Annotated in this window: 51 protein-coding genes and 1 tRNA gene (1 of these 52 only partly in view); 22 read left to right on the forward strand and 30 right to left on the reverse strand. The window is 60.7% G+C overall.

Annotated features, from left to right (window positions below; genetic code table 11):
• From WBQ96_RS14625 to WBQ96_RS14640, 4 genes are all read right to left on the reverse strand, one after another.
• Window positions 1-2,606 (reverse strand): phage portal protein (locus tag WBQ96_RS14625; RefSeq protein WP_336551021.1); only part of this gene is annotated, 2,606 nt, incomplete at its 3' end.
• Window positions 2,606-4,276 (reverse strand): terminase large subunit, encoded by a 1,671-nt coding sequence (locus WBQ96_RS14630; RefSeq protein WP_336551022.1) that lies wholly within the window; start codon window positions 4,274-4,276, stop codon window positions 2,606-2,608. The genes WBQ96_RS14625 and WBQ96_RS14630, both read right to left, overlap by 1 nt.
• A gap of 133 nt (window positions 4,277-4,409) precedes the next feature.
• Window positions 4,410-4,847, reverse strand: a complete 438-nt coding sequence (locus tag WBQ96_RS14635; protein ID WP_336551023.1) for a P27 family phage terminase small subunit — start codon at window positions 4,845-4,847, stop codon at window positions 4,410-4,412.
• A 605-nt stretch (window positions 4,848-5,452) separates the two neighbouring features.
• Entirely contained in the window at window positions 5,453-5,824 is a 372-nt protein-coding gene (locus WBQ96_RS14640; protein WP_336551024.1) for a hypothetical protein, read from the reverse strand.
• A 319-nt stretch (window positions 5,825-6,143) separates the two neighbouring features.
• On the opposite strand from WBQ96_RS14640, the gene WBQ96_RS14645 reads away from it, so the two are divergent.
• The 3 genes from WBQ96_RS14645 to WBQ96_RS14655 all read left to right on the forward strand — a co-directional run bounded on the left by WBQ96_RS14645 (window position 6,144) and on the right by WBQ96_RS14655 (window position 8,079).
• Window positions 6,144-6,347: a hypothetical protein gene (locus WBQ96_RS14645; RefSeq protein WP_336551025.1), complete on the forward strand. Its 204-nt coding sequence runs from the start codon at window positions 6,144-6,146 to the stop codon at window positions 6,345-6,347.
• Between the two features lie 596 nt (window positions 6,348-6,943).
• Window positions 6,944-7,771 (forward strand): hypothetical protein, encoded by an 828-nt coding sequence (locus tag WBQ96_RS14650; protein WP_336551026.1) that lies wholly within the window; start codon window positions 6,944-6,946, stop codon window positions 7,769-7,771.
• A 92-nt stretch (window positions 7,772-7,863) separates the two neighbouring features.
• Window positions 7,864-8,079 (forward strand): tautomerase family protein, encoded by a 216-nt coding sequence (locus tag WBQ96_RS14655; protein ID WP_336551027.1) that lies wholly within the window; start codon window positions 7,864-7,866, stop codon window positions 8,077-8,079.
• Window positions 8,080-8,969: 890 nt separating this feature from the next.
• Here WBQ96_RS14655 and WBQ96_RS14660 read toward each other — a convergent pair.
• The 5 genes from WBQ96_RS14660 to WBQ96_RS14680 form a co-directional block, all read right to left on the reverse strand.
• Window positions 8,970-9,791 carry a ribonuclease H family protein gene (locus tag WBQ96_RS14660; protein ID WP_336551029.1) on the reverse strand — a complete coding sequence of 274 codons (822 nt, stop codon included), beginning with the start codon at window positions 9,789-9,791 and terminating at the stop codon, window positions 8,970-8,972.
• Complete coding sequence (locus tag WBQ96_RS14665; protein ID WP_336551031.1) at window positions 9,788-10,078, reverse strand: DUF6074 family protein; 291 nt, start codon at window positions 10,076-10,078, stop codon at window positions 9,788-9,790. Before WBQ96_RS14665 ends, WBQ96_RS14660 begins: the two co-directional genes overlap by 4 nt.
• Window positions 10,075-10,620, reverse strand: coding sequence for a hypothetical protein (locus WBQ96_RS14670; protein WP_336551033.1), 546 nt, complete (start codon window positions 10,618-10,620; stop codon window positions 10,075-10,077). Before WBQ96_RS14670 ends, WBQ96_RS14665 begins: the two co-directional genes overlap by 4 nt.
• On the reverse strand, window positions 10,617-10,859 hold the full coding sequence (locus tag WBQ96_RS14675; protein WP_336551035.1) for a hypothetical protein: 243 nt from the start codon (window positions 10,857-10,859) through the stop codon (window positions 10,617-10,619). The genes WBQ96_RS14670 and WBQ96_RS14675 overlap by 4 nt, the downstream gene beginning before the upstream one ends.
• 83 nt (window positions 10,860-10,942) lie before the next feature.
• Window positions 10,943-11,152, reverse strand: a complete 210-nt coding sequence (locus WBQ96_RS14680; protein WP_336551037.1) for a DNA-binding protein — start codon at window positions 11,150-11,152, stop codon at window positions 10,943-10,945.
• Window positions 11,153-11,265: 113 nt separating this feature from the next.
• Between WBQ96_RS14680 and WBQ96_RS14685 the strand changes: the two genes are divergently transcribed.
• The 5 genes from WBQ96_RS14685 (at window position 11,266) to rimO (ending at window position 15,253) form a co-directional block, all read left to right on the forward strand.
• Window positions 11,266-11,655 (forward strand): hypothetical protein, encoded by a 390-nt coding sequence (locus WBQ96_RS14685; protein WP_336551039.1) that lies wholly within the window; start codon window positions 11,266-11,268, stop codon window positions 11,653-11,655.
• A complete protein-coding gene (locus WBQ96_RS14690; RefSeq protein WP_336551041.1) occupies window positions 11,652-12,803 on the forward strand; it encodes a site-specific integrase in 1,152 nt (383 codons plus the stop codon). The genes WBQ96_RS14685 and WBQ96_RS14690 overlap by 4 nt, the downstream gene beginning before the upstream one ends.
• Before the next feature lie 81 nt (window positions 12,804-12,884).
• Window positions 12,885-12,974, forward strand: a tRNA-Ser gene (locus WBQ96_RS14695).
• A 106-nt stretch (window positions 12,975-13,080) separates the two neighbouring features.
• Entirely contained in the window at window positions 13,081-13,737 is a 657-nt protein-coding gene (locus WBQ96_RS14700; RefSeq protein ID WP_336551043.1) for a TerC family protein, read from the forward strand.
• A 202-nt stretch (window positions 13,738-13,939) separates the two neighbouring features.
• Window positions 13,940-15,253 (forward strand): 30S ribosomal protein S12 methylthiotransferase RimO, encoded by a 1,314-nt coding sequence (gene rimO, locus WBQ96_RS14705; protein WP_336551045.1) that lies wholly within the window; start codon window positions 13,940-13,942, stop codon window positions 15,251-15,253.
• Window positions 15,254-15,334: 81 nt separating this feature from the next.
• Here rimO and WBQ96_RS14710 read toward each other — a convergent pair whose 3' ends face one another.
• The 8 genes from WBQ96_RS14710 to WBQ96_RS14745 all read right to left on the reverse strand — a co-directional run bounded on the left by WBQ96_RS14710 (window position 15,335) and on the right by WBQ96_RS14745 (window position 23,375).
• On the reverse strand, window positions 15,335-16,405 hold the full coding sequence (locus WBQ96_RS14710; protein WP_336551046.1) for a BMP family ABC transporter substrate-binding protein: 1,071 nt from the start codon (window positions 16,403-16,405) through the stop codon (window positions 15,335-15,337).
• A gap of 48 nt (window positions 16,406-16,453) precedes the next feature.
• On the reverse strand, window positions 16,454-17,374 hold the full coding sequence (locus tag WBQ96_RS14715) for an ABC transporter permease (protein ID WP_336551048.1): 921 nt from the start codon (window positions 17,372-17,374) through the stop codon (window positions 16,454-16,456).
• Window positions 17,361-18,461, reverse strand: coding sequence for an ABC transporter permease (locus WBQ96_RS14720; RefSeq protein WP_336551050.1), 1,101 nt, complete (start codon window positions 18,459-18,461; stop codon window positions 17,361-17,363). Before WBQ96_RS14720 ends, WBQ96_RS14715 begins: the two co-directional genes overlap by 14 nt.
• A complete protein-coding gene (locus tag WBQ96_RS14725; RefSeq protein ID WP_336551053.1) occupies window positions 18,461-20,032 on the reverse strand; it encodes an ABC transporter ATP-binding protein in 1,572 nt (523 codons plus the stop codon). Before WBQ96_RS14725 ends, WBQ96_RS14720 begins: the two co-directional genes overlap by 1 nt.
• Before the next feature lie 114 nt (window positions 20,033-20,146).
• Window positions 20,147-21,124: a quinone oxidoreductase family protein gene (locus tag WBQ96_RS14730; RefSeq protein WP_165113891.1), complete on the reverse strand. Its 978-nt coding sequence runs from the start codon at window positions 21,122-21,124 to the stop codon at window positions 20,147-20,149.
• Window positions 21,125-21,126: 2 nt separating this feature from the next.
• Window positions 21,127-21,873 (reverse strand): phosphatidylcholine synthase, encoded by a 747-nt coding sequence (gene pcsA, locus WBQ96_RS14735; protein WP_442920840.1) that lies wholly within the window; start codon window positions 21,871-21,873, stop codon window positions 21,127-21,129.
• Window positions 21,846-22,460: a DUF1326 domain-containing protein gene (locus WBQ96_RS14740; RefSeq protein ID WP_336551058.1), complete on the reverse strand. Its 615-nt coding sequence runs from the start codon at window positions 22,458-22,460 to the stop codon at window positions 21,846-21,848. Before WBQ96_RS14740 ends, pcsA begins: the two co-directional genes overlap by 28 nt.
• Before the next feature lie 18 nt (window positions 22,461-22,478).
• Window positions 22,479-23,375: a DUF2182 domain-containing protein gene (locus tag WBQ96_RS14745; protein WP_336551060.1), complete on the reverse strand. Its 897-nt coding sequence runs from the start codon at window positions 23,373-23,375 to the stop codon at window positions 22,479-22,481.
• Between the two features lie 107 nt (window positions 23,376-23,482).
• On the opposite strand from WBQ96_RS14745, the gene WBQ96_RS14750 reads away from it, so the two are divergent.
• Window positions 23,483-24,694 carry a UbiH/UbiF family hydroxylase gene (locus WBQ96_RS14750; protein WP_336551062.1) on the forward strand — a complete coding sequence of 404 codons (1,212 nt, stop codon included), beginning with the start codon at window positions 23,483-23,485 and terminating at the stop codon, window positions 24,692-24,694.
• Here the strand turns inward: WBQ96_RS14750 and WBQ96_RS14755 are convergent.
• Window positions 24,671-25,633 carry an AEC family transporter gene (locus WBQ96_RS14755; protein ID WP_336551064.1) on the reverse strand — a complete coding sequence of 321 codons (963 nt, stop codon included), beginning with the start codon at window positions 25,631-25,633 and terminating at the stop codon, window positions 24,671-24,673. The genes WBQ96_RS14750 and WBQ96_RS14755 overlap by 24 nt on opposite strands.
• Window positions 25,634-25,759: 126 nt before the next feature.
• Between WBQ96_RS14755 and hspQ the strand changes: the two genes are divergently transcribed.
• Entirely contained in the window at window positions 25,760-26,083 is a 324-nt protein-coding gene (gene hspQ, locus WBQ96_RS14760) for a heat shock protein HspQ (protein WP_165113876.1), read from the forward strand.
• A gap of 80 nt (window positions 26,084-26,163) precedes the next feature.
• Here the strand turns inward: hspQ and WBQ96_RS14765 are convergent, their stop codons facing one another.
• Window positions 26,164-26,796 (reverse strand): invasion associated locus B family protein, encoded by a 633-nt coding sequence (locus WBQ96_RS14765; protein WP_091913660.1) that lies wholly within the window; start codon window positions 26,794-26,796, stop codon window positions 26,164-26,166.
• A gap of 240 nt (window positions 26,797-27,036) precedes the next feature.
• Between WBQ96_RS14765 and WBQ96_RS14770 the strand changes: the two genes are divergently transcribed.
• From WBQ96_RS14770 to WBQ96_RS14780, 3 genes are all read left to right on the forward strand, one after another.
• Window positions 27,037-28,857, forward strand: a complete 1,821-nt coding sequence (locus tag WBQ96_RS14770; protein WP_336551068.1) for an extracellular solute-binding protein — start codon at window positions 27,037-27,039, stop codon at window positions 28,855-28,857.
• Window positions 28,858-28,876: 19 nt separating this feature from the next.
• Window positions 28,877-29,560 carry a DsbA family oxidoreductase gene (locus WBQ96_RS14775; RefSeq protein ID WP_336551070.1) on the forward strand — a complete coding sequence of 228 codons (684 nt, stop codon included), beginning with the start codon at window positions 28,877-28,879 and terminating at the stop codon, window positions 29,558-29,560.
• Window positions 29,561-29,828: 268 nt separating this feature from the next.
• On the forward strand, window positions 29,829-30,905 hold the full coding sequence (locus tag WBQ96_RS14780) for an SGNH hydrolase domain-containing protein (RefSeq protein WP_336551072.1): 1,077 nt from the start codon (window positions 29,829-29,831) through the stop codon (window positions 30,903-30,905).
• Window positions 30,906-30,957: 52 nt separating this feature from the next.
• Here the strand turns inward: WBQ96_RS14780 and mfd are convergent, their stop codons facing one another.
• Complete coding sequence (gene mfd / locus WBQ96_RS14785; RefSeq protein ID WP_336551073.1) at window positions 30,958-34,455, reverse strand: transcription-repair coupling factor; 3,498 nt, start codon at window positions 34,453-34,455, stop codon at window positions 30,958-30,960.
• A 1-nt stretch (window position 34,456) separates the two neighbouring features.
• Entirely contained in the window at window positions 34,457-34,744 is a 288-nt protein-coding gene (locus WBQ96_RS14790) for an FAD assembly factor SdhE (protein WP_336551074.1), read from the reverse strand.
• Between the two features lie 310 nt (window positions 34,745-35,054).
• Here WBQ96_RS14790 and recG point away from each other — a divergent pair, with 310 nt between their 5' ends.
• Window positions 35,055-37,163: an ATP-dependent DNA helicase RecG gene (gene recG, locus WBQ96_RS14795; RefSeq protein WP_336551076.1), complete on the forward strand. Its 2,109-nt coding sequence runs from the start codon at window positions 35,055-35,057 to the stop codon at window positions 37,161-37,163.
• On the opposite strand, the gene WBQ96_RS14800 is transcribed toward recG, so the two are convergent.
• The 8 genes from WBQ96_RS14800 to WBQ96_RS14835 all read right to left on the reverse strand — a co-directional run bounded on the left by WBQ96_RS14800 (window position 37,115) and on the right by WBQ96_RS14835 (window position 46,186).
• The gene (locus WBQ96_RS14800; protein ID WP_165113858.1) at window positions 37,115-37,843 is read right to left on the reverse strand and encodes a DUF502 domain-containing protein; all 729 of its coding nucleotides are present in this window, start codon (window positions 37,841-37,843) and stop codon (window positions 37,115-37,117) included. The genes recG and WBQ96_RS14800 overlap by 49 nt on opposite strands.
• A gap of 229 nt (window positions 37,844-38,072) precedes the next feature.
• Window positions 38,073-39,896 (reverse strand): glutamine--fructose-6-phosphate transaminase (isomerizing), encoded by a 1,824-nt coding sequence (gene glmS / locus WBQ96_RS14805; protein ID WP_336551078.1) that lies wholly within the window; start codon window positions 39,894-39,896, stop codon window positions 38,073-38,075.
• 160 nt (window positions 39,897-40,056) lie between these two features.
• A complete protein-coding gene (glmU, locus tag WBQ96_RS14810) occupies window positions 40,057-41,406 on the reverse strand; it encodes a bifunctional UDP-N-acetylglucosamine diphosphorylase/glucosamine-1-phosphate N-acetyltransferase GlmU (RefSeq protein WP_336551080.1) in 1,350 nt (449 codons plus the stop codon).
• 125 nt (window positions 41,407-41,531) lie between these two features.
• Window positions 41,532-42,278 carry a cytochrome c biogenesis CcdA family protein gene (locus tag WBQ96_RS14815; protein WP_336551082.1) on the reverse strand — a complete coding sequence of 249 codons (747 nt, stop codon included), beginning with the start codon at window positions 42,276-42,278 and terminating at the stop codon, window positions 41,532-41,534.
• A gap of 115 nt (window positions 42,279-42,393) precedes the next feature.
• Entirely contained in the window at window positions 42,394-43,131 is a 738-nt protein-coding gene (locus tag WBQ96_RS14820) for an aspartate/glutamate racemase family protein (protein ID WP_336551084.1), read from the reverse strand.
• A gap of 19 nt (window positions 43,132-43,150) precedes the next feature.
• Entirely contained in the window at window positions 43,151-44,644 is a 1,494-nt protein-coding gene (locus WBQ96_RS14825; protein WP_336551085.1) for an amidohydrolase family protein, read from the reverse strand.
• A gap of 12 nt (window positions 44,645-44,656) precedes the next feature.
• Window positions 44,657-45,310 (reverse strand): flavin reductase family protein, encoded by a 654-nt coding sequence (locus WBQ96_RS14830; RefSeq protein WP_336551088.1) that lies wholly within the window; start codon window positions 45,308-45,310, stop codon window positions 44,657-44,659.
• A 144-nt stretch (window positions 45,311-45,454) separates the two neighbouring features.
• Window positions 45,455-46,186 carry a GntR family transcriptional regulator gene (locus WBQ96_RS14835; RefSeq protein WP_336551090.1) on the reverse strand — a complete coding sequence of 244 codons (732 nt, stop codon included), beginning with the start codon at window positions 46,184-46,186 and terminating at the stop codon, window positions 45,455-45,457.
• A 240-nt stretch (window positions 46,187-46,426) separates the two neighbouring features.
• On the opposite strand from WBQ96_RS14835, the gene WBQ96_RS14840 reads away from it, so the two are divergent.
• The 6 genes from WBQ96_RS14840 to WBQ96_RS14865 all read left to right on the forward strand — a co-directional run bounded on the left by WBQ96_RS14840 (window position 46,427) and on the right by WBQ96_RS14865 (window position 53,255).
• A complete protein-coding gene (locus WBQ96_RS14840; RefSeq protein WP_336551092.1) occupies window positions 46,427-48,007 on the forward strand; it encodes an ABC transporter substrate-binding protein in 1,581 nt (526 codons plus the stop codon).
• 97 nt (window positions 48,008-48,104) lie between these two features.
• Window positions 48,105-49,109, forward strand: coding sequence for an ABC transporter permease (locus tag WBQ96_RS14845; protein ID WP_336551094.1), 1,005 nt, complete (start codon window positions 48,105-48,107; stop codon window positions 49,107-49,109).
• Window positions 49,099-50,052 carry an ABC transporter permease gene (locus WBQ96_RS14850; RefSeq protein WP_336551095.1) on the forward strand — a complete coding sequence of 318 codons (954 nt, stop codon included), beginning with the start codon at window positions 49,099-49,101 and terminating at the stop codon, window positions 50,050-50,052. The genes WBQ96_RS14845 and WBQ96_RS14850 overlap by 11 nt, the downstream gene beginning before the upstream one ends.
• 14 nt (window positions 50,053-50,066) lie before the next feature.
• On the forward strand, window positions 50,067-51,263 hold the full coding sequence (locus tag WBQ96_RS14855) for an amidohydrolase family protein (protein WP_336551096.1): 1,197 nt from the start codon (window positions 50,067-50,069) through the stop codon (window positions 51,261-51,263).
• A gap of 4 nt (window positions 51,264-51,267) precedes the next feature.
• Complete coding sequence (locus WBQ96_RS14860) at window positions 51,268-52,287, forward strand: ABC transporter ATP-binding protein (protein ID WP_336551097.1); 1,020 nt, start codon at window positions 51,268-51,270, stop codon at window positions 52,285-52,287.
• Complete coding sequence (locus WBQ96_RS14865; protein WP_336551098.1) at window positions 52,287-53,255, forward strand: ABC transporter ATP-binding protein; 969 nt, start codon at window positions 52,287-52,289, stop codon at window positions 53,253-53,255. The genes WBQ96_RS14860 and WBQ96_RS14865 overlap by 1 nt, the downstream gene beginning before the upstream one ends.
• A 14-nt stretch (window positions 53,256-53,269) precedes the next feature.
• Here WBQ96_RS14865 and WBQ96_RS14870 read toward each other — a convergent pair whose 3' ends face one another.
• Window positions 53,270-54,115, reverse strand: a complete 846-nt coding sequence (locus WBQ96_RS14870) for an aldo/keto reductase (RefSeq protein ID WP_336551099.1) — start codon at window positions 54,113-54,115, stop codon at window positions 53,270-53,272.
• Between the two features lie 229 nt (window positions 54,116-54,344).
• On the opposite strand from WBQ96_RS14870, the gene WBQ96_RS14875 reads away from it, so the two are divergent.
• Together WBQ96_RS14875 and WBQ96_RS14880 are read left to right on the forward strand one after the other, a co-directional pair.
• Complete coding sequence (locus WBQ96_RS14875) at window positions 54,345-56,372, forward strand: amidase (RefSeq protein WP_336551101.1); 2,028 nt, start codon at window positions 54,345-54,347, stop codon at window positions 56,370-56,372.
• Between the two features lie 154 nt (window positions 56,373-56,526).
• Window positions 56,527-56,724, forward strand: the start of a protein-coding gene (locus WBQ96_RS14880) for an SDR family NAD(P)-dependent oxidoreductase (protein ID WP_336551103.1). It continues 588 nt past the right edge of the window; 198 of the gene's 786 nt are visible here — the first part of the coding sequence; it begins with the start codon at window positions 56,527-56,529; its stop codon lies off the right edge, out of view.

Consider the following 56,724-nt stretch of genomic DNA (forward strand, 5'->3'; position numbering starts at 1 on the left):
GCGATCTTGTTCGCGGTGATTGCACCCGCCGCGATCATGCCAGCCGTGATCGAGTTTGCCGCGATCTTCCCGGCCGTAATAGCACCGTCGACGATCAGTTCCGCGTTTGCGCGCCGGAAAAGCCCGACATAGCCGACGCGCCAGGTGCCGGTAATAGCTGACGGCAGGTTGACATCGACCTGCGCAAAAGCGGCACTGGTGACGTCCGGAATGGTGATGTTCGCGGCCAGACGCACATAGTCTGCGCCGGATTGATCGGCCGGGAACGTGATTGCTTGCGTCGAGACAAACCCGCCGCTCTTGTTGGTGAGGCGGACCCGGACCTGAATGATGCCGCTTGCCGATACCCGCTTTGCCACGCCGACAAGCAGGAACTGGTCACCGGGCGCGACTTTGATGAAGTTGGTGCTGCCTGCTGCAACTGCGGCAGCGCCGGTAACGGCCAGGGAATAGCGACCACTGAATGAGGTACCTGCGGACACATCGTCATCGACAATCGTCGCGTTGGCGCCGAGCGTCCACGCTGCACCCTGGTTCTCGAAAGATGGTTCGATTGCGAGATTTGTATAATCCGTCAGGATCATCTCACGGGCGGTGATCGTGCTGGCGACCAGCTTGTCGCCGGTAATGGTGCCCGCTGCGATCTTTGCGCCGGTAATCGAGCCTGCCTGGATTTTGACGGCGGTGATCGCGTTGGTCGCGATTTCTGTTGCAGTGACGGAGCCCGCCGCGATCTTGGCCGTGGTGACGGAGTTCGTAGCGAGCTTGTCAGCGATGATCGATCCATCGACGATCAGTTCCGCAGTCGACTTGCGACGAAGCACCAGCGCTGCGGCGCGAACGGCATTCGTGCTCGGCACATTGTTATACACAACGAAGCGGCCACGACGCGCCCCGGCGACTGCGGGGATATTCACCGCGACGTCGGTCATCGCCGTGTTTGTCGTATTGCCGACCGTATAGGAGTTGAGCAGCGTCAGCGCGCCGGCAGCATCGACAGAGAACGTCTGAAACACCAGCGTGACATTGCCGCCCGAAAGGTTCCAGATAGTGCCCTTGGCGTAATGCTCGACAGTGTCCTCGATCGGGATATACCCTGTCGTGACATAGGTTTGCGTTGCAGGCGTGTTCGGGACAGCAAGGAAGTTAAGCCCGGTCTGGCCGCTGGCCGATGCAACGAATGAGTAGCCCGTAGCCGTTCCGCTGTAGAACGCCGGATCAACCATATCGTAGTCGGGATAAATGTTGCTGTAGTCCTGAAGGAAAAGCTTGCTGGCGATGATCGACTGAGAGGCGATTTCTGTAGCACTTACAGCACCAGCCGCGATCTTGCCGGCAACGATAGAGCCAGCAAGGATCTTGTCGGATGTCACCGCATTGGTGGCGATCGAATTCGCAACGACCGCGCCGGCCGCTAGCTTGGGCGTCGAGATCGCCCCATCGCTGATCTGGGTCGACGTGATCTCACCAACAAGATCGCCGGCAGCCGTGGCGGCTGTGAAGCCTGCCGCGCCCGAAGGCGAGCCGGTATGGCGATAGAGCTTGCCGTCCGTCGTCAGGAACACCATACGCCCGGCGAAATTACCCGTCGCCGGCAAGGCAGGAAGTATCTCGACCGGACGAATGCCAGAAGCGAACTTCGAGATGGTAAGAGCGGCATCCTGTATCTTGGCGGCAGATACCGCCCCGGAAGCCAGGATCGCTTCAGTGACAGCGCCGACCTGAAGCTTTGCCGTCGAAACGGCCTCGGCTGCCAGTTTCAGTTCGGTGACCGCCTCATTCTCAAGCTTTGCCGCATCGATCGCCGCGTCCGCGATCTTGTTGCGGATGATGGCATTGTCGAAGATATCGACAGAGTTGATCAGCAGTTCGAGCGTGGTAACCGCCAGCCAATCCGACCAGAGGGTTTCGCGATCCGAGCGCGGCAAATACCGGCCCCGAACCTGATATGCCGTCAGCGGCAGAAGGTTTTGCGATATGAGGATCGCGCCCGCCTCGGGATTGTCTGTTCGGCCCCGATAATCGACGGCAAGATTGCTTGCTTTGCGAACCTCGAAGGCGACCGCTTCAACGTCGCGCTGATCACCGTCCCAAGCCAGGAGGATTGCCGGGCGTCGTTGCATGCCTGTGCTGTCAGTGATCGATGAAGCCGTGGCGAACCAGTCAATGATCGGCTGCGGAACGGGCCGGTTAACCTCCATCAGCTGCGGCTGGAGAAAGTTCAACGACGATAAACCGCCTGCGACCTCCACCCTCTCCGCATAGAAATTGCCCCACAAACAGATGCAGGCGACGCAGGCCTCCCAGAACTCGGCTGCCGACATGTCCGCGTTCGGGCTGTCGTGGAGCAAGCTGTAAAGGGTATGACTGTTGTCAGCACTTCTCCGGCCCTTATCATCCTTGCGGTAGACGCCGAGCGGGAGGGTGCCGATCGTCTCCGAAAGAAGCCGAACGCAAGCCCACACGGTCGCGAGTTGCATCGCGACGTTCGGCGTGATGGTCTTGATCTCCGGCCGGCTGGAAGTGTCTTCCGTCAACTTTGCCTGGTAACGGGAGCCTCCGAAGAGAAGGCTGCCGAACCAACCGTTCAGTCCGAACACGGCCATCAGACCACCATCGCATTCTTGATCAGATCGTCGATGTCCACGGGAACGCCTCCAAGTTCGTTGTCGGCCGCCCCGGTCGCCATCGCGATCGTGACGATACCGTCGATACGGCCCCTGCTCCGCTGCTTGTCGAAAGCGCGGTTGCCTTGGCCGTCACTGTCCAGAAACGCATTGCCGGCGCACATGTAGGTGACCGGCGAATTGTCGATCTCGATCGTCTCGGCAAGGATTCGATCTTCAAGCTTTTCGACCGAGCGCGGCATGCAGAGCGCGCGATCCTCGAATACGATGCGCTTGCCCTGGCCGTGAGCGACGAGCTTCAGCCCGACGCCCTCCGGTTCGCCCGGTCCCTTGTATCGCCAAACCGGGAAGCCGATGGCTTCACATGCCGCGATGAAGTCGGCGATGCCAGCGCTGTCGAACGCGAGGAACTCGACCTCGTGCTCGGCGCATACCTGTTTCACCTGTTCCGCAACGAACGTTTTGTCGATCACGGCGCCAGGAACCGCGGTGAAGTCGACTTTCGGATCGGCAGCCCACTCGACATACTTCGCGTTGTCGGCGAGCGCCCGCTCCTTCAAACCGCTCTGCGTGGTCCAGTACCAAGTCTTGACGGCGACTTTTTCGTCGTCGCCACCCCAAGCCGCCGACAGTGCTGTCAGGTCGTTCTTGTCCGAAAGGTCCAGCGAGAGCCAGCACTTACGGCCCTTCTGCCTGACGGGGTCAACTGGCACCTGCACGGCCGCCCAAGCCTGCTCGGCGATCCAGAAGTCAGTCGATCCAATCGGGATGCCGAAATAGAGCCGCTTGACCGAAAACGCGGTCGACAGCAGCACACGCGCCGTGTTGACCTCGCCGCGGATGTTTTCGATCGGGAAGGTCGTGCCGAGCGCCGGAAGGGCTTTCGGCCAGCAATTCTCATTATCGAAAACCGTCTCCCGGTCTTCCTTGTCTACGCGGGCGATGAAGGCGAATGCGCTGTCGTCGTCGACGTCACCCTTCACGACCCGCTGATAGTGTTCGCTATAGTCGGTACCGACGATCTGCGTCGATGCCGGCGTGTTGGTCCCGAGGATCATGATCGCGTCACCCGGCATCTTGGCGATGGCGCGCTTCCATGTCTCGATCGAGTCGTTTGCCTTGAACTCATGTATCTCGTCAGCGAGGATCGCCGTCGGTCGCGGCCCGGAGATGGATTCCCCGTTGGCCAGCGCCTGAAACTTTGATCCCGTGTCGAGGTGCTCGATCTTCCAGGCGTTGTCGCCCTCCCCGCGAATGACGACTTCGCCTCGGTTTTCAAGCGTGTCTTCGGCGTCTATTTCTTCGCCGTCCGCCGCCGGCACTGGCGCCCGGCACATGGCGACAGCATCCTTGAACAGCACATTCGCTGTCTTGCGGTCCTGGCCGATCGAGTAGACCTCGGATCGAGCAACGCCATAATACCCAAGCAGATACAGCCCGATCGCCGCCATCCACGGCGACTTGGCCTGTCCTTTCCCAGTCTCGACCCATGCCGATCGGAAGCGCATCCTACCGGTGGAAGTCCGCCAGCCGAAAAGACTGCCGGTGCAGAACACTTGCCAGGGCAGCAGGTTGAAGGGCCTGCCCTCGTGCGCACCCGCGGTGATGCTCAAGACCGCCGGCGGAAACCCGATCGCCCGAGACGCCATCTCCGGCCGCCAGTGAAGGCCACGGCCCGGAGCGTCGCGCAGATCCTTCAGATGGCGTTCGGCCGCAGCGATATGGTGTTCGCCTGCGACAATCCTTCCGGCTATGACGTCAGCCGCATACCGGCTCGTCGGGTCATTTTGAAACTGGTCGGATATAGGCGTCCGCCGCCCTTGGACTTTTCTTGCCACGAACCACCTTTGTCGCGTTGCCACGGCGAACCGGCGCAAGGCCGAGCTCGGTTTCGAGGGCTCGGATGGTCTCGCTGGCCTGCTTCATTACCGACCAGTATGGGTTCCACTGGCCGACCTTCGCCTTCTTGTTGGTCGGCTTCAGGATCGGGCCGTGCTCGGCAACGTGTCTCGAGGCGCGCTCGTACTGGACACGAAACTCCACCAGGCGACGGATCGAATGCCCGTTGGAGACCGAAAGCGTCACGGCGTCTTTCAGCTCGCGAATGACGATCCCCCACTCCTCGTGCGCCGCCGCAATGTCGAACTCGTCGGCATACAGCGACGCCCAGTCCGGCTCGCTCGGCGTGCCGTCACCGCCGGGAATTGCAGTCATTTCCATCGAATTTTCCGATCATCCCCCCCTTCCAAAATTGACCTCAGTGCGAACGCATGGGGGACGCGGGTCTCTGAGAGAACGGCTCTGGACTTTTGACCCGCCCCCCGTACGCTTGAATTCGACAACGCAAGGTCAATTGGTATGCATCCCAGCTTCGCACTGACGATCGAAACACTGCACCCGTCTTACGAGAAGCTTTTATCCATGACGCCTTGCCGCGACGGGGCGTTGCCGAGAGACATGCCCCAGAGCGGTGTCTATCTATTTAGCGAGGACAATCGCCATCTTTACATTGGTAGATCGAACGGCTTGCGTGCACGGTATGGCAGGCACTGTCTTCCTGGTGCCACGCATCGCATGGCGGCCTTTGCCTTTCGTCTTGCCCGAGAAGCAACCGGGCAGACTCGGGCATCGTATCGAAGTGACGCCAGTAGCCGTTCTGGGCTCATTTTGCAGACTGAGTTTGCGGAAGCGTTTAAGGGAGCCAAGGCGCGCATCAGGCGGATGGACTATCGTTTCGTCGAAGAGACCGATCAGACACGACAAGCGCTGCTTGAAATTTACTGCTCTGTCGTCTTGTCCACGCCGTATAACGACTTCGGCACACACTAGCGATTCCACGGATGATCCGGGTCGACCGGCCGACCGTGAATATCCGACCCGATCGCATAACCTCGTGCTTCCTCCTTCTGAATCAGCGCGTCATGATCGGTCTTGCAGACGCTTTCCGTGTTCTCCAGGCAGAAGAACAAGCTCTCGTCGCCCTTGTGCGGCGTCTTGTGGTTGACCACCGCGGCGCGCGGATGATGCCGGTTGCCGGTGATCAGTAGGCAGCCGCACCGCCGGCAGGTGAACAGGTCTCGCACCAGCGCCTGCCGACGGATACCGTGCGGACCACACCAGCGCTTGTCTCGGTAGAGTTTGCGATAGGCCTCTGCTTCTGGCCGGCGGAGGTGCGGGCGCTTGTCGGTCAGCGCCATGTGTGATTTCCTTTGATTGTTTTTTCAGACGTGAGGGCAACCATGGCAATCGACATCATTAGGAGTGGTTCATTCAGTGATGGGTTTGAAATTGGCTATCGCTCAATTCGCGGGACCGCAGCAGGAATGCCCGGAACCCCGGGTCAGCCAGGCACGCCAGGCCATCTGACCCCATTTTTGGTGGGCGTCAGAAGAGGCATCGAGATTGCCCTCGACAAACACATTCACGACCTCTCGATTAGCTCAATCCCAAGGCCCCATCTTGCCCTTCGCGAGCGACTGGGCGAAGCTCTCATGACGTGGGTTGGGGAGGATTGCCATGAGCTTGCGAACGATCGGCCTCGATGAGTTGAACAACTTCCAACTTGATGAAAAGGGCCGCCTCTATTGGAAAGGCGAGACTGTCATTCTGGAAAAGAAGGTCTCCTTGGAAACCTACCAGATTGTTCTTCTGACTCTCGGTACGGTGGGGGCGCTGCTCGCGGGTATCCACCCGTTCGGTCAATCGTTCGGCTGGTGGTGATCTGGCCGGCTGGACCGCACGCTTTCCCATGTTCGTACGCAACGGTGATGCACAATGGTAGGAACGCTTCAACCTGGCTGGGTGAAGGCCGGGATCGCCGCTGCCAAAGACAAAGATGCGCAAATTCCGTGCCCAGAGTGCAGTGCTAACCTCGAAATTTTTGATACTGCGGCGAACAACGCCTTATTTGAGCGTCACATGCGGTGTCTGAGGTGCGGGGCGTACAACTCACTTCGCATCGACGCATCTCGCCGGGATTGACCCGCTCGCTTCCCACCCCGGCTTAGCCTCGTCCGTCCGCCGTCCTGATTGCCGCCTGCAGGCCAATATGCTTTTCTGCAGCCATGCCAAAAATGACTAGCAAAATGGGTTACAAACAGCTCCTCGGGAGCGACATCACGCTGTTGTCGCGTGATCGGCTGCTAGTGGATAGAATCTAACGCATGGTACCCTCCCACGAACCGGTCCTTCCGGCTCGCGGTAGGTCGCCGGTGCCTTGCCCATCAGCAAAAATTCCGAATGCCGCGAGAGGGTGGAGGCTGTGTGGAAACGGGCTGATCTGGTAACGGTCCCACAAGGATAGGAGGTTTCGGAGAATGCTTAAGGTGCCCGCGGCTAGTGAGCTCGTCTATATCGGCCCACCGCCGGGCTGGGACCCCTCGTCAAGGCTTGCCTTTTATGGCGAAGAGGAAGCAGAGCAATACCATCACCAAAATGCCAACGTGCAGTTCAGGGTTAGAGACAAGAGCCGTGTCGCGTCCTGGGTTGAGAGATTCAAGCAATTCGGGCTGAACTATATCAATTTTGAAGGCGAGCTCAGCGCTGAACTTAGCACCCTTTTTCCCGAGATCGCTTTCGGCTTTTCGATGTTCGGCACCAAGTCGAGCTGCAAATCCTATGACGGGCCGCCCTGTAGGCTGGACTATATTTGGCTCGACAAGCATCCGATCTATTTCACGCGAGTCGATTTTCCGTCTTTGCGCTTCCTGTCAGCCCGGGCCGATGGCAGTGGCAAGCTTCGCGCGTTCATCGGCGACAACGCCTCGTTGGAACATCTGGGGATCATCGGCTATGATGAGGAGGTCGTGAACAGTTGTGGCAGCATTTGTTCCATCCAGATCGCCGACACAAAGATCGAAACTGTAAACCTGATGTCAGATAATCCAAATATCACGACAGCCTGGCTTCATAACTTGTCAGGGCTCTCCACTATCGCGTTCCTTGAGAAGTGGCCATTTTTGAAACATTTGAAGATTTTCTATTGCCCGAAAGTGACGGACTTCAGCCCTCTGCTCGCATTGCCAAATCTGGAAAAAGTCGAGGTTGTCACTAACAAGCCGCCGAAGGATCTGAGCTTGCTCCTCGAACTCCGGAAGCGCGGCGTAGAGATGGGCGGCGGCTTGCGATTGCGGGACAATAGCTGACCTGCGCAGGAAGTGCCTGCGGACTTCTATGCCATCTTGCCCTTTGCCAAGCCATGCGCGAAGCTCTCATGTCGAGGATTGGGGAGATTGGCATGCCGATCGTTCGCGTTGAGATCGCCAAGGGCGTTGCCTCGGTCGATCAGAAGAAAGCTGTCATCAAACGAATGACTGATGTGCTGGTCGAAGAGTTGGGACGGAACCCGGAATTCGTCTTCGTCGTGATCGACGAGATCGATACCGACAACTGGGGCCGCAAGGGCCTGTCGCTGACAGAGCTGTGGCAACAGGCCGAGGGCGAGAAACCCTAGTCCTTTCATGCCGCCGCCTTGTCGAGCCGCCATCAGAACCGACGCTCTCCAAGTTTGAGCCCGGCGGGACGACCACTTCCCTACGCTGCTGGAAATATCTGCTGCAGCACGACGGACTGTAATCCACCTGGTGAAATGAAAAGCGGCTGGGAGCCAAGCTTTCGCCTACTCACCAGCCGCAACACCCATGCGGCGTGGAGGATTACGCGCAACGGGCAATGCAAGATAATCCGGCGTCCGCAGAAGCTGCTATAGATTGTTGTGAACCTCTGTCAGTAATCGTGACTGAAAAATAACCGTGCGGCGGTTGACCTTAGCGCGATATTTTTTGTCCCATGCGCGCGCCGGGGGTACAATCCATACGAGGAACACATGAACTCTATGAAAATTCTACCGGCGCTCGGACTTTTTCTTATGGCCCTTGCCGGCTGCTCTGGTAGTCAGAGCGAAACGGCCGCACCAACGACAACCATGACGCAGCCGGCACCTATCGCACCTACCGCAGGCACTACGGCACAGACCGGTCCGGCGGGGACGGCTGCACCAATGGAATAAACCGTTGAAAGCGGCGGGGTCGACCATACTACCGGGCGGCGGGAGACATTCTGCCGCCGTCAGAGCCTGCACTGCGGCTATTCGCGCATCAGTTCTGGAAAACCCTGATGATCAAACCAATGCTCGCGGTCCTTCTCTAACGCTTCGCGCCCAACCAGCATCAGCGGGAGTACGCAGGGCTACCCATGTAAGCGTCTGGGCGCAAAGCACCCGGATACCGGGCTATCTGCATTGAAAATTACAATTTTCAACGCCAAGATATCCACCCAGTGCTTCTAGAAGACAGCAACCAATTGATATCATTTAGTAATACTGGCCAAGATTTTTTGATAAGGTTATCCATCGACAAGTGCCGGCATGAGCAGAATCGCTTTGCGGCCCAACTCAGAAAGCTCGTCTGCGCGTTCATTGCCAACGATGCCGACGTGGCCTTTCACCCATTCCAATGTGATCGGAACCAGCGTCAGCGCCTCGTCGAGCGCCTGCCATAACTCCAAGTTCTTGACGGTGCCAGCAGTTTGGCCCCGCTTCCAGTCCCAGCGCTTCCATTTGTGACGCCAATTGTTCGAGCCGTTCACGACGTACAGACTGTCCGAAAACAGCCGAAACGGCTCTACTAAGCCGCGATTGGCAAACCACCGCAACGCCATAAGCGCGGCCGTAAGTTCCATCGTTTGATTGGTGGCCTGAAGGTCGCCGCCGCACTCGGAATGGATCTCGGTTCCGTCTCGATAGACCGCGTAACCCCATCCGCCGATTCCGGGGTTCGGGTGGCAGGCGCCGTCAGCATAGATGACGAGACCCGGAGGCACGGCGCGCTCGTATCGCGGAAAATCCCGAGTTCGCTCTCGAAAAGTATTCTGTTGTGAAAGACTTTTCGGTGCCGAACGGGAACCAGCATCCCGCAGTTCCGACGATGAACTGCGGGGGACACTGGAACCAGTGAGAATCGTCTTCTCCATTCGCTGTAAGACGGGAAAGCACGCCGCACCTTTAGGCGGAAACTTGAATTTCGTACCGAGGAGTCGTTGCGCCAAATATGCCGCCTGGCGATCGGATTTCAACGAATCGACATCAAGCCCGCGTCTCTGCAGCCAAGACCGCAACACGGCCAACTCGTCGGGAAACTGGTAAGCATTGCCGTATCGCCCGATCATGCTACGCCTCCAGGCTGCTGGTCCCGGAAGTGTCGGGACTGCAGTTCAATCTGCACTGCGTCAAAGAAGGCGTTCAGTTCGGCCCGGATTGCGTCCGCTGGCATCCCGCGGGCGTCAAGTTCGGTGCGCAAATCAACGATGAGGTGTCGCCAGAACATCGATGCTTCATCGCCATGGATGCAGGTCAGCATCTCAGCCGTCCTGAGAACTAGGCTCCGACGCCGCGACAGGGGAAAGGCTATAATGCGATTTGGTGGACACCAGTTGAGTAGGGAAAGCTGATTCACGGAACTGCCCTCCTGCGTGTTTCCGGTTCAAGGCGATCTTGTTCTTTCTCTGGATCTATCTGGATAAAGGTTGGTGGATTAGTGTGACGAGCCTCGTCATCAACATAGGTGACGGGCCTCGTCATCGATTCAGTGACGAGCCTCGTCACCGATCGCTTCTTCTTTGGAACCGATTTCCCCTGTAGTTTTGCGGCTGAATTCTTTGCCACGATCACCGCATGAGCCCACTGGAAATCGAGCCTGATAATCAGGGATCGGGGGTCGGCGGCTTGTCCGAAGAGTGGGGCCAATGGCCCCTTCTTTTGCAGGTGGATCGCTCCAGCCCCGTGAAGCACACCGAGCCATTCGGACACACGCTCCGGAGCAGAGTTCAGACGCCTAGCAAGCTCCTTGCGCGAGGGCCACGCCATGCCCTTCTCTTCGTTGTAGTAGAATGCCGCTAGCGCCAATCCTGTCCGAATGGCGCCCGTCTTTGTTTTCAAGACGGGCGAAGAGACCAATGCCTCAAGCCACATAAACCGCAGCGCAGGAGCGGCCGTCACGCAGCCGCCCTCCCCTCTGGAAACGTCAGGACGTGAACGCGCTCGGCTGCACCGTCTATGACGTTCTCGACCGTCAGTAGGAGTTCGGTAAAGCCGTTTGAGATCCTCGCCCCGTCCATGGCATGGTGAAGCGCCTCGCAAAGTGCTGCAGCGCGATAAAGCTCGTCTCGAATGTCGCTGAGGACAGTCGGGTCGATTGAACGTGGGTTGCTCCACGTGATATGCTTCCTGTCGTTCATACTGATCTCCTCCTTGGAATCGATTGAACCGTGACGCGGGTCGGTGCCAGCCGATGCCGCGTCGTTTGCTTTCTGGATGGCAATCATGCAGCCACCTTCCCGATGGTCGCGCGCAAGCCAAGCTTTTCAGCCAGCGGTACAACCGGCACCATGATCCGGCCGCCGATCTTGATCGTCGGAATGTCGCCAGCCTTCGCGGCTTCATAAGCTGCGTTCCGCGCAAGCCCGAAAAACAGCCTACCGGCGTCGGGGACCGAGATAGTCGGTCGGGACAGTGCTTCGTTTAGGGTCATTGTCTATCCTCGTTATGTGCGTTTCGTGTGCACGAATGAGAATATGACGTGACGTTAAACTACTTGCAACACATTTGTGCGCACGATATGTACTTTTCCCGGAGTGTGTGCGAATGGCCCGGCCAAAACTTGGCAACAGCGAAACCGAACGCCTGCATGTGAAGATCACGGCGGACGAGATTAGAGCGATCGATGATTGGCGCTATGCGAATAGAGTGCCGTCGCGGTCGGAAGCCGTGCGCCGACTCGTTCAGATGGGTCTATCGCTCGACTATTTTGCCGGCAGTCAGGTCGCCAATCTGTCCCCGCTCCTTGAATTGGTCGACGAAAAACCAAGGTCGCCTAGCTCTGAGGATCTTAACAGGCTGCGCGCATTCCTTACCGACGCTCTCGTTACGATCAGTCGAGCAAGACGTTACGCGATGGACCCTAGAATTGAGACGATGCTTGAACGCGATGCCACTCTGAAGAAGCTTGCTATCGAAGGGGAGCAGGACGAATGAAAGGCCACGTCACCGAGCGCAGCCCCGGCAAATGGGCGATCGTCCTCGATATCTATGACGAGAAAGGCAAGCGTCGGCGGAAGTGGCACACCTTCCACACGACTTCGAAGCGGAAGGCTGAGGAAGAATGCTCGCGGCTGATCACGGCCATCAAGAGCGGCAACTACGTCGAGCCGACGAAGCAGACGATATCCGAGTACCTGAACGAATGGCTGAAGTTCGTGAAGCCGTCGGTCGCGCCGAAAACCCATGAACGCTATGCGGAGATCCTGCAGAAGGGCGTGGCTCCTCTCCTGGGCGACGTGACGCTCGCGAAGCTCAAGACTGACCGGATTGACGGCGCCTTCGCCAAGGCGCTCACGGAGGGCCGCCGGGATGGCAAGGGAGGGCTTTCGCCTCGCACGGTCCACCACATGCGGCGCGTGCTCATCAAGGCACTTAATCAGGCCGTGACCTGGGATCGCCTGACGAAGAACCCTGCTGTCGCCACTACCCCGCCCAAGCTCGAGCGCAAGAAGATGCTGGCCTACGACGCCAGCCAGACGGCAACGTTGATCGACGAATTGCGGCCGACGCGGATGTTCATCCCTACCCTGCTTGCGGTCATGTGCGGATTGCGCCGCGGCGAGGCCCTGGCATTGCGCTGGCGGAATGTCGATCTCGAAGGCAAGTCGATCGCTGTGATCGAGAGTGCCGAGCAGACGAAGGACGGTGTCCGCTACAAGGAGCCGAAATCCGGCAAGGCCAGAACCGTTGCCATGTCGTCGACTGTGGTCACGGAACTCAAGGCGCACCGTGCGCGGCAGGCAGAGGAACAGCTACGCCTCGGCGTTCGTCCGGAAGCGGAAAGCTTCGTTGTCGCCCAGGTGGACGGCAGCCCGCTACAGCCGCGTTCCCTGACGCACGAGTGGGTGCGGGTGATCGGAAAGACGTCCCTGCCCCGGATACGCTTCCATGACCTCAGACACACCCACGCCTCGCAGATGCTGTCTTCTGGCGTTCATCCGAAAATAGCGAGCGAGCGACTCGGCCACTCGACAATCGGGATCACCCTGGATCTATATTCCCATGTGATGCCCGGAATGCAGGCAGATGCAGCAGAACAGGTTGACGCAGCGATCCGGAGCGCGGTAAAGGCGAAGCCGTAAAAGGCGTTCGGTAGCAATTCGGTAGCAGCGACCTGATTTAAGGTTGGCAGAAAGCTGAAAAAGCTAATGAAATCAATCCTTGGAGGGATGGCCGAGCGGTTTAAGGCACCGGTCTTGAAAACCGGCGTGGGTGCAAGCTCACCGTGGGTTCGAATCCCACTCCCTCCGCCAATACGCCCGATTTCCGATCGCCCCGGCCAGTGACCACTTGACGCATGCGGACTTCGCACGCTAGGCCCGTGCGTCACTAAAGCTGAAAAGCGAAAGGCGCCGACAGATGGAAGTTTTCACGGCTGCGGGCTTTACCGCGCTGTTGCAGGTCATTGCCATCGATCTCGTGCTTGCCGGTGACAATGCGATCGTCATCGGCCTTGCGGCGGCGGGTTTGCCGGCTGAACAGCGCAAGCGCGCTATCCTGATCGGTGTCATCGCCGCAACCGTGCTTCGTATCGGATTTGCGGCCATCACGGTGAAACTCCTGGCCATCGTCGGACTGCTGCTTGCCGGCGGCATCCTCCTGCTGTGGGTGTGCTGGAAAATGTGGCGCGAGCTGCGCACATCGCATGCCGAAAGCGACGCGGCCAACGAAGCGCTATCCAATTCCGATCTCAACGCGGATGGCTCGGTTGCCAAGGGCGCGCCGCGCAAGACCTTGATGCAGGCAGCGATCCAGATCGTAATAGCCGACGTTTCCATGTCGCTGGACAACGTTCTGGCCGTTGCAGGTGCTGCGCGCGATCATTTCACCGTCCTCATCATCGGCCTGGTGCTTTCGATCGCGCTGATGGGCCTCGCCGCCAGCTTCATCGCCAGGGTGCTTCATCGCTACCCATGGATCGCCTATATCGGCCTTGCGATCATTTTCTATGTGGCGGTGGACATGATCTATCGCGGCTACTTGGAGGTATCGCCTCTCCTGCCGAATCCACTGTAGCGGCAAGCAACGGTCGGCACTGAAAATATCGGCGTCGCATGACGCCGATATCCATTCTGCAAAAACTGTGATATTGCGCCGCAACTTGTGAGCCTGATGCTGCCGGAGGCGGTCGGTGCAGGCTCTTTTGTCGTTTCAGCATGATTGCCATATGCCGGGCCTGCCCCATGATGGTTCTGCTGCAGAATTCGGAAATTTACCTATGTCAGCGCCCCGCGTCAGTTTTGTCAGCCTTGGATGCCCCAAAGCCCTTGTGGACTCCGAGCGCATCCTCACGCGGCTGCGCGCCGAGGGCTATGAGATTTCGCGCAAGCATGACGGCGCCGATCTGGTCGTCGTCAACACCTGCGGCTTTCTTGATTCCGCGCGCACCGAGTCGCTCGACGCCATCGGCACCGCGCTGAAGGAAAACGGCAAGGTCATCGTCACCGGCTGCATGGGCGCGACGCCCGAACTGATCCGCGAAAAGCACCCGAACGTGCTCGCCATCACCGGGCCGCAAGCCTATGAGAGCGTCATGGCGGCTGTTCATGAGGCGGCACCGCCCGCACATGATCCCTATGTCGACCTGCTGCCGCCGCAAGGCGTGAAGCTGACGCCGCGCCACTACGCCTATCTGAAGATTTCCGAAGGCTGCAACAACCGCTGCACCTTCTGCATCATCCCCGACCTGCGCGGCGATCTCGTGTCGCGGCCGGCCGCCGACGTGCTGCGCGAAGCAGAAAAGCTGGCCAAGGCCGGCGTCAAGGAAATCCTCGTCATCTCGCAGGATACGAGCGCCTATGGCATCGACATCAAATACCAGACCAGCACCTTCCAGGATCGCGAAGTCCGGGCAAAGTTTCTCGATCTGTCGAAGGAGCTTGGCGATCTCGGCATCTGGGTGCGCATGCATTATGTCTACCCCTACCCGCATGTCGCCGATGTCATTCCGCTGATGGCCGAGGGAAAAATCCTTCCCTATCTCGACATCCCTTTCCAGCACGCCTCGCCGCAGGTGTTGAAGAACATGCGCCGGCCGGCCCATGGCGAAAAGACGCTCGATCGCATCCGCGGCTGGCGCGAGGTCTGCCCCGATCTTGCCGTGCGCTCGACCTTCATAGTCGGCTTTCCCGGCGAGACGGACGAGGATTTCGAGATGCTGCTCGACTGGCTCGACGAAGCCAAGATCGACCGCGCCGGCTGCTTCAAATATGAGCCGGTCAAAGGCGCACGCTCTAACGACCTTGGCCTGGAACAGGTGCCGGAAGAGGTCAAGGACGCGCGCTGGCACCGCTTCATGCAGCGCCAGCAGAAGATTTCGGCAACGCAACTGCAAAAGAAGATCGGCAAGCGCCTGCCCGTCATCATCGACGAAGCCAACGGCACGTCGGCCAAGGGCCGGACCAAATACGATGCGCCCGAGATCGACGGCTCGGTCCATATCCAGTCACGCCGTCCACTGCGCGCCGGCGATATCGTCACGGTCAAGGTCGACAGCGCCGACGCCTATGATCTCTACGGCTCGGCCGTCTGAGACGTCGTCAGCTTCTCAACTCTTGTAACGAAAAAGGGCGCCGTGAGGCGCCCTTCCCTTATCCGATATCGGCCTGCGCCGTTATTGCGGCAGCTTGTCGTCAACGCCCTTGACGTAGAAGTTGAGGCCGAGAAGCGTGCCGTTGTCGGCAACTTCGCCAGCCTTCAGCCACTCGGTGCCGTCCTGCTTGGTGATCGGGCCGGTATAGGGGTTGAACTCGCCGGACTTGATCTTGGCTTCGGTCTCCTCGGCCAGCTTCTTCACGTCGTCGGGCATGTTGGTGTAGGGCGCCATGACGACGTTGCCTTCCTTCATGCCGTCCCACACGTCCTGCTGCTTCCAGGTGCCGTCGATGACCGACTTGATCTGATGAATGTAGTACGGACCCCAGTCGTCGACGATCGAGGTCAGCTGCGTGTCCTTGCCGAAGGCGATCATGTCGGACGCCTGGCCGAAGGCCTTGATGCCGCGTTCGGCGGCAACCTGCATCGGCGCGGTCGAATCGGTATGCTGCGTGATGATGTCCGCGCCCTGGTCGATCAGCGCCTTGGCAGCGTCGGCTTCCTTGCCGGGATCGAACCAGGTGTTGGCCCACACGACCTTGACCTTGAAATCGGGATTGACCGACTGCGCGCCGAGCATGAAGGCGTTGATGCCGAGCACCACTTCCGGGATCGGGAACGAAGCGATGTAGCCGGCGACGCCAGCCTTGGACATCTTGGCGGCGATCACGCCCTGCACGTAGCGGCCTTCATGGAACTTCGAATTGTAGGTCGAGACGTTCGGGTGCTCACGCTTGTAGCCGGTGGCGTGCTCGAACTTCACGTCAGGGAATTTGCCCGCGACCTTGTTGGTTGCATCCATGTAGCCGAACGAGGTCGTGAAGATGATGTTGCAGCCCGAGCGCGCGAAACGTTCGATGGCCCGCTCTGCATCCGCGCCTTCCGGCACGCTTTCGAGATAGGCGGTTTCGAGCTGGTCGCCCAGTTCCTTCTCCGCCTGCAGGACGCCTTGGTGATGCTGATAGGACCAGCCGAAGTCACCGATCGGCCCGACATAGATGAAGCAGGCCTTGGTCTTGGCTTCCGCTGCCATGGTGCCAAACGACAGCACTGCGGCTGCCGCGGCGATCGACAGAATGGTTTTTCTCATTGAGTTCATCCTCTTAAGGTTGCCTGGGGCAATACCCGTTTTTTATAGTTAGCGATCAGGCACAAACGGCCGCCCCAAAGAAGCCGGTGTGTTTACCATCGTCAGTCGCCGGTTCCTTGAGATTAGAACAAGAACGACGATGGTTGCCAGATAGGGAAGCGAAGAAAGTAGCTGCGAAGGGACACCTATCCCCAAGGCTTGCGCGTGGAGCTGGCCGATCGTCACCGCACCGAACAGATAGGCGCCCGCCAGCACCCGCCATGGCCGCCAGGAGGCGAAGACCACCAGCGCCAGCGCGATCCAGCCCCGCCCCGCCGTCATGTTCTCCACCCATTGCGGTGTATAGACGATCGAGAGATAGCCGCCGGCAAGACCCGCGCAGGCACCGCCGAACATCACCGCGAGATAGCGGATCAGGACGACGTTGATGCCGAGCGCATGGGCGGACGCATGGTTGTCTCCAACCGAGCGCAAGGTCAGGCCGGCGCGGGTGCGGAAGAGAAAATAGGCAACGCCGGCGGTGAGCAGGATCGACAGGTAGAATATCGGATCCTGACCGAAGAACAGCTTTCCGACGAGCGGAATATCGGTCAGCACCGGAATGTAGACATTGACGAGCTTTACGCCGGGAAAGCCGACGAAACCCTCGCCGAGCATGCCCGAAAGCCCAAGCCCCAGCAGCGTCAGCGCGAGACCCGTTGCGACCTGGTTGGTGACCAGCGTCAGGGTCAGGAAAGCAAACAGCAGCGAAAACAATGCGCCGACGACGATCGCCGCCAGAAAGCCGAGCCATGGCGAGCCGGTCGCAAGGGCGGCGGCGAAACCGGTGACGGCGCCCATCACCATCATGCCTTCGACGCCGAGATTGAGCACGCCGGAGCGCTCGACGACCAGCTCTCCGACCGCTGCGATCAGCAGCGGCGTTGCGGCTGTTGCGATGGTGATCAGGATGGCTTCAAGCATTCCCATGGGAAACCTCCGCCTTGCTCAGTGCTGAACGAACGATGCGGATGCGATAGTGGATGAGCGTGTCGCAGCCGAGCACGAAGAACAGCAGCATGCCCTGGAAAGCGCGCACGACCTTGTCGGAAACACCAATCGAAATCTGCGCCGCCTCGCCGCCGAGATAAGACAGTGCCAGCACCAGCCCAGCCGCAACGATGCCGAGCGGGTTGAGGCGGCCAAGGAAGGCGACGATGATCGCGGCAAAACCGTAGCCCGGCGAAATGGTCGGGCGAAGCTGGCCGATCGCCCCTGACACTTCGGAAATGCCCGCGAGACCGGCCAGCGCTCCAGACACGATGAAGGCGAAGAACACCATTTTAGACGCCGAGAAGCCAGCAAAGCGCCCTGCCCGTGGGCTTTGTCCCAAAACCTTGACCTCGAAGCCACGCAGGGTTTTCGACAGCATAAACCAGACAAGGAGCGCGGCAACGAGCGCGAAGACAAAACCCCAATGCGCCCGGCCGGAGTCCGGCCAGATCTCCGGCAGGATGGCGTATTCGTGGAAATTGCGCGTTTCGGGAAAATTCATGCCGGCGGGATTGCGCCAAGGGCCGCGCACCATCCAGTCGAGGAACAGCTGCGCGACATAGACGAGCATCAGGCTGGTCAGGATTTCATTGGTGTTGAAGCGCGTCTTGAGCAGCGCCGGGATTGCCGCATATGCCGCGCCGCCGACCATGCCCATGATCAGCATCAGCGGCAGCACGATCCATGATTGGAAGTCAGGGTACATCACCGGCAGGATCGAGCCGGCCATCGCACCGATGATGAACTGGCCCTCGGCGCCGATATTCCAGTTGTTCGACAGGAAGCAGACGGAAAGCCCGACCGCGATCAGGATCAGTGGCGCTGCCTTCACCGCCAGCTCATGCAGCGACCACATTTCACGCAGCGGATCGATGAAATAGTAGTAAAGCGCGTCCACCGGATTCTTGCCGAGAAGCGAGAACATGATCGCGCCGGCAATCAGCGTCAGCGCCAGCGCGAAGAACGGCGACAGCGCGCTGTAGAGCGCGGATTGCTGCGGCCGTTTGACGAGTTCGATGCGCATCACGCCACCTCCGCCACGGGTTCGACATGGCCGGGCTCGGAGCCGCCCATCAGCAAGCCGATCTTTTCCAGCGTCGCCTCGGCTATCGGCAGCGGCTTCGACAATTCACCATTGTGCATGACGGCGATCGAGTCGGAGATTTCGAACAGTTCGTCGAGGTCCTGGCTGATAACGAGCACGGCCGAACCGCTGCGGGCAAGCTCGATCAGCGCCTGGCGAATGCGTGCGGCCGCACCGGCGTCGACACCCCAGGTCGGCTGGTTGACCACCATCACCGCCGGCTGGCGGTCGAGTTCCCGGCCGATGATGAATTTTTGCAGATTGCCACCGGACAGTGCCGCGGCCTCTGGATCGGGCGCGCTCTTGCGAACGTCCATGGCTTCGATGATGCGCTGTGCGGCTTTCACGATCGCGGAGCCCTGCACCAGCCCGAAGCTGCCCAGGAACGCCTTGCGATCGGTGGCATAGCGCGACAGCAGCAGATTCTCGGAAAGCTTCATGCGAGGTGCGGCACCATGCCCAAGCCGCTCCTCAGGCACGAAGGCGGCGCCCAGCATCCGGCGTCCGGTAATCGACAGATGGCCGGCATCCTTGTCACGAATGCGGACGGTGACCGCGTCCGGCTGCGTTGCCTCGCCCGAAACGGCCTCGAAAAACTCGCCCTGCCCGTTGCCGGCCACACCGGCGATACCGATGACCTCACCGGCTTTGACGGAGAGGTTGATGTTGCGCAGCGGGATAGAGAAAGGCGTCGCCGGCTTGCGTGTCAGATTGCGAATTTCGAGAAGGGTTGCCGCCTTGCCCGCGCCCTCAGCCGGCGGGCGGACGACCGACAGTACTTCGCTGCCGACCATCATGCGCGCAAGCGAGGACGCGGTCTCCTTGCGGGGGTCGCAATGGCCGACCACCTTGCCATGCCGCAGCACGGTTGCGCGGTCGCACATGCGTTTGACCTCTTCCAGCCGGTGCGAAATGTAGAGGATCGATTTGCCCTCGGCGCGCAGACGCTCGAGCGTCTCGAACAGCTTGTCCGCCTCCTGCGGCGTCAGCACGGAGGTCGGCTCGTCCAGAATGATGAGTTCCGGCGTCTGCAACAAGCAGCGGATGATCTCGATGCGCTGGCGTTCGCCGACGGAAAGGTCGCCGACGAGCGAATAGGGATCGAGCGGCAGGCCGTAGCTGTAGGACAGCGCTTTGGCCTTCGCCGCGATGGTGGCGATCGGCGTCTCGTCGTCCAGCGATAGCGCGATATTTTCAGCGGCGGTCAGCGCATCGAACAGTGAAAAATGCTGGAAAACCATGCCGATGCCAAGTTTTCTTGCGGCATGCGGGTTGGCAATGCGCACCGGCTCGCCATTCCAGCGGATTTCGCCGGCATTCGGCTCCAGCGAGCCGAACAGCATCTTCACGAGCGTCGATTTGCCGGCGCCGTTCTCGCCCAGCAGTGCGTGAATCTCGCCTTTTCCGACGGTGAGGTCGATGCCGTCGCACGCTTTCAGCGTGCCAAAGATTTTGGTCAGGCCGCGCACCTCGAGCAGGTTCGCGCCATGCGTCTCAAGGGTTGCTATCACAACGCCCCCATTGATGATTATTCTTTTATGTTCCCACGAGTATCGTAGGCGCGTGCGACGCACAACGCAAAGCGGCGCTGAACTTGAAAGAGCTTCAAGAATTTCAGGGGGATATCAGGGGATAAGGATGCTCGTTCCCGTCGTGCGCCGACCTTCCAGATCGGCATGCGCCTTGGCGGCATCCTTCAGCGCGTAGCGCTGGTTTATCTTGATGTCGACCACATCGCTCGAAACCACCTCGAACAAGGCTGCTGCCGACGCTTCAAGATCCTCGCGCTTGGCAATGTAGGTGAACAGCGTTGGCCGCGTAGCGTAGAGCGAGCCCTTTTGCGAAAGCAGCGCCATGTTGAAAGGCGGGATTGGTCCCGACGATTGGCCGAAGCTGACGAACATGCCGCGCGGACGCAGGCAGTCGAGCGAGCCGGGAAACGTGTCCTTGCCGACCGAATCGTAGACGACATCGCAGAGCTTGCCGCCGGTGATTTCCCTAACCTTCGCGACAAAGTCGTCGTCGCGGTAGTTGATAACGTGGTCGAAGCCATTTGCCTTGGCCAGAGCGATCTTGTCGGCAGAGCCCGCCGTGCCGATGACGGTGGCGCCGAGATGCTTTGCCCATTGGCCGAAAATGAGGCCGACGCCGCCGGCGGCAGCGTGATAAAGTACCGTGTCGCCGGCTTTCACCGGGAAGGTGCGGCGCAGCAGATATTCAGCCGTCATGCCCTTCAGCATCATCGCCGCCGCCTGCTCGTCACTCACCCCGTCAGGGATTTTGACGAGCTTTTCCGCCGGGATAACGCGCTCTTCGCAATAAGCGCCGAAGGGGGTCGAGTAGGCGATGCGGTCGCCTTTCTTCAGGCCTTCGACCCCATCGCCCGTTTCCAGCACCACGCCGGCCGCCTCGCCGCCGGGGATCAAAGGCAGTCCGGCCGGCGCCGGGTAGAGTCCGCTGCGGTAATAGGTGTCGAGGAAATTAAGGCCGATAGCGGTATGCCGGATCAGCACCTGCCCCGCGCCCGGTTTGCCGGCGGGAGCATCGTCATAAGTCAGGACTTCCGGCCCGCCATGGGCATGGACTCGAATGGCTTTGGACATGATCAGGCTTTCTTGGCACCGAGATTGGGAAAGAATTGCATGACGCCGCCGATGAAGAACAGATAGGCGCCCGTGACAGCAATGCCGATCTTCACCCACTCGCTGGCGTGCATGGTCTGCGCCAGTGCGATCGCGCCGAAAGCACACCAGCCGAGAAAGACGGCAAGGTTGAGGTCACGCATGCGTTGAACGCGCACTGGGTGCAGGAAGTTCATCGGCACGAATGTCATGATCGCAGCGATCACCACCACGGCGAACGACACCCATTCGCCCGGCTCGATGACGAACAGCGTGAAGACGAGCATGTTCCAGACGACCGGGAACCCCTTGAAGAAGTTCTCCTTCGTCTTCATGCCCGTATCGGCATAGTAGATGGCGCTGGAAACGACGATCAGCGCCGCTGAGATGAACGACAGATTGTCGCCCATGAAGCCGCGCTGGTAGAGCGCGAAGGCGGGTATCAGCACATAGGTGACGTAGTCGATGATGTTGTCGAGAAGTTCGCCAGACCATGTCGGCAGCACTTCCTTGACCTCGAGCTTGCGCGCGATCGGCCCGTCGATGCCGTCGACGAAAAGCGCCAGCCCCAGCCACCAGAACATGGCCGTCCAACGCCCCTCGCTTGCCGCGACCAGCGACAGAAAGGCCAGGAACGAGCCGGATGCAGTGAGTAGGTGGACGGAAAAGGCCTTCGCTTGCGGCCAGGTGACTTTTTTTCGTTTCACGGGCCGCGCCAGTCCAATTTGCAGATTTCGGCCGAACGGCCGGCGAAATTCCAGTTGCGGCCAAAGGCCCGCATCTTACTCTTGTCGGACTTCGCCACGATAATTTCCGGCGCGATCCAGTATTCTGAATTGGTTATCACCGTGTCGCCATCCCGGTTCTTGCCGGGGATAGGCGTCACGGCGCCGTCGATGATCCTGGGAATCTGGAAGATTCGCGTCTTGTCCTGCGTCTCGTAGGCAATCGGCACCTGCTCGACGCCGAGAAACTTTCCGACGAGGATCGACAGCAGCGAAGTCGTGCCGCCGGCCTTGCCGGTGAAAATCTTGGTGAAAGCTTTCGTGGCGTAGATCGACGCACGCTGGTCGACGAACAGCCCGGCCGTCCAGTTGCCACGGCTCATATAGCCGGGAATCTCCATAATCAACCCGAGGTTGAGGCCTGAGAGATCGACGTCGCCATAATGACCGGCATCGACGCGAAAGCCTGCCCATGTCTGGCAATAGCCTTCCGTCGGCGGATGACCGCCCAGCGACAGTACGCAAGGGCAAAAAACCGTGCAATTGCAGGAGAGTACAAGCTCTCCTTTCATTGCCCAGCTTTGGTCGGCCATGGAACGTCCCCTTCCCGGTCAGGCGGAACTTACAAGAAGCGCCACAGCCCAGACAAGCAGTATCGCACCCGCGAGGCGCGTTGGAAAACGCTTTGTCCCTTGTTTTTCAACCACGGTAAACACCGCGATCAAGGCCATCCAGAACAAATTCATCGTGCCAACCGCAAACATAACCAGCATCAGCGCCCAGCAGCAGCCCAGGCACCAGACACCCTGCTCCATGCCGAGCCTGAATATCTGCACTGGCTTCACGCTCCAGCGGGCGAAAAGAATCGAGAAAGGGTTGCGGCATTTCTTCAGGCAGGCCTCTTTCAGGCTGCTGAATTGATAGAGCCCGGCAATGCCCAGCGCCAAAGCACCGGCGATGCCACGAATGGGATTTAGCGGCTGAGTGCTGGCTGCCAGCGCATGAACGGCAAGCGTCAGGCCAGCGAACAGAGCCGATGCGGCAAGCCAGACGATGAGATAACCGGCGACCAGAACCAGGGGATGAACAACCGGCTCCCGCTTCTGCCGCGCGGTGTCGGCAATCTCGCAATAAGTGCGGATCATGGGTGCTGCAGAAGGCAGCATCATCGCCAGCGCCATCAGGAACCACATCAGCGTAAGTGCCGCATAGGCGGTCAATCCCGCTCCATCCAGTGGCGCGGGTGTCATGCAAAGCGCGAAAAACCGTTCGACAATGTCCGGCAGAGAAATGTCGGGCAGCATCCGCAGGAAACGATCGCCCGGCGCTGCACTGCCCGGATCGCGGCTCTCGGCGCTACGAACGGCCATGGCCGCAATCACCAGCCAGGACAGAACAACGCCGGCGGCAATCACGCCGTAAACCGCCCAGCGCGGACTTTTCGCGACAGTTGCAGCCGCGCGCCCTGCCCGGTCGAGATGGTCGAACCCGTCCTGATTGGTGCTCATGGCAAAGCGATGGGCTGAATCGCCACGTTGATCAAGCCTGATGCGCTGCTCTATATGAAAACGTCCGGCACGTTGCCGGCAGCGCACAATTTAGCCGGATCGCAGCCTTGAACCGAACAGATCACGTCAATGTCGTCGTTGCGGGCACCGGACCCGCTGGATTGATCGCGGCACTTGCCTTTGCCCATGCAGGCTTTGCCGTAAGCCTCGTCGGCCCCGCCGTCAGCGGCAAGGACCGCCGCACCACAGCCTTGATGACGCCGGCACTGAAATTCCTCGACACGCTTGGCATCACGGCTGCAATCGAGCCGAAGGCAGCACCCCTGCGCATCATGCGCATTATCGACGCGACGCGCCGTTTGATCAGAAGTCCGATCGTCACCTTTCACGCCAGCGAGATCGGCGAACCGCTTTTCGGGCTGAACATACCCAATCGCGACCTCAACGAGGCGCTTGAACACGCCGTTACGAACCATGCCGGCATTGCCTGGCACCACGCGCTGGTCGAGCGCTGGCAGATTGGCGCTGATACTGTGCTGGCCATCCTGTCCGACGGGACGGAAATATCGGCAAAACTGGCTGTCGCCGCCGATGGCCGCACGTCGCCTGCCCGCGAAGCCGCAGGCATTTCCACCTCAACACAAGCCTATCCGCAGGCCGCCCTGGTGATCAATTTCGGCCATACGCGCGGCCACGCCAACACTTCGACCGAATTCCACACCGAGACTGGCCCCTTCACGCAGGTTCCCCTGCCCGACGACCGCTCGAGCCTGGTCTGGGTCGTGGAGCCCGAAAGGGCTGAACAACTTGCGGCACTCGATGACGAAGCGCTGTCCGTCCGAGTCGAAGAGCGCATGCAGTCGATGCTTGGCCGGGTTTCGGTCGAGCCGGGCCGCCAGATCTATCCGCTCTCGGCGACGCTGCCGAAGCGGTTCGCGCAAAATCGCGTGGCGTTGGTCGGAGAGGCTGCGCATGTCTTCCCGCCGATCGGCGCACAGGGCCTCAATCTCGGCATCAGGGATATCCAGCAACTCATTGAGATTGCATCGATTCACCGCGAAGACCCCGGCTCAGCCGATGCGCTCTCGTCCTACGACGTAAAACGTCGGCCAGATATCCTGGCCCGCTCAGGCGCTGTCAGCCTGCTCAACCAGTCGCTGCTGTCGAATATCATTCCGGCGCAATTGCTGCGCAGTGCCGGCCTTGGCATCCTTGGCAGCTTCGCGCCCCTCCGCACGCTGTTCATGCGCGAGGGGCTGCGCCCCGGAAGCGGTCTTTCTTCTCTCGCGTCTTCGCTACGGGAACAGATCCGGCGGTAGCATCCCTGTCTTGATCATGTAGAGCAGCGCCGTCACCGTCCCCACGGACAGGCAGGTCGTGATCAGCACGCTGGCCGAAGCGCGCTCTACCCAGGTGTTGTACTGCTGTGCGATGACGAAGACGTTGGTGGCTGTCGGCAGCGCCGCAAGCAGGACCGCCGAGAACAGCCATACCTCGGAAAAATTCCCGACCCAGCTCAGAACGACGTAGCAGATCAACGGATGCAGGATCAGCTTGAGCGCGGTGATCGGTGCGATTTCGGTCGGAACCCGCTTCAACGGCCTCAACGCCAGCGTCACGCCCATCGCAAACAGCGCGCAAGGTGCCGCGGCGCGTGACAAATAGTCAAGAAAGCGCTCGATCGGCATCGGCGGGCGAAACTCGGCGTAAGCGGCGGCCACGCCGATGATGGTCGAGATGATGAATGGATGCAGCAGGATTTTCTTGACTACCCCGAACGCCAGTTGCAGCGGCGGAACCTTCTCGCTGCCGGCCAGCGCCATCATCATCGGCGCGACGGCGAAGTGGATGGTGTTTTCAAAGCAGAAGATCAGCGCGACAGGCACTGCTGCTTCCTCGCCGAAGGCCAGCAGCGCGATGCCCGGTCCCATATAGCCGATATTCCCGTAGCAGGCGGCCAGCCCCTTGATCGTCGCTTCCGCGATCTTTCCGCGCGAAAGGATCAGCGATCCGACGAACATCAGGGAGAAAACAAGGTAGGTCGAAAAGACCGAGCCGAAGATGTAGCTCCATTCGGTCAGCTTTTCGACAGGCGTCTTTGCCAGAAGCTGAAAGAACAGCGCTGGCAGCGCGACATAGATGATGAAAGTGTTCATCCAGCCGAGCGCCTCAATGGGCTGGCGCGTTATCCGCGCCACCAGAAAACCCATGAAGATCAGCCCGAAAAAGGGCAGAACCAGACCGATGACATCCGACATGATGATTGCTTATCCGAAACTCAGGCCCGCGCTAACCCGTTGTTCCTCAATGCGTCAACCCGTTTGGGATTGAATTGCGCCTCAGCCTGCGCCAAATAATGTGTGAGAGTTGAAAGCGTGATTGAAATGAAGACAGCAAAATTTGCGATCGGCCAGGTGGTGCGTCACCGTCTGTTCCCGTTCAGGGGCGTCATTTTCGACGTCGATCCGCAGTTCAACAACACCGAGGAATGGTATGAGGCCATCCCGGCGGATGTGCGTCCACGCAAGGACCAGCCATTCTACCATCTGCTCGCGGAAAATAATGAGACGGAATACATCGCCTATGTCTCGGAGCAGAACCTGCTCGAAGACGATTCCGGCGAACCGGTACGGCACCCGCAACTGCGCGAACTCTTCGACAAGACCGCGGACGGCCGTTATTCGCCAAAACATCACGCGCGCCATTGATGCCAATCGGCTTTTAATCGGACAAAAACAAAAAAAGCGGGGCAAAACCCCGCTTTTTTCTGATCAGAGAGTGACGACGATCAATTGGCCGTCTTCGCCTTGTCCTGCTCTTCCTTGAGCTTCTTGGCGAAGTCCTCGTTGTTCTTGGAGACGAATTCCTGGAGCTTCTTCTGGCGGTCCTCGAGATCGGACTGCTGCATCGCCGGGCCGTCATAGGCGCCGGTGAAGCCGGACAGCGAAACCTTGATCGGGTTCGGCTGGTTCTGGAAGTTGACGGAAGTCAGCGTCAGCTCCGAGCCCTTCTTGAAGGACGCGATGAGCTGGTCCGAAAGCTGGGCTTCGGCAACGCAGCGGTCCGGGAAGCAGATTACGTAGTCGAGCTTCTGCGCCTTGCCGCCATCGATCTGCAGGCCGATGCCGGGAGGCACGAGACGGCCGGTCGGGACGGTGACCTGGAAGACCTTGCGGTTCACCTTGCCCTTGAGCTCGATCAGGCTGATGCCGGTGACGAGCTGGCCGGAAGCGGCGGTGGAAATGTTCTGCACATTGCAGATGTCCACGTCTTCCTGCTTGGAACAAGCCTTGAACCAGCCCTGCGGAATCTGCGGCTGCTGCTGTTGTGCCGCGGCCGGCACGAGACCAGCGGCGAGCATGCCGACCACGCCTGCGGCCATGACCGAAAGACGGGCAGTGTCGGTTTTCAAGCTCGTCATCTATCAATTTCCTCTCAATTGTTCCCGGAACCGGCTCATGGCGCCGTTCGTAACCGCTACCTGTTGGCTAAATGAGGCAACAGCATGGCTTTTGCGGGCGTGTTACACCGCCTCGCGTTGCGAATCCAGCCCGTTTGCAGCGAATAACCGTGGCAATTCACCTCTAACCTCACAATAGTGCCGCCGTGATAGATTCTTATTCGAATCATCCAGTAATGTTCGAGTGAGGGCTATCTACCAATGCGCCGCATATTTCTATCGCTCTGTGCCGCCATGGCCCTGTTGCCGGCGCTTGGGGCTGCGGCACTGGCCGAGCCAAAGCACGCTGTTGCGATGCAGGGAGAGCCTGCCCTGCCTGAAGATTTTTCGAATTTCCCCTACGTCAATCCGGACGCGCCCAAGGGCGGCAGTGTCACCTATTGCGTGGTCGGCAGCTTCGACAACCTCAACCCCTTCATCATCAAGAGCCTGCGCACCACCGCGCGCGGCATGATCGACACGATCTACGGCAATCTGGTCTTCGAATCGCTGATGCAGCGCAGCATGGACGAGCCTTTTTCGCTTTACGGCCTGCTGGCCGAGTCGATCGACATGCCGGAAGACCGAAAATCGGTCGAATTCCACCTCAACCCGAAGGCAAAATGGTCCGACGGCGAACCCGTGACGGCAGACGATGTAATCTTCACCTATGAGGTTTACACGGAAAAGGGCCGTCCCCCATACAGTGACCGCATGAAGAAGATCGCCAAGCTCGAAAAGACAGGCGATCTCACCGTCCGCTTCATTTTCAACGAACTCGCCGACCGCGAATTTCCGCTGATTATCGCGATGACGCCGATCGTGCCGAAGCACTTCTTCAACAAGGAGACTTTCGACCAGACGACGCTGAAGCCGGTGATCGGCAGCGGCCCCTATCGCGTCGGGCAGGTGGCGCCGGGCCAGCGCATCGTTTTTGAGCGCAACCCCGACTACTGGGCGAAAGACCTGCCGGTGAAGCGCGGCATCGACAATTTCGACCGCGTCACGCTCGAATATTTCCTGAATGCCAACGCCATGTTCGAGACTTTCAAGAAAGGCATCTGCTCGACCTTCGCCGAGGCCGACCCGGTCAAGCGCGAGCGCAATTTCAATTTCCCGGCAATGACGGAAGGCAAGGTCGTCTCGGAAGATTTCGAGAGTGGATTGCCACCGGTGGTCAACGGCTTCCTGTTCAACACGCGGCTGCCGAAATTCTCCGACGTTCGCGTGCGCCGCGCGCTCGGCATGCTCTATGATTTCGAATGGGCCAACAAGAACCTGTTCGACGGCCAGTACAAGCGCACGGCGAGCTTCTGGCAGGATTCCGAGCTTTCCGCGCTCGGACGCCCGGCCAGCGAGGCCGAACGCGCGCTTCTTGCCCCCTTCCCTGGCAAGGTGCCCGCCGACGTCATGGACGGCACCTACCGGCCGCCTGTGACGGACGGCTCCGGCCGCGACCGCAAGGTGTTGAAGGCAGCGCTTGATCTCCTGGAAAGTGCGGGCTACCGCGTCGAAGGCGGCAAGCTCGTCGGCGCGGACGGCGAGCCGTTCAGCTTCGAGATACTGACCACATCGCAGACCGAGGAACGGCTGGCAGCACTTTATCAGCGCTCGCTGGAAAAGCTCGGCATCGACGTCAACATCCGCGCGCTCGAATCCGACCAGATCCAGATGCGCAAGCAGCGTTTCGATTTCGACGTGCTGTTCGGCTCCACCGGTTTCCTCGGCACGTTGTCGCCCGGCATCGAACTCACTTTCCGCTGGGGCTCCGAATCGGCGAACGTCCCCGGCTCTTTCAATCTGGCGGGCGTCGCCGACCCTGCCGTCGACGCGATGATCGAGGCCATGCTGCATGCCCGCGACAAGGACAGCTACGTCGCAGCCGTGCGCGCGCTGGACCGCCTGCTGATTTCCGGGGCCTATATGGTGCCGATGCAGCACAACAAGAAAGAATTCCTAGCCTATTGGGCCAATCTGGAACATCCGGCAAAGACGCCTATATTCGGGAACCAGTTCCCGACCTGGTGGCGGAAGCCGAATTGACGGCAGAGAGGATTTCCCGATGAGCGACGAAAAGCAGTCCATCACCATCGATGTCGTCTCCGACGCCGTCTGCCCCTGGTGTTTCATCGGCCAGAAGCGGCTCGACAAGGCCGTTGCCGCCGTGCCGGAAGTCGACGTGCAGATACGCTGGCGGCCATTCCAGCTCGACCCGACCATTCCGCTCGAAGGCAAGAACCGCAAGCAATACATGCTGGCGAAGTTCGGCAGCGAGGAGCGCTTGCGCCAGATCCACGCCAATATCGAGCCTCTGGGGGCTGCCGAAGGCATCGACTTCGATTTTGATGCCATCAAAGTTTCGCCCAACACCATCGACGCTCACCGCGTCATGCGCTGGGCCTCGGCTGCCGGCCCGGAAGTGCAGAACAAGCTCGCGCGGCGGCTGTTCCAGCTCTATTTCGAAGAAGGCCAGAACATCGGCGACCACGCTGTTCTGACCGAAGCCGCACGCGAGGCCGGCATGGACGCGCCGGTGGTCGAGGCGATGCTTGCCACCGACACCGACCGCGATGCCGTCGCCAACGAAGCCGCCATCGCGTCCCGCATGGGCATCACCGGCGTTCCCTGCTTCCTGCTCGAAGGCAAATACGCCGTCATGGGCGCGCAGGAGAGCGACACCCTCGCCGACGCCATCCGCCAGATCGCCGCCGCGAAAGCGCGCGGCGAGTTGGAGACGGCTAGCTAACAGCTTTCCGAGGGTTCATCTATTCATCGCCACGCCCGCATTTTTCGCCTGGCTATTGTCAAGGAACGTTCCTTGCTCATGCAAGGAAGCAATTCCCGCCGTTACGTTGGCCGCAAGACGCCGGTCGAACTCCTGTAGCGCGTCGCTCGAAGACGCTGCAGAGGCCATTCATAATCAGCTCATGTAAGCCGGCTTTCTTTTTGTAACGAAATGTTGCAGTACGTGAGTGGGTGCTCGGCAGTTTGTCGAGTTGGTTCGGGGGAACCGCATGATCGAAATTGCAGCGAACTCACGCGCTAAGGCGCGTGCGTCTCGAAAGCCGTCATCTGATGTGGTGATAGCACTCGGGATTTGTGGCGTACTGTTCGTCACCTTAGTCACTCTCTTTTCGCTGCATCAGCTCGGCTTCATTCACCGGGTCAATGCTGAGATTGCTCCGTATCAAAGCAACGCTGAAATGTTCCGCTGGCGATGCCCGGAGTACCGAAAGATCGACCAGCTCGGCGGCGGAACCTTGTGCGTGGTGGGCGCCCCGTGGAAGGCAGCGGAAAAGCGCGGCATCCTGTGGGGTGACAGCCATGCGCTGCACTTCGCTCCGCTGATGGATATCACCGCACGCAAGGCCGGAATATCTCTGGTCGTCTGGTATAAATGCCCGCCTTACATCGACCAATTGAATGTCAAACGGTGGAGGCCGCAGCAACCCAGCTACTCGGCCAATTGTGCAAAGAGCCGTGCGGCGGCGATGAACTGGATAGGCAAGTCCGGGGATGCAAAAGTCGTCGTTCTTGCCTCAGCTTGGTACGATGGCCTGTCGACCCTCTACCAGAGAGAAGGTGACAAGCTCTCGTTGACGAACGGTTTGAAGCTGGTGGAAATCGGCCTGGCAAAGGCTATCTCCACCATTGACCCGACGAAGCGCGATGTTCTCGTGATGGCTCAGTTCCCGCGTTTTCAAAACGCGCCGCAGCCATGCAACATCGCTCGTATTTCTGGCCTTCTGCGCAGGAAGTGCGACCCCTCGGCCCTTCAGATATCGACGGCTGAAACAAGGCGGTTGATGGACCCGGTGAACACAGCCCTGGAGAAGGCCGTAGCCACCACCAAGGCTCAACTCATCCAGACGAATGTCAGCGTTTGCCAGTCCGACCAGTGTCTCACACGCCTAAATGGTGAGTTCCTCTACATGGATGCTGGCCACATACGGCGTAATCTTACCCCGCAAACCCGTACGAGATTGGCGAAGATCCTGGGTCTCGATGCCGCATTCGCGAAGATCGGCCGGGGAGCGCTCGCCACCCCAACCGCCGGGCTTCAGATGTTTGGAGCACTGACGCAGGAGTAGGCCATGCGGTCACTGACGATCGGCTTGCCATCGCTGCCGCCGTGTGAAACTTCTAAGCCGCCTTCTCCACCAGCCTTGCCAACTGCGTCATCACTACCGCTGCGCCGGCGAGGCGCTTTTCGGCGTTGGGCCAATCGCGGATGAAGACGACGCTCTGGTCCGGCCTGATCTTGGCCAGGGACCCCTGCTCCGAGATGAACTTGACCAGACCCGCCGGATTGGAAAACTCGCGCTTGCGGAAGTGGATGACCACGCCCTTCGGTCCGGCATCGAGCTTTTCGACATTGGCCTTGCGGCACAGCGCCTTGATGAAGACGATCTTCAAGAGGTGCTGGACCTCTTCCGGCAGCGGGCCGAAGCGGTCGATCAGTTCGGCGGCGAAACCGTCGATTTCTTCCGGCGAATCGAGATCGGCCAGGCGACGGTAGAGCGCCAGCCGCAGTTGCAGGTCCGGCACATAGGATTCCGGGATCATCACTGCCGTGCCGACCGCGATCTGCGGCGACCAGCCGCCGTCGATGACCTCGCCGGTGCCGCGTATTTCGGCAACCGCCTCTTCCAGCATCTGCTGGTAAAGCTCGAAGCCGACCTCCTTGATGTGGCCGGACTGTTCCTCACCCAGGAGATTGCCGGCGCCGCGGATATCGAGATCGTGGCTGGCAAGCTGGAAGCCAGCGCCGAGCGTGTCGAGCGATTGCAGCACCTTCAGGCGGCGGTCGGCAGTGTCGGTGAGCTTGCGGTTGGCCGGCAGCGTGAACAGCGCATAGGCGCGCACTTTCGAACGCCCGACGCGGCCGCGCAGCTGATAGAGCTGCGCCAGGCCGAACATGTCGGCGCGGTGCACGATCAGCGTGTTGGCGGTCGGGATATCGAGGCCGGATTCGACGATGGTCGTTGAAAGCAGAACATCGTACTGGCCGTCATAGAAGGCGTTCATGATGTCGTCGAGCTCGCCGGGCGGCATCTGGCCGTGGGCGGTCGCGACTTTAAGTTCCGGCACAGATTCCTGCAGGAACTGCTTGATTTCAGTGAGATCAGAGATGCGCGGCACGACGTAAAAGCTCTGCCCGCCGCGATAGCGCTCGCGCAGCAGCGTCTCGCGGATGACCAGCGGGTCGAAGGGCGAAATGAAGGTGCGCACCGCCATGCGGTCGACAGGCGGCGTGGCGATCAGCGACAGTTCGCGCACACCCGTCAGCGCCAGTTGCAGCGTGCGCGGGATCGGCGTGGCCGAAAGCGTCAGCACATGCACGTCGCTCTTCAGCTCCTTCAGCCGCTCCTTGTGCTTGACGCCAAAGTGCTGCTCCTCGTCGATGATCAGCAGGCCGAGATTCTTGAACGAGATCGATGCGCCGAGCAGCGCGTGGGTGCCGACGACGATATCGACAGTACCTTCGGCGATACCCTTCTTGGTCTCGGCGAGTTCCTTCGATCCAACCAAACGCGACGCCTGCCGCACGACCAGCGGCAGGCCGGCGAATCGCTGCGTGAAAGTCTTGAAATGCTGGCGCGACAACAGCGTCGTTGGCACGACGACGGCGACCTGAAACCCTTCCATGGCGGCGATGAAAGCGGCGCGCAGCGCCACTTCGGTCTTGCCGAAGCCGACATCGCCGCAGATCAGCCGGTCCATCGGCCTGCCGGCGCCGAGGTCGTCCATGACCGAGTCGATGGCGCGCTGCTGGTCGTCGGTTTCCTCATAGGGGAAGCGGGCCGCGAACTCGCCATAGAGCCCGTCCGGCGGGTTGAGCGCCGGGGCTGAGCGCATCTGGCGCTCGGCGGCAATCTGGATGAGCTGCCCGGCCATTTCGAGCAGGCGTCGCTTGAGCCGTGCCTTGCGCGATTGCCATGCGCCGCCGCCGAGCTTGTCGAGCGGCGCTTCCGCCGAATCCGAGCCGAAGCGCGACAGGAGCTCGATGTTTTCGACCGGCAGAAACAGGCGGTCGTCGCCGGCATAGTGGATTTCAAGGCAGTCATGCGGCGCACCGACCGCCTCGATGGTGCGGAGGCCGACGAAGCGGCCAATGCCGTGATCGGCATGGACGACGATGTCGCCCGCCGAGAGCGAGGCTGCCTCAGCGATGAAATCGGAGGCGCGCTTGCGCTTCTTCGAGCGTCGCACCAGGCGATCGCCAAGAATATCCTGTTCGGCGACAACGACGAAGCCGTCCGTCTCGAAACCGGATTCGAGCGGCAGCACGGCAAGACCCGCCTGCCCCACCGTCAACGTCTCGACATCGGCAAGGGTGGCAACGGGCTTCAGATTGCCAAGGTGGTGCTCGGTAAGTATCTGGCCGAGACGGTCCAGCGAACCCTCGGTCCAGCCGGCGATGACGACGCGGCGCTTGGCGGCGCGAACGTCGCCGATGTATTTCACCGCCGCCTCGAAGACGTTGGCGTTGGGGTCGGCGCGTTCGAGCTCAAAACTGTGACCGGCCTTCGAGCCGCCATGCAGCAGCTTGCGGCCACCGGTGTCGGGAGTGTCGAAGGGCGTGAATTCGATTGCGGCATGGTCGGACAGCGCTGCCGTCACATCTTCGGGCGAAAGATACATTTTTGCCGGCGGCACCGGCTTGTAGGGCACGGCATCCTTCAGCGCGCCGTCGGCCTGCTGCCTGCGCGACTCGTAGTAATCGACGATCAGCGTATGGCGCTCGACAAGCGCCTCGCGGGCGAGATGGTCGAACACGAAGGGCGCGGTCGGCAGATAGTCGAAAATCGTCTCCAGCCGCTCGTAGAAGAAGGGCAGCCAGTGCTCCATGCCGGCGAAGCGGCGGCCTTCGCTGATCGCCGCGTAGAGCCCGTCATCGCGCGCCGGCGCGCCAAACGCCTCGATGTAGGAGCGGCGGAAGCGGCTGATCGCCTCTGGCGTCAGCGCCACTTCGCTCATCGGCTGAAGCGTGAGCGCCTTGCGCTGGCCGGTGGTGCGCTGGGTGGCAACGTCGAAGGCGCGGATCGATTCCAGCGTGTCGCCGAAGAAATCGAGACGCAGCGCTTCGGTCGAACCGGGCGCGAAGAGATCGAGAATACCGCCGCGCACGGCGAATTCGCCGACATCGCGCACGGTGGCGACGCGGTCGAAACCGGAGTTTTCGAGCCGCGAAATCAGCTCGTTCATATTGATCTGATTGCCGGACCTGGCGTGGAACGTCTGCGCCTCGATTGCGGCAGCCGGCGGAATGCGCTGCAGAAGCGCATTGGCGGTGGTGAGGATGACGGCGCGGTGCGGCTTCTTCGCCAGCGCGGTCATTGCCGCCATGGCGTCGAGGCGGCGGGCGGCGGCGTCCGCTCCGGGCGAGACGCGGTCGTAAGGCAGACAATCCCAGGCCGGGAATTCCAGCACCGGCAGTTCGGGGGTTGCGAAGGCAAGAGCCTCGACGATCGCCGGTAGGCGCTGGCCATCCCGCGCAACGAAGATCACCGGCGCGTCGGGCGCGGTCTCGGCCACTGCCTGCGCAAGCGCAAACGCCTCATAACCGTCGGCAACGCCATCGACGATGAACTGGCCGATGCCGCCCTTGGGCAGGCCGATTTTCTTGATCAGGCTCATTTCAGAAACTCATGGCCTGGCGCGACGCCAGTATCTTTCGGAACATCGCCGTGTCGTGTTCGGGCGGAATGGTTTGCTCGCCGGTTATCCAGGACAACAGGTCGGCGTCCTGCAGTTCCAGCACCGCGTCATATTCGTCCAGTTCGGAATCGGACAGTGCATGAATGGTGGTATCGGCGAATGCGCCGAGAATCAGGTCCATTTCGCGCATGCCGCGATGCCAGGAACGGAACAGCAGCTTGCGCCGGCGCGCATCGAGCCCCTCACTTGATCGCGTCATGCCTGTCATTGTTTCGCATTCCTGATTGCCGAGCGGCGCATATAGCGTGGATGACGCCCCCTGTCAGCCTTGCAACCGCTCTCGCAGTGCCTAAGAGTCTGTTGGCGATGAACATTCCTGACAACACCCCCCTCTGTCCTGCCGGACATCTCCCCCTCAAGGGGGGAGATCAGCCAACCAATTGGTTGCCGATCACTGTAAAAAAAGTCTCTGGCCCTGACGACAGCCAATCTCCCCCCTTGAGGGGGAGATGTCCGGCAGGACAGAGGGGCGCGCGAAGGCACACAGTCGCATCCGAACTTGCTTCCATGGGCTCGTGATGCGTCCCAATAGTCTCGACCCTCTGTTCGTATCCATCACCTCGCTTGCCGGCGTCGGGCCGAAGGTTGCCGAACTGATCAAGAAGGTCGTGCCCGCCGACATTTCGGATCGCGATGCCCGCGCCGGCGACCTGATCTTCACGCTGCCGCATTCGGTGATCGACCGGCGCAACCGGCCGGGCATCGCTTTGGCGCCCTCCGGCGCGATCGTGACGCTGGAGGTGCGCATCGATAGGCACCAGCCGCCGCCGCGCGGCAACAAATCCGTGCCGTACCGGGTCTACGCCTTCGACGACACCGGCGAGATTGCACTGACCTTCTTCCACGCCAATACCGGCTGGCTCGAAAAGGCGATGCCGGTCGGCGAGGATGTCGTCGTCAGCGGCCGCATGGAATGGTTTAACGGCCGGCCGAGCATGGTCCATCCCGATCATATCGCGCGCGTCGGCGACACGGAAAGCCTGCCGCTGGTCGAACCGGTCTATCCGCTGACGGCAGGACTGTCGGGAAAAGTGCTGCGACGCGCCATCGGTCAGGCGCTGGAGCGCGTGCCGGCTTTGCCGGAATGGCTCGATCCGGATGTCATGCGCCGGCAAAGCTTTCCCGCCTTTGGGGAAGCGTTGAGCCGCATCCACAACCCTGCCGATCCAATCGATGTCTTGCCCGACAGTGCTGCGTGGCGGCGGCTCGCCTATGACGAGTTTCTTGCCGGACAGATTTCACTGGCGCTGGTGCGCGCAACGGTGCGGCGGCTTTCCGGCCGGCCGCTTGCCGGCGACGGCCGGCTGATCGCTGCATTGCGAAACGCCCTGCCCTACAAGCTCACCCAATCGCAGAAGCAGGCGCTGGCCGAGATCGATACCGACCTGCAAAAGCCGGAGCGCATGCTGCGCCTGCTGCAAGGCGATGTCGGCTCCGGCAAGACGGTGGTGGCGCTGCTTGCCATGGCGCGCGCCGTCGAGGCCGGCGGACAGGCAGCCCTGATGGCGCCGACGGAAATCCTCGCGCGCCAGCATTTTGCCACCATTGCGCCGCTGGTTGAAAAAATGGGCTTGCGCGTTGCCGTGTTGACCGGGCGGGAAAAGGGTCGCGAACGCGCGGAAATCCTTGCCGGGCTGGAGAGCGGCGCGATCAACATCGTCGTAGGCACCCATGCGCTATTTCAGGAAACGGTGCAATTCCACGATTTGGCGCTAGCCGTGATCGACGAACAGCACCGCTTCGGCGTGCATCAGCGCCTCGCGATAACCGCCAAGGGCGACGCGCCCGATATGCTGGTGATGACGGCAACGCCGATACCGCGCACGCTGGTTCTGTCCGCCTTCGGCGACATGGATGTGTCGCGGCTGACGGAGAAACCGGCCGGCCGCCAGCCGATCCGCACCGTCACTTTGCCGCTGGAGCGGCTCGACGAACTGGTCGGGCGCATGCGCGATGCGGTCGCCGACGGCCAGAAAGTCTATTGGATCTGCCCACTTGTGGAGGAATCCGAAGAGATCAAACTAATGTCGGCGGAGGATCGTTTTGCCTCGCTGAAGCCGGTTTTCGGCGATGCGATCGGCCTGGTCCATGGACGCATGAAGGGCGCGGAAAAGGATGAGGCCATGCGCGCCTTCAAGGAGGGCGAGACGCGCATCTTGATCGCGACAACGGTCATCGAGGTCGGCGTCGACGTGCCGGATGCGACGATCATCGTCATCGAACATGCCGAGCGCTTTGGCCTCGCGCAGCTTCACCAGCTGCGCGGGCGTGTCGGGCGGGGCGCCAAGGCCTCGACCTGCGTTCTACTTTATAAAGACCCGCTCGGCGAAACCGCCAAGCGCCGTCTTTCGGTGATGCGCGAGACGGAGGACGGCTTCCGCATATCGGAAGAGGATTTGAAACTGCGCGGCGAAGGCGAGTTGCTGGGCACGCGCCAATCCGGCACGCCGGGCTTTCAAGTGGCGCGCATCGAGACGCATGCCGACCTGCTGGAAATCGCTCGCGACGACGCCCGACTGCTGCTGACGCGCGATCCGGACCTCAAGTCTGCGCGCGGCCAAGCGATACGGATGCTGCTTTATTTGTTCGGGCGGGATGAGGCGGTGCGGCTGCTGAGGGCCGGCTGAGCGACTTCCTCAAGCGTCGGATTGGCTATCGATACGAGTTTTTTGCCTTTTATCTTGACCATTTTCTTGCCCATGTCGGGCGTCACCAGCCCGGCGGAGACGATGAGCTTGGCGCCGTCCTCGATGCTCATGTCGAGTACGATGACCTGGGATTTTGGCACATACATCAGGAACCCGGTCGTCGGATTGGGCGTGCATGGCATGAAGACGGCAATCAGCGGGTCGTCATTCTGGTCGAGCTTGTCATTGATCTCGGTGCGTTTCTCGCCGGCAACGAAAACGATCGACCATACGTCCTTGCGGGGATATTCGACCATTCCAACGGTGCGGAACATCTCGTTCTTGTTCGAAAGAACCGTCTCAAAAATCTGCTTCAAGCTGCTGTAAATGCTGCGGATAAGCGGCATACGCCCAAGCACGCGCTCGCCCAGAGAGACGATCGAGCGGCCGATGAAATTCGCGGTCAGGAATCCGACCAGCGTAATCAGCAGCAACGCCACGATGAGGCCGAAACCCGGCACGGCGAACGGCAGATAGTGATCGGGATTGTAGCGATAGGGAATGTAGGGCTTTACCCAGGAATCCACCCAGCCGACGAAAGACCACGCCAGATAGGCAGTGATCGCCAGCGGCGCCGTCACGATGAAGCCGGTTAGAAAATAGTTTCGCAGACGGCCCATGCAGCACTTCCGATTTGTAGCTGAGTGTTGCGGTGCGATATCGCAACGCCCCCGCCATAGTCTTAGACCATCACCCCGAGCGGTGGGAATCGTTTTTGCGACCTGCCGAACACGGTTATGTCAGGACAGCACTCTATGTCCCAAGAAAGCACGTGACGGGTGATCGAAGGCATGGAATCCGGGGATTGAGAAGGCCGCTGCCGGTTGCCTCAGACAGCGGCGTTTTTCGTTATTCGACCGTCACCGACTTCGCCAGATTGCGCGGCTGGTCGACGTCCGTGCCCATGAAGACGGCCGTGTAATAGGCGAGCATCTGGATCGGTAGCGCGTAGACGATCGGCGTGATGATCTCAGGCATATCGGGCAGAATGATCGTTTCCATCGTCTTGATGCCGGCCTGATCCGCGCCTTTCTGGTCGGTAATCAGAATGATCTTGCCGCCGCGCGCCGCCACTTCCTGCATGTTCGAGACGGTTTTCTCGAAAATGCGGTCATGCGGCGCGATGACAATCACCGGCATGTTCTCGTCGATCAGCGCAATCGGCCCATGTTTGAGCTCTCCGGCGGCGTAACCCTCGGCGTGGATATAGGAAATTTCCTTGAGCTTCAGCGCACCTTCCATGGCCAGCGGATAGTTGGTGTCGCGGCCGAGATAGAGCACATGTTTGTAGCGGGAGAGTTCCCGCGCGATCTTTTCGATCTGCTCCTCGAGCTTGAGCACATGGTTGGCAAAACGCGGTGCTTCGGACAGTTCGCGCACCAGGGTCTTTTCCTGTTCGCGAGAGATCGTCCCGCGCGCCACGCCGGCCCGCACGGCCAGCGATGCGAGAACCGACAACTGGCAAGTGAAGGCCTTGGTCGAGGCAACGCCGATTTCCGGCCCGGCAAGCGTGGGCAGGATCACGTCGGATTCGCGCGCGATGGTCGATTCGCGAACATTGACGATGGCCCCGATCGGTACACCTGCCTTGCGGCAATAGCGCAACGAGGCCAGCGTGTCGGCGGTCTCGCCGGACTGCGAAATGAAGAATGCGGCGCTACTCTTCGAGATCGGCATTTCGCGGTAGCGGAATTCCGATGCGACATCGATATCGACCGGCAGGCGGGCAAGCCGCTCGAACCAGTACTTGCCGATCAACCCACTGAGATAGGCGGTGCCGCAAGCCGAAATCGCCAGCCTGTCGATCTTGGCGAAATCGAACGGCAGGTCGAGCGGTTTTGAGACGCCATCGGTGAAATCCACGTAATTCGCCAGCGTATGCGAAATGACTTCCGGCTGTTCATGGATTTCCTTTTCCATGAAATGGCGGCGGTTGCCCTTGTCGACCATGAAGCTGGTGCTGAGCGACTGCTGGCGCCTGCGCTCGACCGCGTTGCCGTCCATGTCGAAGATACCGACCTCGTTGCGGCGCACGACCGCCCAGTCGCCGTCTTCGAGATAGGTGATCGAATTGGTGAAGGGGGCGAGCGCGATGGCGTCGGAGCCGAGATACATCTCGCCGTCGCCGTGACCGACGGCCAGCGGCGGGCCGTTGCGCGCACCGACGATCAGGTTGTCGTCGCCCTGGAACATGATCGCCAGCGCGAACGCACCTTCAAGGCGCTTCAGCGCGTTATGGGCGGCTTTGACGGGGTCAGTGCCCCGCGCCAACTCGCGCGCGACGAGATGCGCCACGACTTCGGTATCCGTCTGGGAGACGAATTCGTAACCGTCAGCCTTCAACTCGTTCCGCAACTCCGCGAAATTCTCGATGATGCCATTGTGGACGACAGCGACGCCCTTGGAGAAATGCGGATGCGCATTGGTCTCGTTCGGCACGCCATGGGTCGCCCAGCGCGTATGGCCGATGCCGATATTGCCGTCGAGCGGCTCGGCGTTCAGCAGTTTCTCGAGGTTGACGAGCTTGCCCTCGGCGCGGCGGCGGCCAAGCTGGCCGCCTTCGACGGTCGCTACGCCGGCCGAGTCATAGCCGCGATATTCAAGCCGCTTCAATGCGTCGACGATAAGCGGCGCTACCGATGTCCGGCCGACGATCCCAACAATTCCGCACATGGTCCGGCTGCCCCTTTCCCGCAAACTTCCCCTGCCCGCTATCTAGTCAGTGTGGCGGCAGCGCGGAAGTCACATTCCGTATCCTTTGGTATCAGCTTTATGGCTATGGAGGATGACCGCCACAGCGTCCAGCGTAAGCGCTTCGAATAACCGTTCCGGGTTACTTTTTCGCTGCATTGGCGCGGCGTTCGCGCAATTCGCGTGCCTTGTCCGGCAGGGTCTTTTGCCGCGCGCGCCCGAAGGCCAGTGCGTCCGCCGGCACGTTCTCGGTGATGACGCTGCCGGAGGCGACATAGGCGCGCTCGCCGATGGTGATCGGCGCGACGAGCGACGTGTTCGAGCCGATGAACGCACCCGGGCCGATATCGGTAAAGAATTTCGAGTAGCCGTCATAATTGCAGGTGATGGTGCCGGCCCCGATATTGGCGCCCTGCCCGACGCGGGCATCGCCGATATAGGTGAGGTGATTGACCTTCGCGCCGGCCTCGATGGTTGCCTTCTTGACCTCGCAGAAATTGCCGACCTTGGCCTTTTCCCTAAGATCGGCACCCGGCCTCAGTCGCGCGAACGGCCCGACATCGGCGCTGGGACCGATAAGAGCCCCTTCGATGTGGCTGAAGGCGTGGATCTTGGCGTTTGACGCAACCTTCACGCCGGGACCGAAAAAGACACTCGGCTCGATGATGGTTTCCGCACCGATTTCCGTATCGTGCGAGAAGAAGACGGTTTCGGGCGCAATCATGGTCACGCCAGAGAGCATCATCTCGCGGCGCTTGCGCTTCTGCCAGATGCTTTCTGCCTCGGCGAGTTCGGCGCGATTGTTGATGCCGAGAACGCTTTCGAAACTCGCTTCGGTCGCCGTCACTGCCAGGCCGGCAGCGTCGGCGATTTCCACGATGTCGGTGAGGTAATACTCGCCTTTGGCATTCTTGTTGCCGACGGCGTCGAGCAGTTTCAGCGCGTGCGCACCCGAAATGGCCATGATGCCGGCATTGCAGAAACCGATCTTGCGCTCTTCGTCGCTGCAATCCTTGTCTTCCCGGATCGCGACAAGCTTGCCGTTCTTTTCGATCAGGCGGCCATAGCCGGAAGGGTTGGGCGGGCGAAAGCCGATCACGACGACGGCAGCGCCTTCCCCGAGTTTCGTCCGTGCGGCAGAAAGCGAATCCGCCTCCAGCAGTGGCGTATCGCCGAACAGCACAAGGATATCGTCATAGCCGCGCGCGATCGCCTTGCGCGCGGCAAGCACGGCGTGGGCCGTACCGAGCCGTTCTTCCTGCACGAAGGTCTCGTTGCCCGGCGCGAAGGAGGCTGCGGCCTCCCGCATCTGCTCGGCCCCGAAGCCGACGACCAGAGCGAGATCGCCGGCGCCGGCAGCCTTTGCCGCGTTGGCGACATGGGCGACCATCGGCAGGCCGGCTATCTTGTGAAGCACCTTGGGCGAGGCGCTTTTCATGCGCGTGCCCTCGCCGGCGGCAAGGATGATCGACAGGCAGGATCTAGCGGTCATGGCGATTTCCGGAAAGAAACAGGAAGATTCGTCGCAGTTCTAGCACTGCTTCCTTCCTGCTCCAATGCGGCTGAAATTCGATGCGTCGGCAGAATTACAGCCGGTCTGCAACGGCCGATACGTCGTCAGCCCAGCTTGCCGAGCGTCGGAAAGGTTTCCAGAAGCCAGTAGGAAGCGTTCTGGATCCCGCCGGTGAGGAAAAACACGCCGGCCAACACCAGAAGCGCGCCGATGACTTTCTCGACGCGGCCAAGATGCACGCGGAATTTGCCGAGAAAGTGCATGAAAGCGCCCGAAAAAAAAGCGGCCAGCAGGAAGGGAATGCCGAGCCCGAGCGAATAGGCCGCCAGCAGCAGCGCGCCTTCGCTGACCGTTTCGCGGCCGCCGGCAAGCGTCAGGATCGGCCCGAGCACCGGCCCGATGCAAGGCGTCCAGCCGAAAGCGAAAGCGAGCCCCATGGCATAGGCAGCGACCGTGCTGGCGGGCTTGCCTTCCGACTGGAAGCGCGCTTCCCGCGACAGGAACGGGATTTTCAGGATGCCGAGGAAGTTGAGCCCCATCAGGATGATGAGCACGCCGGCCGCCATCGCCAGAGGTTCCTGCCAGACGCGCAGGAGCCGGCCGATCGTCGAAGCGCCGGCGCCGAGCGCCACGAACACGGTGGAAAATCCCAGGACGAAGGCTATCGACGTTATCAGAAGCGCGTTTCGGGTTGCGGACTTGGCAACCTTTCCACCCTCGGCACGAAAATCGTCGACCGAAACGCCGGCCATATAGCAAAGGTAAGGCGGCACCAGCGGCAGCACGCAGGGCGACAGGAACGAAAGCGCCCCTGCCCCGATCGCACTCAGATAGCCGACATCCAACGCCATTATTCCCCGCAACAATTAGGTTTGCGCTGCATATAGCCGCCGGAAGGCGTGGGCTCCAATCACGACTGCGTGGCAGATCGTCGCCTCGGGACCTTACGAACGGAAAACTAGCAGACTAGAGGGCTTGTGGCGCAAAAGAACTCAGAGCACCAACATAAGGCTTGATGACCGGGCGGGCATAGGCGCCGCGCTTACTGGTCTTGAGCCCCAGCGAGATGAGCGCCTCGGCTTGCTTGACGGCAGCACTGACCCCGTCGATCACAGGCACGCCGAACTCGGCCTGGAATGCTCGTGCCAGGTCCGCCATGCCGGCGCATCCCAGAACGATAGCTTCGGCGCGGTCCTCGTCGAGCGCCCGGCGAATTTCATGCGCCAGCTTCGCCTTTGCCCCGGAGGCCGGATCCTCCAGCGAAAGAACAGGGATATCGGCAGCACGCACGCGCACCCTACCTGCCATTCCATATCGCTGCACCAGATTCTCGATCGGAATGCGCGAACGCTCAAGCGTGGTCACGACAGAGAAGCGCGGGGCCAGAAAGGCAGCGGTGACAAGCGCGGCCTCGCATATGCCGATCACCGGCATGTTTGCCATGGCTCGCGCGGCATCCAGGCCGGTATCGTCGAAGCAGGCGATGATTGCAGCATCTGCTCCGTTACGTTCTCCCGAAGCGATTTCTGCCAGCATTCCGGGAACGGCCAGCGCCTCATCGTAATATCCCTCAATCGAAACCGGCCCCATGCGCGACGTGACGGCAACGATCTCGCTTTCGCGGGACGCGGCACCCCGCGCAGCAACGGCGATCGTCGCGGTCATGCTCTCGGTGGTGTTGGGATTGACGACAAGAATACGCATGGAAAGTGCCCTTCTGCGCTCAGCCTTGCGCTGCATCGGTTGATTGGACGATACGGTAAGCCGACGAAAAGATTTCCTCAGCCGCAGGGTGAGCCCAGGTTCGGTCGGGATATTTTGCGACCAGCCCTTCGAACTGGCGTTGCGCCCGCATGGCGTCGGCAGCGAAATCCATCCCCGGAATCTGCCGGTCGCACATGACCGTTCGACCGTCGATGATGACGGTTCGGGCATCGCGTCCAGAACCTGAAATCATCAGGGTCTGGATCGGGTCGATGATCTGACCGATATCAGGGTTTGCCAAATCCCAAACCACCATGTCGGCGCGGCATCCGGGTGCGAGCCGGCCGAGATCGGGTCTGCCCAGAGCGTCTGCTCCGCCCAGGGTGGCGGCATCGAAATAGTCTTCGGCGCGGCATGCCTCGGCTTTCCCCTCGACAAAACGGCAGATCATCAGGCCGATCTGCATGTTGAGCAGCATATCGGGAGGCGACGTGTCCGTGCCAAGCCCGATGCGAAGGCCGCGCTCGCGGTAACTGCTGAAACTTTCAAGCCCGTCACCGAAGCGTGCTGCAACCAGCGGGCAATGCACGATGACCGAGCCGGCCTCGGCGATGATTTCGAGATCGCGTCCCGGCTCCGGCACAAAGCGGGACGGGCTGACGAAGGTGCCGTGCGGCAGAAGGGTCTTCTCGGTCAGGAAATCCAGGCTCTTCAGCCATTCGATGGAGGTCATGCCATGCATCCGCCGCACGGTCTCGCGCTCGAAGCCGCCCTGGCAGCAATGCAAACGTACGGGCAAGCCAAGGTCTTTTCCGGCGGCGGCGGTGCGTCTCAGCAGGTCGGCAGTGCAGGTCTCGATACGGTCCGGTGCAAGCATGGTGCGGACAAGGCCAGCATACCGGCCTTCCAGCCGCTCACAGAACGAAATCGCGTCGTCCAGCCCCTTCAGTCCGCGCGGCTCGTCGAAGAAGAGTTCGAACTTGTTCTCCTCCACGACGACGGGATTGCCGGTGCGATAGGCGGGGCCCAGATAGACGCGCAGGCCGAGGTCGGCGGCAGCTTCAGCCGCTCCTTCGAACTCCTCCACCGTTTCACCCCATTGGCGATAATAGAGTGAGGCAATCGGCAGAGCGGTCGTCACGCCGTTGCGGATAAGGCGCGCGAAGGCATGGCGCTTCTGAAACACCAGTTCATCGGGCGAATACATTTCATAGGGGCCGGCTTCCATATAGGATTTCGGCCAGACGCGGCCCTTGCGCCACGATGGATGGTTGTCGAAAGACAGAACAGTCGTATCGAGATCGGACAAGGCATCGAGATCGATGAAACCCGGAGCGATCAGGGCCTGCCCATAGTCGATCCGCTCGTCCACATCCCCGGGGAAATCGTGGCCGACAAAGAGTATTGCGCCGTCCTGGTAGACTACTTCCCCGCCGGGCAGCAACGTATGGCGGCCTTCTTCGTGGCCCACCACCCAGGCGGCGGTCATCAGTGTGCGCTTGCCTTCGCTCATGATCGTCGTTCCCTACTCAGCTGCGGGCTTACGCTTGCGTTCTTCCCATTGCGCGACGCTCATGGTCGGCAGGTCGAACGTCTCGCGGGAAAGCGCATAACCGTGACCGCCCATCCGGCCGATCGCGTCCAGCCCGACGGGGTCGACATGCAGCCGAGAATTGACGACGTCGGAGCGGATATGGGCCGCGACGATCTCACCAAGAATGACCTCACGCGAATTGCCGACGCCCAGCGTCACATAGGTGCGGCATTCGAAGGCGGCAGGCGATTCCGCGATGCGGGGCGCTGCGATCTTCGATCCGGGAACGGCGGTCAGGCCTGCTTCGGCAAGTTCGTCGATATCCGATGAGAACGGCACAGCGCAGACATTCATGGCGTCGAGCATCGCGCTCGAGACGATGTTGACCGTGAAGACGCCGGTCGTGCGCACATTCCAGGCAGTATCCTTGAAGGACAGGTCGTCGTGGTTTTCCACGCCGAGCGCAAGAATCGCGGGTTCGGCCGACAGGCAGTTGAAAAAGCTGATGGGAGCGGCGTTGATGCGCCCGTTCAGATCAACGGTCGTCACCAGCGCGATTGGGCGTGGCACCACCGAGCCGATCAGAAGCTTGTACTTCTCGCGTTCGGACATTCGTTCGAAGTCGAAACTGGTCTTGTTGGTCATGAGCGTGCTTTCAGGAAAGTTGAGACAGAAAATCGCAACGCCCACGCGCCGGCAAAGCGCATGTGCGGATGTCGAATATGAGCGGAATGGCAGCGGCGGCAGCCTTTGCGCGCCACTCGTCAGTTTGTCGGGAAAGGTGCCGGCTTAGCTCTTCGCTGCGAGCGGCCGATAATCCGCCAGCAAGTCTTTCAGGTCGCGCTCGCGCGCCGGCTTCAGATCGAGGAGACCCCGTGTCGCGACGGCGGTCAGGTGCTCGTCCATAATCCTGACGCCGGTTTCCTCGTCGCCACGCACAAGCGCGTCGATGATCATCTGATGTTCGTTGACCGCGCACTCCGATGAATGCGGTCGGCCGTAAAGGGCAAGGATCAGCGAACAGCGCGATGCAACTTCCGCGACATAGCGAATGAGAAGCTCGTTGCCCGTCATATCCGCAAGCAGCGTATGGAATTCGCCGGCGAGCCGTATCGATTCCGGTCCGTCGCGCCCCTGCGCCCGCTCTTCCGCCGCGACATGCGACCGCAATTTTTCCGTCATGGCGGGCGTCATGCGTCCGGCCAGCGTCTCGATCACCGTCCGCTCCAGGCTGCGCCGCACCTGAAAGACGCCGCGCGCCTCTGCAAGGCTCGGCGAGGCCACCGTCGCCCGCTTGTTGGGCTGCTGTGAAACGAGGCCTTCCACGGTCAAGCGGGCGAGCACGCTGCGCACGACCGTGCGGCTGACGCCGAAACTCTCCCCGACCGAATCCTCCGGCAGCTTCGTGCCCGGCGCGATCGCCTGCTCGATGATTGCCCGTCTCAGCGCCTGATAGACGCCTTCTGCGAGATTGCCGGCGCGGCTCGCGCGTTTGGTCGGCGTGATTTCCTGTGAGGTCATGGTGCAGCGATTTATCCGAATACCCGGTGCCTGTGTCAACCATGGCGTGTTCCCAATCTGCGTACACGATCGATGCCAAATGTTTTCTCTTGCGCCATTAAACAGTATACACTATTGTTTATCAAGTGGATACAGATTGCATAAAAAATAATCACAACACGCTCAAATTAAGTGCAACCCACGGGAACGCCTATCTGGACGGCAAATTCAGATTTGGTAAAAACAAATGGAGAGGCTGCAATGAAATCGTTCTTGAAGACGTCTGTTGCCTGCATCGCGGCGCTAACGCTCACCACATTCTCGGCAGCCGCCGAAAATGTTCTCAAGTGGGGCGCCCAGCGCGACGTCGTCTCGCTCGACCCGTATTCCTACGGAGACACCTTCACCATCGCCGTGCTCAACCATGTCTATGAAGGACTGGTGCGCTACGACGACAATCTGCAGATTGCGCCGGCGCTCGCCACGTCGTGGGAAGTCGTGTCTCCGACCCTCTGGCGCTTTCATCTGCGCCAAGGCGTTACTTTCCATGACGGCGCGCCATTCACGGCCGACGACGTTCTTGCTTCGCTGACGCGCGTCAGCGATCCCGCCTCGCCTCTGCGCGGCAATCTGCCGGCTTACCAGAGCGCCAAGAAGATCGACGACTTCACGGTCGAGATCACCACCACGCCGAACTACCCGCTACTGCTCAACGACCTCACCAACATCGTCATCTTCGACAAGGAATGGCTGGTCGCCAACAAGGCGGAGGCTCCGACGGATGTCGGCAAGGGCGTCGAAGGCTATGCGACCGCCCACGCCAACGGCACCGGCCCGTTCAAGGTCGTGTCGCGCAAGCCCGACGCAGAGACCGTATTTGAGGTCAACAAAGCCTGGTGGGACAAGCCGCGGCACAACATCGACAAGATCGTCTTCACCCCGATCACATCGGCTGCCACGCGTGTTGCAGCCCTTCTGTCGGGCGAGATCGACTTCACCAATTCAGCGCCCCTCCAGGACATTCCCCGCCTGCAGGCTTCGTCAGACATCAAGGTGCTGGCGAGCAATGAGTTACGGACCGTCTTCTTCGTCTTCAACCGGACCGACAAGACGATCGCATCCGACATCACCGACAAGAACCCGATGAACGACATCAAGGTTCGCCAGGCGATGTACCAGTCGATCGATATCGACGCCCTGCAGAAGAAGGTGATGCGCGGCCTGTCGCGTAACACCGGGTCGATGGTTGCACCCGCCATTCCCGGCTATGTCGAAGCGCTGGATTCGCGCCTGCCCTATGACCCGGATGCAGCCAAGAAGCTTCTGGCTGAGGCGGGATATCCCAACGGCTTTACCTTCTCCTTCGTTTGCGAGAACGACGGCTACGTCAATGAGGAGGAGATCTGCCAGGCGGTCTCGTCGATGTGGGCCCGCGTCGGGCTGAAGGCGACGCTCGACGTTGCACCGACCAGCCTGCAGACGGCGAAATTCGAAAGCGGCAAGTTCGATGTCGGCATACTTGGCTGGGCCAACGAGCCGATGATCGACAGCTATTCGATCCTCGTGCAGGTCGTGCATTCCAAGACGGGCACCTCCGGCGTGTTCAACTGGGGCGGATGGAAATATCCGGAGGTCGACGCTCTGATCGATGCCGCCGGCAAGGAACTCGACCGCGAAAAGCGCCTAGATTTCCAGAGCGAGGCACTGACCAAGATCAAGGACGACGTGGCCTTCCTGCCGCTGCACCAGCAGCCAATGGCATGGGCGACCGGTTCGAAAGTGGAAAGCCTCATCCAGCTGACCGACAACAAGCCACGCCATTGGCTGACCAAGATGAAGTGATCTTCCACCTCCGGCCCGGGCACTCCGGGCCGGACGAAATCAGCCAGGCGTCAGCCTGGCTCCAGGCCTCATTGAAACCCGTCAGGAGACGGCAGACATGCTCGCCATCATCGTCAAACGCATCGGCAATGCAGCGCTTGTCATGCTTGTCGTCGCCTTCATCGCCTTCATGATCTTCCAGTTTCTGGGCGACCCGGTCCAGCTCATGCTCAACGCGCAGGCAAGCCAGGAAGAACGCGTCGCGCTGCGGCTTCGCCTCGGTCTCGACCAACCCGTCGTCATGCAGTTCTTCTCCTTCGTCATCCGCGCGGTGCAGGGCGATTTCGGCATCTCGTTTCGCAACCAGCGTGAAGTCATGTCGCTTATCGCCGAACGCTTTCCAGCGACTTTCGAGCTTGTCATGGTTTCGACCGTGCTGGCTCTGGCGATTGGCGTGCCGCTCGGCGTATTTGCCGCGATCAATCCGAAGAACCCGGCGGCGCGCATTGTCCGCATGATTTCCATGGTCGGCGTTTCGGTGCCGGCCTTCGTCATCGGCATCGTTCTGATCCTGGTGTTTTCAGTGCAGCTCGGCTGGCTCCCGGCCTTTGGCCGCGGCGAAGTCGTGCAGTTCGGCACATGGTCCACCGGCCTGCTCACGCCGTCGGGAAGGCTGGCACTCATAATGCCGGCGATATCACTGGCGCTGTTCCAGATCTCCTTCATCATGCGCCTGGTTACCGCAGAAATGCTGGAGGTGCTGCGAACCGACTATGTCAAATTCGCGCGCGCCCGGGGCCTTCCCGATCGCATCGTGCATTTCCGCCACGCATTAAGGAACTGCATGATGCCGGTGGTGACGATGACCGGCATGCTGATCGGCGACCTCATTGCCTTCGCTTTGGTGACAGAGACCGTGTTCCAATGGCCCGGCATGGGATTGCTGTTCGTACAGGCGGTGATGTTCATCGATATCCCCGTCATGGCGGCATATCTGATGATCGTTTCCGTCATCTTCATCACGCTCAACACCATCGTCGATTTCATCTACCTCGCCGTCGATCCGCGCCTGCGGCAGACGGGGACGGGGACGGGGACGGCAGGAGGCGCAAATGTCCGTTGAGCAGACAGCGAAGATGCCGACTGTGCCTCGTTTGGCCCGCCTGAAGGCCTTTCTCGACGGTGATCTGGTCTATGGCTTTCTACGAACGCCTTCGGCGGTCATTTCGGCGATCGTGCTGCTCGTCATTGCACTGACCGCCATCGCCGCACCGTTGCTCTCGCCGCAGGATCCCTACGACCTGACGCAGCTCTACCTCGACAAGGCAGAACTCCCGCCGATCTGGACCGCTGAGGGCCAAGCGCCATACCTGCTCGGCACCGACGTGCAAGGCCGCGACATCTTTTCGGCTATTCTCTACGGCTCGCGCATTTCGCTGATGATCGGCTTTGCCAGCGTTATCGTGTCGGTGATGATCGGCATCGTGGTCGGGCTGACTTCGGGCTATGTCGGTGGCCGCATCGACAATCTGCTGATGCGAATCGGCGATCTCGTGCTCTCGATACCGACGCTGCTCGTCGCCATCCTGGTCAGCGCGATCTTCCGCGAACTCCTGCCCGTTTCGATGCGGGACGCCTTCACGCCGGTCATCCTGACCACGTCGATCGCCATAACGTCATGGGTTCAGTACGCCCGTATCGTGCGCGCCTCGACCATGGTGGAAGCGCGCAAGGAATATGTGCTGGCGGCCCGCATCCTGCGGCTGCCGCCGCTCCGCATCATGCTGACGCACATCTTGCCCAATGTCATGACCGCCGTGCTGGTGACGGCAACGCTCAACCTCGGCCTCGCCATCCTGGCGGAAGCCACTCTCTCCTTTCTCGGTGTCGGCATGCCGGTAACCCAGCCCTCGCTCGGCACCCTGATCCGCATCGGCAACCAGTATTTCTTTTCCGGAAGCTGGTGGGTCGTGCTGTTCCCGGCGCTGCAACTCAGCCTGATCATCCTCGCCGTCAACCTTCTCGGCGACTGGCTGCGCGACGCCCTCAATCCGAAACTCCGCTGAGCAAGAGGCCAAAAATGAGTGAAACACTGATCCTGAAAAATGTGCGGCCTTGGGGCGAAACCGCAATTGACCTGACGATCGCCGATGGGCGCATCGCTGACACCACTTCAACCACGTCCCCTGCCGACGTCGAAACGATCGATGGAAAAGGGGCGATCGTCCTGCCGGGTTTTGTCGAGGCACATACCCATCTCGACAAGACATTGTTCGGCATGCCCTGGAACCACAACAACGTCGGCTCCACGCTGATCGACAAAATCACCAATGAGCGCAACTCGAAGGCTCGGCTCGGCCTCGACCCGGCGCGCCAATCGGCGCGCCAGGTCGCGCTCTCGGTAGCGCATGGCACGACCCATATCCGCAGCCATGTCGACATCGATACCGAGCACGGCCTGAACGGCGTGCTCGGTGTCATGGCGACCCGCGAAAAATATGCCGACGTGATCGACCTCGAGATCGTAGCCTTCCCGCAATCCGGCATGCTTATCCGCCAGGGAACGAAGGAACTGATGGATGAGGCGTTGAGCCTCGGCGCCGAGGTCGTCGGCGGGCTCGATCCCTGCTCGGTGGACCTCGATCCGAAAGGCCATCTCGATGTGGTCTTCGCGCTTGCCGAAAAGCACGGAAAGCCGATCGACATCCATTTGCACGAATTGGGTGAGCTTGGCGCTTTTACGATGCGCCTCATAATCGACCGCACGCGCGCCCATGCAATGGCCGGCAAGGTCACCGTCAGCCATGCCTTCTGTCTCGGTCACAATGATTACCTCGCCATCGGCAATCTGCTCGACGACTTGGCCGACGCAGGCATCGCGATCATGACGACGGGACCGGCCGGCTATCCCTGCCCGCCTCTGATCCGCACGCTGGATGCCGGAATCACGGTCTGCTCCGGCTCGGACGGTATACGCGATTGCTGGAGCCCCTATGGCAATGCCGACATGCTGGAGCGTGCGATCTTCCTCGGCATGCGCAACGATCTCGACCGTGACGACGAAATCCGCCGTGCCGTCGAGGTGGTCACCACCGGTGGTGCTGCCGTCATGGGCCGCCAGGACTACGGGCTTGCCGTTGGGGATGCCGCCGATCTCGTATTGATCGAAGGAGAGACATTGGCCGAGGCAGTCGTTTCGCGCCGCTCGCGCCCCTTGGTGATGAAACGCGGAAAAGTCGTCGCCCGCGAGGGTGCTGCCTTGTTCGAGACGGAGTGATCCCATGAACGCCGCGTTTGCGCCAAACGAGCCCCCGCTCGACCCGCCGGTTCTCAGCATTCGCGATCTGCGCGTTGAATTTCCGACGCGGCGCGGCGTGTTGACGGCAATTCGCGGTGTCAGCCTGTCGATCAGGCGCGGCGAGATACTCGGTGTCGTTGGCGAATCCGGCGCAGGGAAATCCCTGACCGGTGCTGCCGTGATCGGCCTTCTCGAGCCGCCGGGCAGGATCGCCGGCGGCGAGATCCATGTCAGCGGCAAACGCATCGACAATCTGCCGCGGCGGCAATTGATGGCACTGCGCGGCAAGACCATCGGCGCGATCTTTCAAGACCCGCTCACATCGCTGAACCCGCTCCTCACCGTGGGCGACCAGCTTGTGGAAACGATCCGCTGCCACCTTCCGCTGTCACGGACGGAAGCGGCAAGGCGCGCCATCGACCTCCTGAACGAAGTCGGCATTCCCTCGCCCGAGCTTCGTGTCGGTCAGTACCCGCACCAGTTTTCCGGCGGGATGCGGCAGCGTGTCGTGATCGCGCTTGCTCTCGCCGCCGAGCCGGAACTCGTCGTTGCCGACGAGCCGACGACGGCGCTCGATGTTTCGATCCAGGCGCAGATCACGGCGTTGCTCAAGCGAATCTGCCGGGAACGCGGCACGGCCATCATGCTCGTGACCCACGACATGGGCGTGATCGCCGAAACCGCCGATCGCGTGGCGGTGATGTATGCGGGACGCATTGTCGAAATCGGACCGGTCGAGGACCTAATCAAGCGGCCGCAGCATCCCTACACCCGCGGCCTGATCGGCTCGATTCCGAGCCTTGCAGCCCGTCACGAACGGCTTGCCCAGATCGATGGCGCAATGCCGCGTCTCAATTCCATGCCTGCGGGCTGCGCCTTCAATCCACGCTGTGAAATCGCGGATGCGCGCTGCCGCAGCGATCTGCCCAAGCTCTTGCCGAGTGGGCGAGGTTCGGTCGCCTGCTGGAAGCTGGCTTTGGCCGAAGCAGTGGAGGCAGCGTGATGGGTGCGCTCGGACAACCGACACTGCGTGTGGAAGACATCGCCTGCCATTTCGACGTCTCGCCGTCATGGTTCGACCGAACCGTTCTGCGCAAGCCTGAGCGCACGCTGAAGGCAGTCGATGGCCTGAGCTTCGCCATCCCGCGCGGCACCACCTTTTCGATCGTCGGCGAATCCGGCTGCGGGAAGTCGACACTGGCGCGGCTGGTCGTCGGGCTCTATCAGCCAACGCGCGGCAGTCTTTCCTTTGCGACAGGGAGCGGCAGCGACGGCAGCGTGCGGACGCAGATGATATTTCAGGACCCGTATGCCAGCCTGAACCCACGCTGGCGCGTCGGCGACATCATCGCCGAGCCGATCCGCCACCTCGGATTGCGCCGAGCCGGTGGCGAGACCGATATGCGGGTGCGGGAATTGCTGGAGATCGTCGGCCTGTCCTGGCGGGACGCCGCGCGCTATCCGCACGAATTCTCCGGCGGACAACGCCAGCGCATCTCGATCGCCCGCGCGCTTTCCGCAGAACCGGAATTCCTGATCTGCGATGAGCCAACCTCGGCACTCGACGTGTCCGTCCAGGCGCAGATTCTCAATCTTCTCAAGGATTTGCAGCGGGAACTTGGACTGACTTATCTGTTCATAAGCCACAACCTGGCAGCGGTTCGCCACGTCTCTGACCGCGTTGCAGTGATGTATCTCGGGCGCATTGTCGAAGAGGCCGCGACTGACGACCTGTTCGAGCGGCCGAAGCACCCTTACACGCGCTTCCTGCTCGACACCGTGCCGGACCTTGAAAGACCGAACCGCGACCGCGTTCCTGCGGTGGTAGACCTACCGAGCCCTATCGATCCGCCGACAGGATGCAGCTACCATCCGCGCTGCATGCTGGCGACGGAGCTTTGCCGCACGACCGTCCCGGAACCGCAGCTGCTTGAGGCCACCTACGTCCGCTGCCATCACGCCGAGCCGTGATTGACTGAAAAACTCTACAGCATCTCGAGCGCGGTCTTGCGTCGAGGCGCCGGGAAAGCCCGGTCCAGCCTTGCCAATTGTTCCACCGTCAGCTTGAGATCGGCGGCTTTCCTGTTGTCGCGTAGATGATCGGGATTGCTGGATTTCGGAATTGCGATGACGCCGTCATGGCTCAGCACCCAGGCAAGCGCCACGGCCGCCGGCGTCGCACCGCATTCCTTCGCGACCTCGGCAAGCGTCGCGTTTCGAAGCAACCGCCCCTGCTCGATCGGCGAGTAGGCCATGAGCGGAATGTTTCGCGAACCGCACCACGGCATCAGATCGAATTCCGGCCCGCGCCGCGCGAGATTGTACAGGATCTGGTTGCTGGCGACCTTGTCGCCCCCGGACAGCGCGACGATTTCCTCCGTGTCGTCGGTGTCGAAATTGCTGACGCCCCAGCTTCGGATCTTCCCTGCCCGGATGAGATCGTCGAATGCAGCAACGGTCTCTTCGAGCGCGTAGCTGCCGCGCCAATGGAGCAAATAGAGGTCGATGGTTTCGGAGCGAAGCCGCTTGAGGCTGCGTTCGCAGGCGAGAATCGTTCCCTGCCGCGAAGCGTTCGAGGGAAGCACCTTGCTCACCAGGAACACCTCATCGCGCCGGCCCTCGATCGCTTCCCCGACAACCTCTTCGGCACCGCCGCCGGCATACATTTCAGCCGTGTCGATCAAGGTCATGCCAAGATCGATGCCAAGCCTGAGCGCATCGGCTTCCTGCCCGGATTTGCGGCGATCCTCGCCCATGAACCACGTGCCCTGCCCGAGCACTGGAACCAGCTCGCCGGAAGGCAAAGCAGTCGTGGGAATATTGGCTGACATGGCGATCTCCAATTTTCTCGATAGTGGTTTGGCGCTCGTACCATTTTGACCGGTGAAATGCAGAAACCTCGGTGCCAATGGCCACTGCTTTTCCCGTTCGTGGCTATACGAAACGCCCGTCGATGTTCAGAGTATCGTCATATCCGCCCGCAGGATTGAGCAAAATCATTTATCGGATCCAGTTTTCCCGGCGATTACCGGCTGCCCACAGAACTTTGGAAAAACCCGCATGACGCATAACGGTCTCCACATCGTTGAAGCGACCATCGAACAACTCAGGCAGGCGCTCGATGCCGGGACCGTAACCAGTGTGGAACTGGTCGGCGCCTATCTGCGGCGGATCGCCTGTTTTGACCGGCATGGCATCGCCCTCAACGCCGTTCCTGTCCTCAACCCCGATATGTTCGCGGAAGCTGCCGCGTCCGATCTGCGTCGCAAAGGCGGCATCACGCTTGGGCCGCTGGATGGCATCCCGTACACCGCGAAGGACAGTTACAAGGTCGCGGGCCTGACGGTAGCGGCCGGTTCGCCTGCGTTCGAACATCTGGTCGCAACCGAGGACGCTTTCACCATCGAGCGACTGCGGGCGGGCGGAGCCGTCCTTATCGGGCTGACCAACATGCCGCCCATGGCAAATGGCGGAATGCAGCGCGGCGTCTATGGGCGGGCGGAAAGCCCCTACAATGCCGACTATCTGACGGCGGCCTTCGCGTCCGGTTCGTCCAACGGTTCTGGCACTGCGACGGCGGCAAGCTTTGCGGCATTCGGACTGGGTGAGGAAACATGGTCTTCCGGCCGCGCGCCGGCGTCCAATAACGCACTGGTGGCTTATACGCCGTCGAGAGGCATCATTTCGGTGCGCGGCAACTGGCCGCTCGTTCCGACAATGGACGTGGTTGTTCCGCACACGCGAAGCATGCCGGATATGCTGGAGTTACTCGACGTGATTGTCGAGGACGATCATACGACCAGAGGCGATTTCTGGCGGGCGCAGCCATGGGTCGACTTGCCACTCAGTTCAGCCGCGCGCCCTCAACGTTATACCGATCTCAAACTGGAAGGGTCATTGCAAGGCGTGCGGCTGGGCGTGCCGCGCATGTATATCGGTCGAGACAACGACGCCGACGCTCCGATCGAGACACGCGCCTCTGTACTCGACTTGTGGGAACAGGCCGCTGCGGATCTGAGGCGGCTCGGTGCAACCGTGGTGGAAGTCGACTTTCCCGTCATCTCCAACTACGAGCGCGATCGGCCCGGCACGAAATCCATGGTGGATCGCGGCCTGGTTCCCGAAGAATTCGCCGAGCGGGAAATCTGGGACCTGTGCATCTGGGCGTGGGACGACTTTTTGCGGGCGAATGCCGACCCTGCGATTCCGAGTCTGGCCTCTGTCGATGGCGCGAAGATATTTCCGCAGCCGCCCGGCACGCTGCCGGACCGCTATGGCGACGACTTCGATCTCGCCGACTATGTCGACAGGGCAAAGCTCGGCGTTACGCCGTTCGAGAACATCCCCGGGTTGGACCTCGGACTGAAGGGTCTGGAAGCAACACGGCGCATCGATTTCGAGGACTGGCTCGATGACCAGGGACTGGACGCGGTGGTTTTTCCTGCCGCTGCCGACGTCGGACCAGCCGACGCGGACGTGAACGAGGCTTCCGCGGCCCTCGCCTGGCGCAACGGAACCTGGGTCGCCAACGGAAACCTCGTGCCGCGGCATCTCGGCATTCCCACCGTCACCGTTCCGATGGGTACGATGGCCGATATCGGCATGCCGGTCGGCCTTACATTCGCGGGCAAGGCCTATGACGACACGAGGCTGCTTCGGATTGCCGGGGACTTCGAGCGATCAAGCTCACGCCGGACCCGTCCGCCGCGGACGCCGGAACTCGCCGACGACATTTTTCCCAGCCGGGCGACACTCGATGACGTCGAAGCTCAGACGCTAGTCATCATGCTTCGCGCCGAGACACGCCATACGGGCAACCAGGACGAGATAATCATCACGCTCGACGCGCATTCGGACGGCGAGATCGAAACCGGCACGGCCAGCGTGAAGGTTCACATCAACGGAGAACCGGTCGAAATGCAGCGAATCGGCGCAAGCTTCAGCGGACGAGCACTCGTGTCATCTGACACACACAAAGCCGTCCACAGCGTTTGGCGGGGTTCCTACGGCTCGATCGTGACCGCGATTATGCGCCTCCAGGACGGACGCGTGGCCGGCACCTTTGCCGTGACCGGCGGTATCGAGTGACCGACTGTTTTCGCCGGCATTCCGGTTCAGAGATTACACGTGATAAAGGTGGCTCCACTTTACAACTACGCAACTTAGCAGCTAAGTTAATCATCATATGATGACGTCGCCTCGACGTGCACGGCAGGCCCTTCCCGACATCAATGGAGTGGATATGACTGATAACTACGCCACATTCGCCAACGACGCCTTCGCCGGTCGGTCCGTACTGATTACCGGTGCAGCCAGCGGCATGGGGCTCGAAACCGCACGCGCATTCGCTTCCAAAGGCGCCGAGGTCATCATGTGCGACCGCGACACCAAGGGGCTCGAGCAGCACGCCGGGACGCTGCGCGACAGTGGCGCGAAAATC

The sequence above is a fragment of the Mesorhizobium sp. CCNWLY176 genome, assembly GCF_037153935.1.
Classification (GTDB): Bacteria; Pseudomonadota; Alphaproteobacteria; order Rhizobiales; family Rhizobiaceae; genus Mesorhizobium_M; species Mesorhizobium_M zhangyense.

Bases quoted from the DNA above. Each gene is read 5' to 3' on its own strand.
- WBQ96_RS14840 (WP_336551092.1), top strand. From the start codon at position 46,427: ATGAAATCGTTCTTGAAGACGTCTGTTGCCTGCATCGCGGCGCTAACG.
- WBQ96_RS14680 (WP_336551037.1), bottom strand. From the start codon at position 11,152: ATGACCCTAAACGAAGCACTGTCCCGACCGACTATCTCGGTCCCCGAC.
- WBQ96_RS14800 (WP_165113858.1), bottom strand. From the start codon at position 37,843: ATGGGCCGTCTGCGAAACTATTTTCTAACCGGCTTCATCGTGACGGCG.
- WBQ96_RS14850 (WP_336551095.1), top strand. From the start codon at position 49,099: ATGTCCGTTGAGCAGACAGCGAAGATGCCGACTGTGCCTCGTTTGGCC.
- WBQ96_RS14870 (WP_336551099.1), bottom strand. From the start codon at position 54,115: ATGTCAGCCAATATTCCCACGACTGCTTTGCCTTCCGGCGAGCTGGTT.
- WBQ96_RS14660 (WP_336551029.1), bottom strand. From the start codon at position 9,791: ATGATCGGGCGATACGGCAATGCTTACCAGTTTCCCGACGAGTTGGCC.
- WBQ96_RS14855 (WP_336551096.1), top strand. From the start codon at position 50,067: ATGAGTGAAACACTGATCCTGAAAAATGTGCGGCCTTGGGGCGAAACC.
- rimO (WP_336551045.1), top strand. From the start codon at position 13,940: ATGTCAGCGCCCCGCGTCAGTTTTGTCAGCCTTGGATGCCCCAAAGCC.
- WBQ96_RS14710 (WP_336551046.1), bottom strand. From the start codon at position 16,405: ATGAGAAAAACCATTCTGTCGATCGCCGCGGCAGCCGCAGTGCTGTCG.
- WBQ96_RS14755 (WP_336551064.1), bottom strand. From the start codon at position 25,633: ATGTCGGATGTCATCGGTCTGGTTCTGCCCTTTTTCGGGCTGATCTTC.
- WBQ96_RS14825 (WP_336551085.1), bottom strand. From the start codon at position 44,644: ATGAGCGAAGGCAAGCGCACACTGATGACCGCCGCCTGGGTGGTGGGC.
- WBQ96_RS14740 (WP_336551058.1), bottom strand. From the start codon at position 22,460: ATGGCCGACCAAAGCTGGGCAATGAAAGGAGAGCTTGTACTCTCCTGC.
- WBQ96_RS14815 (WP_336551082.1), bottom strand. From the start codon at position 42,278: ATGGCGTTGGATGTCGGCTATCTGAGTGCGATCGGGGCAGGGGCGCTT.
- WBQ96_RS14675 (WP_336551035.1), bottom strand. From the start codon at position 10,859: ATGAACGACAGGAAGCATATCACGTGGAGCAACCCACGTTCAATCGAC.
- WBQ96_RS14780 (WP_336551072.1), top strand. From the start codon at position 29,829: ATGATCGAAATTGCAGCGAACTCACGCGCTAAGGCGCGTGCGTCTCGA.
- WBQ96_RS14685 (WP_336551039.1), top strand. From the start codon at position 11,266: ATGGCCCGGCCAAAACTTGGCAACAGCGAAACCGAACGCCTGCATGTG.
- WBQ96_RS14640 (WP_336551024.1), bottom strand. From the start codon at position 5,824: ATGGCGCTGACCGACAAGCGCCCGCACCTCCGCCGGCCAGAAGCAGAG.
- WBQ96_RS14865 (WP_336551098.1), top strand. From the start codon at position 52,287: ATGGGTGCGCTCGGACAACCGACACTGCGTGTGGAAGACATCGCCTGC.
- WBQ96_RS14690 (WP_336551041.1), top strand. From the start codon at position 11,652: ATGAAAGGCCACGTCACCGAGCGCAGCCCCGGCAAATGGGCGATCGTC.
- WBQ96_RS14765 (WP_091913660.1), bottom strand. From the start codon at position 26,796: ATGACGAGCTTGAAAACCGACACTGCCCGTCTTTCGGTCATGGCCGCA.
- WBQ96_RS14745 (WP_336551060.1), bottom strand. From the start codon at position 23,375: ATGAGCACCAATCAGGACGGGTTCGACCATCTCGACCGGGCAGGGCGC.
- WBQ96_RS14655 (WP_336551027.1), top strand. From the start codon at position 7,864: ATGCCGATCGTTCGCGTTGAGATCGCCAAGGGCGTTGCCTCGGTCGAT.
- glmS (WP_336551078.1), bottom strand. From the start codon at position 39,896: ATGTGCGGAATTGTTGGGATCGTCGGCCGGACATCGGTAGCGCCGCTT.
- WBQ96_RS14875 (WP_336551101.1), top strand. From the start codon at position 54,345: ATGACGCATAACGGTCTCCACATCGTTGAAGCGACCATCGAACAACTC.
- WBQ96_RS14820 (WP_336551084.1), bottom strand. From the start codon at position 43,131: ATGCGTATTCTTGTCGTCAATCCCAACACCACCGAGAGCATGACCGCG.
- WBQ96_RS14635 (WP_336551023.1), bottom strand. From the start codon at position 4,847: ATGGAAATGACTGCAATTCCCGGCGGTGACGGCACGCCGAGCGAGCCG.
- WBQ96_RS14790 (WP_336551074.1), bottom strand. From the start codon at position 34,744: ATGACAGGCATGACGCGATCAAGTGAGGGGCTCGATGCGCGCCGGCGC.
- WBQ96_RS14730 (WP_165113891.1), bottom strand. From the start codon at position 21,124: ATGTCCAAAGCCATTCGAGTCCATGCCCATGGCGGGCCGGAAGTCCTG.
- glmU (WP_336551080.1), bottom strand. From the start codon at position 41,406: ATGACCGCTAGATCCTGCCTGTCGATCATCCTTGCCGCCGGCGAGGGC.
- WBQ96_RS14650 (WP_336551026.1), top strand. From the start codon at position 6,944: ATGCTTAAGGTGCCCGCGGCTAGTGAGCTCGTCTATATCGGCCCACCG.
- WBQ96_RS14715 (WP_336551048.1), bottom strand. From the start codon at position 17,374: ATGGGAATGCTTGAAGCCATCCTGATCACCATCGCAACAGCCGCAACG.
- WBQ96_RS14770 (WP_336551068.1), top strand. From the start codon at position 27,037: ATGCGCCGCATATTTCTATCGCTCTGTGCCGCCATGGCCCTGTTGCCG.
- WBQ96_RS14645 (WP_336551025.1), top strand. From the start codon at position 6,144: ATGAGCTTGCGAACGATCGGCCTCGATGAGTTGAACAACTTCCAACTT.
- WBQ96_RS14630 (WP_336551022.1), bottom strand. From the start codon at position 4,276: ATGGCGTCTCGGGCGATCGGGTTTCCGCCGGCGGTCTTGAGCATCACC.
- WBQ96_RS14845 (WP_336551094.1), top strand. From the start codon at position 48,105: ATGCTCGCCATCATCGTCAAACGCATCGGCAATGCAGCGCTTGTCATG.
- WBQ96_RS14775 (WP_336551070.1), top strand. From the start codon at position 28,877: ATGAGCGACGAAAAGCAGTCCATCACCATCGATGTCGTCTCCGACGCC.
- WBQ96_RS14720 (WP_336551050.1), bottom strand. From the start codon at position 18,461: ATGCGCATCGAACTCGTCAAACGGCCGCAGCAATCCGCGCTCTACAGC.
- WBQ96_RS14860 (WP_336551097.1), top strand. From the start codon at position 51,268: ATGAACGCCGCGTTTGCGCCAAACGAGCCCCCGCTCGACCCGCCGGTT.
- hspQ (WP_165113876.1), top strand. From the start codon at position 25,760: ATGAAGACAGCAAAATTTGCGATCGGCCAGGTGGTGCGTCACCGTCTG.
- WBQ96_RS14830 (WP_336551088.1), bottom strand. From the start codon at position 45,310: ATGACCAACAAGACCAGTTTCGACTTCGAACGAATGTCCGAACGCGAG.
- mfd (WP_336551073.1), bottom strand. From the start codon at position 34,455: ATGAGCCTGATCAAGAAAATCGGCCTGCCCAAGGGCGGCATCGGCCAG.
- recG (WP_336551076.1), top strand. From the start codon at position 35,055: ATGCGTCCCAATAGTCTCGACCCTCTGTTCGTATCCATCACCTCGCTT.
- WBQ96_RS14835 (WP_336551090.1), bottom strand. From the start codon at position 46,186: ATGACCTCACAGGAAATCACGCCGACCAAACGCGCGAGCCGCGCCGGC.
- WBQ96_RS14700 (WP_336551043.1), top strand. From the start codon at position 13,081: ATGGAAGTTTTCACGGCTGCGGGCTTTACCGCGCTGTTGCAGGTCATT.